This window comes from Streptomyces sp. NPDC051921, assembly GCF_040680975.1.
Taxonomy (GTDB): domain Bacteria; phylum Actinomycetota; class Actinomycetes; order Streptomycetales; family Streptomycetaceae; genus Streptomyces.
In genome coordinates, this window is record NZ_JBFAXU010000012.1 from 113,728 (window position 1) to 169,756 (window position 56,029).

The 56,029-nt window shown below is 72.4% G+C and carries 51 protein-coding genes and 1 tRNA gene (2 of these 52 running past the window's edge); 24 read left to right on the plus strand and 28 right to left on the minus strand.

The features are described 5' to 3' along the window. Together AB0M16_RS17860 and AB0M16_RS17865 are read left to right on the plus strand one after the other, a co-directional pair. Window positions 1-370 carry the 3' portion of a pyridoxamine 5'-phosphate oxidase family protein gene (locus AB0M16_RS17860; protein ID WP_365343825.1) on the plus strand. Its footprint begins 107 nt before the window's first position, so 370 of the gene's 477 nt are visible here — the last part of the coding sequence; the start codon falls outside the window, past its left edge; the stop codon is at window positions 368-370. Window positions 371-406: 36 nt separating this feature from the next. Next, window positions 407-1,435 carry a phosphotransferase gene (locus AB0M16_RS17865; protein ID WP_365343827.1) on the plus strand — a complete coding sequence of 343 codons (1,029 nt, stop codon included), beginning with the start codon at window positions 407-409 and terminating at the stop codon, window positions 1,433-1,435. Between the two features lie 160 nt (window positions 1,436-1,595). Here the strand turns inward: AB0M16_RS17865 and AB0M16_RS17870 are convergent, their stop codons facing one another. After that, window positions 1,596-3,293: a protein kinase gene (locus AB0M16_RS17870; protein WP_365343829.1), complete on the minus strand. Its 1,698-nt coding sequence runs from the start codon at window positions 3,291-3,293 to the stop codon at window positions 1,596-1,598. 276 nt (window positions 3,294-3,569) lie between these two features. On the opposite strand from AB0M16_RS17870, the gene AB0M16_RS17875 reads away from it, so the two are divergent. The 6 genes from AB0M16_RS17875 (at window position 3,570) to AB0M16_RS17900 (ending at window position 11,346) form a co-directional block, all read left to right on the plus strand. Next, complete coding sequence (locus AB0M16_RS17875; protein ID WP_365343831.1) at window positions 3,570-5,204, plus strand: protein kinase; 1,635 nt, start codon at window positions 3,570-3,572, stop codon at window positions 5,202-5,204. Between the two features lie 146 nt (window positions 5,205-5,350). Beyond that, on the plus strand, window positions 5,351-6,130 hold the full coding sequence (locus tag AB0M16_RS17880; protein ID WP_365343833.1) for a hypothetical protein: 780 nt from the start codon (window positions 5,351-5,353) through the stop codon (window positions 6,128-6,130). A 96-nt stretch (window positions 6,131-6,226) separates the two neighbouring features. Next, window positions 6,227-6,862 (plus strand): PadR family transcriptional regulator, encoded by a 636-nt coding sequence (locus AB0M16_RS17885; protein WP_365343835.1) that lies wholly within the window; start codon window positions 6,227-6,229, stop codon window positions 6,860-6,862. A 223-nt stretch (window positions 6,863-7,085) separates the two neighbouring features. Further along, on the plus strand, window positions 7,086-7,823 hold the full coding sequence (locus AB0M16_RS17890) for an ABC transporter ATP-binding protein (protein ID WP_365343837.1): 738 nt from the start codon (window positions 7,086-7,088) through the stop codon (window positions 7,821-7,823). Beyond that, the gene (locus AB0M16_RS17895; RefSeq protein ID WP_365343839.1) at window positions 7,820-10,687 is read left to right on the plus strand and encodes an FtsX-like permease family protein; all 2,868 of its coding nucleotides are present in this window, start codon (window positions 7,820-7,822) and stop codon (window positions 10,685-10,687) included. The genes AB0M16_RS17890 and AB0M16_RS17895 overlap by 4 nt, the downstream gene beginning before the upstream one ends. Window positions 10,688-10,794: 107 nt before the next feature. Next, window positions 10,795-11,346, plus strand: coding sequence for a bacterial proteasome activator family protein (locus AB0M16_RS17900; RefSeq protein ID WP_365343841.1), 552 nt, complete (start codon window positions 10,795-10,797; stop codon window positions 11,344-11,346). Between the two features lie 75 nt (window positions 11,347-11,421). Here the strand turns inward: AB0M16_RS17900 and AB0M16_RS17905 are convergent, their stop codons facing one another. The 7 genes from AB0M16_RS17905 to pdhA form a co-directional block, all read right to left on the minus strand. Further along, complete coding sequence (locus tag AB0M16_RS17905; RefSeq protein ID WP_365343843.1) at window positions 11,422-12,408, minus strand: NAD(P)H-quinone oxidoreductase; 987 nt, start codon at window positions 12,406-12,408, stop codon at window positions 11,422-11,424. 73 nt (window positions 12,409-12,481) lie between these two features. Continuing rightward, window positions 12,482-13,540: a potassium channel family protein gene (locus AB0M16_RS17910; RefSeq protein ID WP_365344008.1), complete on the minus strand. Its 1,059-nt coding sequence runs from the start codon at window positions 13,538-13,540 to the stop codon at window positions 12,482-12,484. A 20-nt stretch (window positions 13,541-13,560) separates the two neighbouring features. Next, on the minus strand, window positions 13,561-14,916 hold the full coding sequence (locus AB0M16_RS17915; protein WP_365343845.1) for a molybdopterin molybdotransferase MoeA: 1,356 nt from the start codon (window positions 14,914-14,916) through the stop codon (window positions 13,561-13,563). Further along, entirely contained in the window at window positions 14,913-15,827 is a 915-nt protein-coding gene (locus tag AB0M16_RS17920; protein ID WP_365343847.1) for a DUF6457 domain-containing protein, read from the minus strand. The genes AB0M16_RS17915 and AB0M16_RS17920 overlap by 4 nt, the downstream gene beginning before the upstream one ends. Before the next feature lie 211 nt (window positions 15,828-16,038). Then, on the minus strand, window positions 16,039-17,436 hold the full coding sequence (locus AB0M16_RS17925; protein WP_365343849.1) for a dihydrolipoamide acetyltransferase family protein: 1,398 nt from the start codon (window positions 17,434-17,436) through the stop codon (window positions 16,039-16,041). Then, window positions 17,436-18,467, minus strand: coding sequence for an alpha-ketoacid dehydrogenase subunit beta (locus tag AB0M16_RS17930; protein ID WP_365343851.1), 1,032 nt, complete (start codon window positions 18,465-18,467; stop codon window positions 17,436-17,438). The genes AB0M16_RS17925 and AB0M16_RS17930 overlap by 1 nt, the downstream gene beginning before the upstream one ends. After that, on the minus strand, window positions 18,464-19,627 hold the full coding sequence (pdhA, locus tag AB0M16_RS17935; RefSeq protein ID WP_365343854.1) for a pyruvate dehydrogenase (acetyl-transferring) E1 component subunit alpha: 1,164 nt from the start codon (window positions 19,625-19,627) through the stop codon (window positions 18,464-18,466). Before pdhA ends, AB0M16_RS17930 begins: the two co-directional genes overlap by 4 nt. Before the next feature lie 259 nt (window positions 19,628-19,886). Here pdhA and AB0M16_RS17940 point away from each other — a divergent pair, with 259 nt between their 5' ends. Next, window positions 19,887-20,366: an Lrp/AsnC family transcriptional regulator gene (locus AB0M16_RS17940; protein WP_365344010.1), complete on the plus strand. Its 480-nt coding sequence runs from the start codon at window positions 19,887-19,889 to the stop codon at window positions 20,364-20,366. Between the two features lie 309 nt (window positions 20,367-20,675). Here AB0M16_RS17940 and AB0M16_RS17945 read toward each other — a convergent pair whose 3' ends face one another. Together AB0M16_RS17945 and AB0M16_RS17950 are read right to left on the minus strand one after the other, a co-directional pair. Next, window positions 20,676-21,269 (minus strand): TetR/AcrR family transcriptional regulator, encoded by a 594-nt coding sequence (locus AB0M16_RS17945; protein ID WP_365343856.1) that lies wholly within the window; start codon window positions 21,267-21,269, stop codon window positions 20,676-20,678. After that, window positions 21,266-22,837: a 3-hydroxyacyl-CoA dehydrogenase gene (locus AB0M16_RS17950; RefSeq protein WP_365343858.1), complete on the minus strand. Its 1,572-nt coding sequence runs from the start codon at window positions 22,835-22,837 to the stop codon at window positions 21,266-21,268. Before AB0M16_RS17950 ends, AB0M16_RS17945 begins: the two co-directional genes overlap by 4 nt. 124 nt (window positions 22,838-22,961) lie before the next feature. Here AB0M16_RS17950 and paaN point away from each other — a divergent pair, with 124 nt between their 5' ends. Continuing rightward, entirely contained in the window at window positions 22,962-24,659 is a 1,698-nt protein-coding gene (gene paaN / locus AB0M16_RS17955) for a phenylacetic acid degradation protein PaaN (protein ID WP_365343859.1), read from the plus strand. 50 nt (window positions 24,660-24,709) lie between these two features. On the opposite strand, the gene AB0M16_RS17960 is transcribed toward paaN, so the two are convergent. From AB0M16_RS17960 to AB0M16_RS17970, 3 genes are read right to left on the minus strand one after another with little or no spacing between them, the layout of a single operon-like run. Beyond that, window positions 24,710-25,390 carry a TrmH family RNA methyltransferase gene (locus AB0M16_RS17960; protein ID WP_365343861.1) on the minus strand — a complete coding sequence of 227 codons (681 nt, stop codon included), beginning with the start codon at window positions 25,388-25,390 and terminating at the stop codon, window positions 24,710-24,712. Then, window positions 25,387-26,610, minus strand: a complete 1,224-nt coding sequence (locus tag AB0M16_RS17965; RefSeq protein ID WP_365343863.1) for an HTTM domain-containing protein — start codon at window positions 26,608-26,610, stop codon at window positions 25,387-25,389. The genes AB0M16_RS17960 and AB0M16_RS17965 overlap by 4 nt, the downstream gene beginning before the upstream one ends. Next, entirely contained in the window at window positions 26,607-27,425 is an 819-nt protein-coding gene (locus AB0M16_RS17970) for a DUF5819 family protein (RefSeq protein WP_365343865.1), read from the minus strand. Before AB0M16_RS17970 ends, AB0M16_RS17965 begins: the two co-directional genes overlap by 4 nt. A gap of 385 nt (window positions 27,426-27,810) precedes the next feature. Between AB0M16_RS17970 and paaA the strand changes: the two genes are divergently transcribed. The 6 genes from paaA (at window position 27,811) to AB0M16_RS18000 (ending at window position 32,643) form a co-directional block, all read left to right on the plus strand. Then, window positions 27,811-28,821, plus strand: a complete 1,011-nt coding sequence (gene paaA, locus AB0M16_RS17975) for a 1,2-phenylacetyl-CoA epoxidase subunit PaaA (protein WP_365343867.1) — start codon at window positions 27,811-27,813, stop codon at window positions 28,819-28,821. Then, complete coding sequence (gene paaB, locus AB0M16_RS17980; protein WP_352076750.1) at window positions 28,818-29,105, plus strand: 1,2-phenylacetyl-CoA epoxidase subunit PaaB; 288 nt, start codon at window positions 28,818-28,820, stop codon at window positions 29,103-29,105. Before paaA ends, paaB begins: the two co-directional genes overlap by 4 nt. Next, window positions 29,102-29,830, plus strand: a complete 729-nt coding sequence (gene paaC, locus AB0M16_RS17985) for a 1,2-phenylacetyl-CoA epoxidase subunit PaaC (RefSeq protein WP_365343870.1) — start codon at window positions 29,102-29,104, stop codon at window positions 29,828-29,830. Before paaB ends, paaC begins: the two co-directional genes overlap by 4 nt. Further along, the gene (gene paaD / locus AB0M16_RS17990; protein WP_365343872.1) at window positions 29,824-30,327 is read left to right on the plus strand and encodes a 1,2-phenylacetyl-CoA epoxidase subunit PaaD; all 504 of its coding nucleotides are present in this window, start codon (window positions 29,824-29,826) and stop codon (window positions 30,325-30,327) included. The genes paaC and paaD overlap by 7 nt, the downstream gene beginning before the upstream one ends. After that, window positions 30,328-31,416 (plus strand): 2Fe-2S iron-sulfur cluster-binding protein, encoded by a 1,089-nt coding sequence (locus AB0M16_RS17995; RefSeq protein ID WP_365343874.1) that lies wholly within the window; start codon window positions 30,328-30,330, stop codon window positions 31,414-31,416. Window positions 31,417-31,509: 93 nt separating this feature from the next. Continuing rightward, window positions 31,510-32,643, plus strand: coding sequence for an acyl-CoA dehydrogenase family protein (locus AB0M16_RS18000; RefSeq protein ID WP_365343876.1), 1,134 nt, complete (start codon window positions 31,510-31,512; stop codon window positions 32,641-32,643). A gap of 21 nt (window positions 32,644-32,664) precedes the next feature. Here the strand turns inward: AB0M16_RS18000 and AB0M16_RS18005 are convergent, their stop codons facing one another. From AB0M16_RS18005 to AB0M16_RS18020, 4 genes are all read right to left on the minus strand, one after another. Beyond that, window positions 32,665-33,009, minus strand: coding sequence for a rhodanese-like domain-containing protein (locus AB0M16_RS18005; RefSeq protein WP_365343878.1), 345 nt, complete (start codon window positions 33,007-33,009; stop codon window positions 32,665-32,667). Between the two features lie 70 nt (window positions 33,010-33,079). Beyond that, window positions 33,080-33,883 carry a J domain-containing protein gene (locus AB0M16_RS18010; protein WP_365344012.1) on the minus strand — a complete coding sequence of 268 codons (804 nt, stop codon included), beginning with the start codon at window positions 33,881-33,883 and terminating at the stop codon, window positions 33,080-33,082. A 180-nt stretch (window positions 33,884-34,063) separates the two neighbouring features. Continuing rightward, a complete protein-coding gene (locus tag AB0M16_RS18015) occupies window positions 34,064-35,527 on the minus strand; it encodes a DUF2252 domain-containing protein (RefSeq protein ID WP_365343880.1) in 1,464 nt (487 codons plus the stop codon). Between the two features lie 154 nt (window positions 35,528-35,681). Next, on the minus strand, window positions 35,682-36,809 hold the full coding sequence (locus AB0M16_RS18020) for a hypothetical protein (protein ID WP_365343882.1): 1,128 nt from the start codon (window positions 36,807-36,809) through the stop codon (window positions 35,682-35,684). A gap of 93 nt (window positions 36,810-36,902) precedes the next feature. On the opposite strand from AB0M16_RS18020, the gene AB0M16_RS18025 reads away from it, so the two are divergent. Further along, window positions 36,903-37,382 carry a MarR family winged helix-turn-helix transcriptional regulator gene (locus AB0M16_RS18025; protein WP_365344014.1) on the plus strand — a complete coding sequence of 160 codons (480 nt, stop codon included), beginning with the start codon at window positions 36,903-36,905 and terminating at the stop codon, window positions 37,380-37,382. 126 nt (window positions 37,383-37,508) lie between these two features. On the opposite strand, the gene AB0M16_RS18030 is transcribed toward AB0M16_RS18025, so the two are convergent. The 4 genes from AB0M16_RS18030 to AB0M16_RS18045 form a co-directional block, all read right to left on the minus strand. Further along, window positions 37,509-38,144: a response regulator transcription factor gene (locus AB0M16_RS18030; RefSeq protein WP_365343884.1), complete on the minus strand. Its 636-nt coding sequence runs from the start codon at window positions 38,142-38,144 to the stop codon at window positions 37,509-37,511. Between the two features lie 114 nt (window positions 38,145-38,258). Then, window positions 38,259-39,992 carry a histidine kinase gene (locus AB0M16_RS18035; RefSeq protein ID WP_365344016.1) on the minus strand — a complete coding sequence of 578 codons (1,734 nt, stop codon included), beginning with the start codon at window positions 39,990-39,992 and terminating at the stop codon, window positions 38,259-38,261. 483 nt (window positions 39,993-40,475) lie between these two features. Next, a complete protein-coding gene (locus AB0M16_RS18040; protein WP_365343886.1) occupies window positions 40,476-41,021 on the minus strand; it encodes a GNAT family N-acetyltransferase in 546 nt (181 codons plus the stop codon). A 501-nt stretch (window positions 41,022-41,522) separates the two neighbouring features. Further along, window positions 41,523-41,606: transfer RNA gene (locus AB0M16_RS18045), tRNA-Leu, on the minus strand. A 415-nt stretch (window positions 41,607-42,021) separates the two neighbouring features. On the opposite strand from AB0M16_RS18045, the gene AB0M16_RS18050 reads away from it, so the two are divergent. The 6 genes from AB0M16_RS18050 to pknB all read left to right on the plus strand — a co-directional run bounded on the left by AB0M16_RS18050 (window position 42,022) and on the right by pknB (window position 50,224). Further along, window positions 42,022-42,894, plus strand: coding sequence for a DUF3662 and FHA domain-containing protein (locus tag AB0M16_RS18050; protein ID WP_365343888.1), 873 nt, complete (start codon window positions 42,022-42,024; stop codon window positions 42,892-42,894). 10 nt (window positions 42,895-42,904) lie between these two features. Next, a complete protein-coding gene (locus tag AB0M16_RS18055; RefSeq protein WP_365343890.1) occupies window positions 42,905-43,435 on the plus strand; it encodes an FHA domain-containing protein in 531 nt (176 codons plus the stop codon). Window positions 43,436-43,620: 185 nt separating this feature from the next. After that, window positions 43,621-45,105, plus strand: a complete 1,485-nt coding sequence (locus tag AB0M16_RS18060) for a Stp1/IreP family PP2C-type Ser/Thr phosphatase (protein ID WP_365343892.1) — start codon at window positions 43,621-43,623, stop codon at window positions 45,103-45,105. A 28-nt stretch (window positions 45,106-45,133) separates the two neighbouring features. Then, complete coding sequence (locus tag AB0M16_RS18065; RefSeq protein WP_365343894.1) at window positions 45,134-46,576, plus strand: FtsW/RodA/SpoVE family cell cycle protein; 1,443 nt, start codon at window positions 45,134-45,136, stop codon at window positions 46,574-46,576. Continuing rightward, entirely contained in the window at window positions 46,573-48,039 is a 1,467-nt protein-coding gene (locus AB0M16_RS18070; RefSeq protein ID WP_365343896.1) for a penicillin-binding transpeptidase domain-containing protein, read from the plus strand. Before AB0M16_RS18065 ends, AB0M16_RS18070 begins: the two co-directional genes overlap by 4 nt. A 223-nt stretch (window positions 48,040-48,262) precedes the next feature. Beyond that, complete coding sequence (gene pknB, locus AB0M16_RS18075) at window positions 48,263-50,224, plus strand: Stk1 family PASTA domain-containing Ser/Thr kinase (RefSeq protein ID WP_365343898.1); 1,962 nt, start codon at window positions 48,263-48,265, stop codon at window positions 50,222-50,224. 168 nt (window positions 50,225-50,392) lie between these two features. Here the strand turns inward: pknB and AB0M16_RS18080 are convergent, their stop codons facing one another. The 6 genes from AB0M16_RS18080 to AB0M16_RS18105 form a co-directional block, all read right to left on the minus strand. Then, on the minus strand, window positions 50,393-51,070 hold the full coding sequence (locus tag AB0M16_RS18080; protein ID WP_365343900.1) for a class E sortase: 678 nt from the start codon (window positions 51,068-51,070) through the stop codon (window positions 50,393-50,395). Between the two features lie 42 nt (window positions 51,071-51,112). Next, window positions 51,113-52,507: a class E sortase gene (locus AB0M16_RS18085; RefSeq protein WP_365343902.1), complete on the minus strand. Its 1,395-nt coding sequence runs from the start codon at window positions 52,505-52,507 to the stop codon at window positions 51,113-51,115. Next, window positions 52,504-53,142 (minus strand): aminodeoxychorismate/anthranilate synthase component II, encoded by a 639-nt coding sequence (locus AB0M16_RS18090; protein WP_365343904.1) that lies wholly within the window; start codon window positions 53,140-53,142, stop codon window positions 52,504-52,506. Before AB0M16_RS18090 ends, AB0M16_RS18085 begins: the two co-directional genes overlap by 4 nt. Next, window positions 53,139-53,300 carry a hypothetical protein gene (locus tag AB0M16_RS18095; protein ID WP_169092881.1) on the minus strand — a complete coding sequence of 54 codons (162 nt, stop codon included), beginning with the start codon at window positions 53,298-53,300 and terminating at the stop codon, window positions 53,139-53,141. The genes AB0M16_RS18090 and AB0M16_RS18095 overlap by 4 nt, the downstream gene beginning before the upstream one ends. A 64-nt stretch (window positions 53,301-53,364) precedes the next feature. After that, window positions 53,365-54,048, minus strand: coding sequence for a class E sortase (locus AB0M16_RS18100; protein WP_365343906.1), 684 nt, complete (start codon window positions 54,046-54,048; stop codon window positions 53,365-53,367). A 31-nt stretch (window positions 54,049-54,079) separates the two neighbouring features. Further along, window positions 54,080-54,847, minus strand: coding sequence for a DUF881 domain-containing protein (locus AB0M16_RS18105; RefSeq protein WP_365343908.1), 768 nt, complete (start codon window positions 54,845-54,847; stop codon window positions 54,080-54,082). 153 nt (window positions 54,848-55,000) lie between these two features. Here AB0M16_RS18105 and crgA point away from each other — a divergent pair, with 153 nt between their 5' ends. After that, window positions 55,001-55,258, plus strand: coding sequence for a cell division protein CrgA (gene crgA, locus AB0M16_RS18110; protein ID WP_365343910.1), 258 nt, complete (start codon window positions 55,001-55,003; stop codon window positions 55,256-55,258). A gap of 268 nt (window positions 55,259-55,526) precedes the next feature. On the opposite strand, the gene AB0M16_RS18115 is transcribed toward crgA, so the two are convergent. Continuing rightward, window positions 55,527-56,029: the 3' portion of a rhomboid family intramembrane serine protease gene (locus AB0M16_RS18115; protein WP_365343912.1), read on the minus strand. 364 nt of this gene lie beyond the right edge of the window; only the last 503 of its 867 coding nucleotides appear in the window; its start codon lies beyond the right edge, outside the window; it ends in the stop codon at window positions 55,527-55,529.

The following is a 56,029-nucleotide window of genomic DNA, read 5'->3' on the forward strand; positions in this document are numbered from 1 at the left end:
CGTGACCGACGGGTGCGTCCTGCTCCGCCTCCACCGGGGCCTCGGCTACCACCGCGCCTGCGCCGGCAGCGTCGTCGCCTACGGAGCGGACAACCTCACCTCCGGCGCCGAGCAGCTGTGGTCCGTGCAGTTCACCGGTACCGCGCAGATCGTCGACCCCACCGAGGAGCAGCTGGCCGCGTTCGGCGCGGCCCCCCGCTCGGTGGACGGCGAGCCGTTCGACCCGGTCTACATGCGCATCGAGCCCCAGTTCGTCACCGTGCACAGCCTCGACTACGCGCCCGAACAGCCGACGCAGGGCACCGCTCCGGAGGCTCCCACCGCCCCGTCCACTCCCTCGATCGAGCGACATCTCCACCACGTAGCGTGATCTAACATCTGGGGGGTGCCGCGCTCATCTGTACCCTTGGCGTCCTCGGCCGCCTGCACCTCCGCCCCCCTCGCCCCGCCCGTCGGCGCCCTGCTGCGCCGCTACACGGACGCGGGCGAGCCGCTGTCCTGCCGGCCCGTCGCGCAGGGGCTGCTCAACCGGGGCTACCGGCTCGCCACCACCCGGGGCTCCTACTTCCTCAAGCAGCACCTGGACGCGCGCACGGCCGACCGGGACACCATCGTGCGGCAGCACCGGGCGACCCAGCGCCTGCACGCGCTCGGCGTGCCCGTCGCGCCACCGCTGCCCGACTCCGCCGGGCGCACCGTCGCCGTCATCGGGGGCCACTGCTACGCGCTGCACCCCTGGATCGACGGCCGGCACCGGGACGGCGCCCAGCTCTCCACCGCCGGCTCGCGGCGCCTGGGCACCCTGCTCGGGCAGGTGCACACCTGTCTGGAGCGGGTGATGGAGTCCCCGCCGGCGGACGCCGGCCACGAGAGCGCCCGCCCCGAGGACACCTTCGGGCTCATCGACGAGCTGCTCCGCCTGGTCCGCGCCCGCCGTCCCCGGGACGGCTTCGACGAGCTCGCCGAGCACCGGCTGCGGGAACGCCGCGTGCTGCTCGCCGCCCACGCCCACCGCCGGCCGCCGGCCGCCGCCGCGACGGGCTGGGTGCACGGCGACTTCCACCCCTTCAACCTGCTCTACCGAGGCGCCGAACCGGCCGCGATCGTCGACTGGGACCGTCTGGACGTGCGCCCGCGTGCCGAGGAGGCGGTGCGGGCCGCCGCGATCTTCTTCGTACGGCCGGCGGGCGAGCTGGCCCTGGACAAGGTGCGGGCGTACGCGCGGGCGTACCGGCGTGCGGCCGGCGTCGACCGCGCCGAGCTGGCGGCCGCGGTGGACCGCGTGTGGTGGGAGCGGCTCAACGACTTCTGGACGCTGCGCTGGCGCTACCAGCGGCACGACCGGAGGGCCGATCCGCAGTTCCCCGCGGTGTCGGCCCTGGCGGTGTGGTGGACCCGTGAGTACGAGGCGGTGCGCGACGCGTTCACGGGCTGAGGCCTGGGGCCAGGGGCCTTGAGCCTGTGGCCAGAGGCCTGTGGCCAAGGGCCTGAGGCCAAAGGCCTGAGGCCGGGGGCCTCTGGCCGGGGGCCTGAGGCCGGAGGATGAGGCCCGGGGCCCGTCCGGTCGGATCCGGGCCGGAGCGGCCCTGGCGGCCTCAGGGGGTCGTGCCGGTGCCCGACCCCGTGGTGGTGCCGGACGAGGATCCCGCGGAGGTGCCGGTCGAAGTGCCCGTGGACGTGCCCGTCGAGGTGCCCGTGGACGTACCGGTCGAAGTGCCCGTGGACGTACCGGTCGAGGTACCCGTCGAGGTGCCCGTCGAGCCGCCCTCGGTGGTCCCCTCCGTGCCCGAGCCCTCCGTCGAGCCCTCGCTGGAGCCCGTGCTGCCGCTCGTCGAGTCCGTCGGGTCCTTCGACGGCTCCTCCGTCGAGGGCGTCTCGGTGGACGGGCGGATCGTCGGCGGGTTCGACGGCGGCCAGGGCTGCTGGTTGCCGCCCGTGGAGGAGTCGGAGCTGTCGGGGTCCTCGGACGGCTCCTCGGACGGCGTGGGCGACTCCGGCTGGGTGGACGGCGAGCCGGAGACCGCCGGCGGCTTCGTGCCACCGCCGTCGCCCTTGTCGCCGGCCTTGTCGATCGCGTACGCGACACCGGCGACGATCGCGACCAGCGCGAGGGCCACGAAGAGCAGCACCTTGCCGCGGCCGCCCTTGCCGCCCTGCGCGCCGTAGCCGCCGTCCGGGCCGTAGCCGCCGGGGCCGCCCGGGCTCCCGTCGTAGCCGCCGTCGTCGGGGTTCATGGGCGGGAGGATCGGGCCCTGCGCGGTGAGGTGGTGCGGCGGGTGGCCGGGGTGGCCGCCCATGACCGCGGTCGCGGCGACGCCGGAGCCCGGGGTGTGCGGGCCCTCGTACATCTCGACCGGGCCGGTGTTCCACACGCCGGTGTGGCCGCCCTGCTCCTGGAGCATCGTCAGCCCGTACTGGATCAGGCCGCGCATCTCCTCGGCGCTCTGGAACCGGTCGTCCGGGTCCTTCGCGAGGGAGCGCATGACCAGGCCGTCGAGCTCCGGCGGCGCGGCCTGGGCGACCTCGGACGGCGGGATCGGGGCGTCCTGCACGTGCTGGTAGACCACCGACAACGGTGTCTCGCCGGTGAACGGGGGACGCAGCGCCAGCAGTTCGTAGAGGAGGCAGCCCGTCGCGTACAGGTCGGAACGGTGGTCGACGGCCTTGCCGAGCGCCTGTTCGGGGGAGAGGTACTGCGGCGTGCCCATGACCATGCCGGTCTGGGTCATGGTCGACTGCGCGCCGTGCAGGGCGCGCGCGATGCCGAAGTCCATGACCTTGACGGCGCCGGTGTTCGTGATGATCACGTTCGCCGGCTTGATGTCCCGGTGCACGATGCCGTGCTGATGGGAGTAGGCGAGCGCCTCCAGGACGCCGGAGACGATGATCAGGGCCTGCTCGGGCCCGGGCGCCTCGGCACTGATCAGCAGGTCGCGGATGGTGCGGCCCTCGACCAGCTCCATGACGATGTACGGCACGGACTGACTGCCGACGACGTCCTCGCCGGAGTCGTAGACGGCCACGATCGCATGGTGGTTGAGGCCGGCGACCGACTGCGCCTCACGCGTGAAGCGGGCCTTGGACACCGGGTCCTCGGCGAGGTCGGGGCGCAGCAGCTTCACGGCGACGGTGCGTCCGAGGCGCACGTCCTCGGCGGCGAACACCTCGGCCATGCCGCCGCGCCCGAGGCGGTGGGTCAGCCGGTACCGCCCGTCACCGACGACGCCTCCGAGGCCCCACGACTCGGCGGAAGGGTCCGGCACACCGCCACCTGCTCCGGATTCGGGTGCCATCAGTCCTCGCCGTCGTCTCTCGTGCCGTGTCCAGTCGTCACGCTACAGGCTCCGTACGACATCACGGGCCGCCGATGGATCGGCCATCCAACTCCCCTTGCGTACGCCTGTGCAAATTCCGTGCCGTTCCTGTCACGCTTGCGCGACGTTTTCCGTGCGGAGGGTCACGGAACGGGCATGGAAGGGGTGCCCGGCTTGACGTGTCACTGCCCTCGGGCAGACTTGGCCGGGAATATTCGGGATCAGCGCCGCCACGCGCGTAGGGGGAAGCACGAGATGAGCCAGGACGGCGCACAGGGCCGCTATGCGGGCGGTTCGGTCGCGGGCGGCCGGTACCAGCTGCGCGACCTGCTCGGCGAGGGCGGCATGGCCTCGGTGTACCTGGCGTACGACAGCGCGCTGGACCGCCAGGTCGCCATCAAGACGCTGCACACCGAGCTGGGGCGCGAACAGTCCTTCCGCGAACGCTTCCGCCGGGAGGCGCAGGCTGTTGCGAAGTTGTCGCACACGAACATCGTCTCGGTCTTCGACACCGGCGAGGACACCCTCGACGGCGCCGTCATGCCGTACATCGTCATGGAGTACGTGGAGGGCCAGCCGCTCGGCTCGGTGCTCGGCGCGGACATCCAGCAGTACGGCGCGATGCCGGCCGACAAGGCGCTGAAGGTCACCGCCGACGTGCTCGCCGCCTTGGAGACCAGCCACGAAATGGGCCTGGTCCACCGGGACATCAAGCCGGGCAACGTGATGATGACCAAGCGCGGCGTGGTCAAGGTCATGGACTTCGGCATCGCCCGCGCCATGCAGTCCGGCGTCACCTCGATGACGCAGACCGGCATGGTCGTCGGCACCCCGCAGTACCTGTCCCCCGAGCAGGCCCTGGGCCGCGGCGTCGACGCCCGCTCCGACCTGTACTCGGTCGGCATCATGCTCTTCCAGCTCCTGACGGGCCGTCTGCCCTTCGACGCGGACTCGCCGCTCGCGATCGCCTACGCGCACGTCCAGGAGGAGCCGGTCGCTCCGTCCTCGGTGAACCGCTCGGTGACCCCGGCGATGGACGCCCTGGTGGCCCGCGCTCTGAAGAAGAACCCGAACGAGCGTTTCCCCAGCGCGGCCGCGATGCGCGACGAGTGCCTGCGGGTGCTGTCCGCCGGCCAGACCGGCGCCCCGATGATCGTCGCCGGCGGCCCGGTGCAGAGCGGTTCGGGCGTCGGCTCGGCGGTCTTCCCGCCGGTCGGCCAGACCCCGCCGCCGTCCACGCACGGCATCCAGTCGCCGTACCAGCCGCACCCGACGCCCCACCCGACCGCGCAGCCCGGCCCGTACGGCCCGCCGACCCCGGCGCCGTCCTACGGCTACCCGCAGCAGGTCCCGACACCGGCTCCGGCGCCCGTCTACCAGACCCCGGCGCCCTCGCCGGCGTCGCCGTACACCGTCCAGCAGGGCGCCCCGGTCGGTCCGGTCGGCGGGCAGAACCGGACGAACAAGATCGCCATCGGGGTGATCGGTCTGCTGGTCGTCATCGGCGTGATCGTGGGCATCTCGCTCATGGACAAGGACCCGGACGACAAGGCGGACGGGAACAACCCGAGCCAGTCGACGAGCAGCGCCCCCGGTCACAAGGGTCCGGACTACTCGAAGACCATCCTCACCAAGAAGTGCACGGAGCCGACCGAGTCGAGCAGCGACCCGAACAAGTTCGAGGTCCCGGACTTCACGTACAAGAACATCCAGTCCGTGAAGGCGTGCATCCAGGCGGCCGGCTGGAAGATCAAGGCCGAGTCGTCGGTCGACGAGGCCACGTACGGCCAGGGCACGGTCATGACCCAGTACCCGCGGCAGGGCACGGACATCAGCAAGGAGGACGCCGAGTTCGTCCTCGAGGTGTCCACCGGCAACCCCGCGCAGTAGGACCGCGGTAGCCGGAGAAGACCCAGGTCACCGACGGCGTCCCGGACACCCGCCCACGGGCGGACCTGTCCGGGATGCCACGTTTGTCCCGACATGTGACGCTGAGTTGGACAACTCGGCGGCTCGGTACGGGAGGGGGTCACCCGGTGACTCCAGGACCACGTCCTCGTGCGCGGGCGCTCGCGCCCGTCCTCGCCGGCTGGCTCGTGACGTGCGCGGCCTGCGCCCTCGCATCCGCCGCGCCGCTCACGTCCGGGCCCGTCGCATCCGCCGCGCCCCTGACCTCCGGGTCCCCCGCGTACGCCGCACCGCTCGCCTCCAGGCCCGTCGCGTACGCCACCGAGGCCACGCCCGGTGCCTCGCGGAGCGCCACCGCGACCTCCCCGCCCCCGTCGGCGACGCCCCGCCCCCGGGTGTCCGCGACCGCCTCGCCGCGTCCGTCGTCGACGGCCGGCTCCCGCGCGCCCTCCTCCGCCGTCTCCCCCGCCCCGGCGCCGAGCGGTTCCTCCGCCACCGACGACTCACCGGCCGACCCCGAGCCGTCCGAGGCCCCCGAGCCGATCGGACCCGGCGCGTCCGCCTCCCTCGCGGGGCGCCCGGCGGGGGAGGGAAGGCCACGGCCCGGGCGGCCCGCCGCCCCCTCGTCCCCCGCCCCGCCGAGTCCGGCCGACCCCGCTCGTACCAAAACGGCAACAGAGGAGGAGCCCGCGGCGGAGTCCGACGAGGGGACCGAAGCGGTACCCGAGACGGACCCGTCGGCCCCGGAGAGCTCGGGCGCGGCCGAGCCGGCAGCCGCGTCACGGATCGGCCCCGAGGCCACGGCCACCCTCTCCGACCGGCAGATTCCCGTCCTGACCCTGGGAGTGGGGCTGGCCCTGATGGGCCTCGGCATCGGCTTCCTCGGGGTCCGGATGCGGCGCCGCTGAGCGCTCCCCGGTGACCCGGGTCCCCCTTGAGACGGACCTCCGGGGTCCGCCTCAGGACGCTTGTCCGTGCCGACTTACTCGGTATACATACTCGGTATGTCGATCCGCCACGGGCTCCTCGCCCTCCTCGAACACGGCCCTCGCTACGGCTCCCAGCTCCGCACGGAGTTCGAGTCCCGCACCGGTTCCACGTGGCCGCTGAACGTGGGCCAGGTCTACACGACCCTCAACCGGCTCGAGCGGGACGGGATGGTCGCCCAGGACGGCGAGGACGAGGCCGGCCACGCGCTCTACGCGATCACCGAGGCCGGCCGCGCCGAGCTGCGCAGCTGGTTCGAGAACCCGGTCGACCGCACCAGCCCCGCCCGTGACGAGCTGGCCATCAAGCTGGCGATGGCGGTCGGGGCGCCCGGGGTCGACATCCGCGACGTCATCCAGTCCCAGCGGCGCCACACCGTCAGGGCCATGCAGGACTACACCCGGCTCAAGGCCCAGGCGATCACCGCCGTCGAGAAGAACGGGGCCCGGGAGCGCGACGACATCGCCTGGCTGCTCGTCCTGGAGCAGCTGATCTTCCAGACGGAGGCGGAGGCGCGGTGGCTCGACCACTGCGAAGCCCGGTTGATCCGCCTCTCGGCGGCGGCAGCGGGCGGGGCCCCGGAGACCGCCCCGCCGCCCGCACCCCACCGCACCACCACGGCGCCGCCCGCCTCGAAGGCCCGTAGGCGCTGAGGCCCGGGCGTCGGCAGGGCACCGCCACCACCGCACCACCCGTGCGCGACCACCGCACGTCCCCGGCCCGCGCCGCTCGACCACCGCTCGACCACCGCTCGATCACCGCTCGACCACTGCTCGACCACCGCTCGACCACCCGTCCAGACCCAGACCGTACGCACGGCGCCGTCAACGGGCGCTCCGCACACACCCGTTCGCCGGCGTACCCCGAGGGGGAAACATGTCCACACAGCAGCAGCCCTTGCTGCGCCTGCAGAACCTGACCCGCGTCCACGGCGCGGGTGCCACCGAGGTGCACGCCCTGCGCGGCATCGACCTCGACGTCTACCCCGGTGAACTCGTCGCCGTCATGGGCCCGTCCGGCTCCGGCAAGTCGACGCTGCTCACCATCGCCGGGGGCCTCGACGCCCCGACCTCCGGCCAGGTCATCGTCGAGGACACCGACATCACCCGCGCCGGCGCCAAGGAGCTCGCCGCCCTGCGCCGCCGCAGCATCGGCTACGTCTTCCAGGACTACAACCTCATCCCGGCCCTCACCGCCGCCGAGAACGTCGCCCTGCCCCGCGAGCTGGACGGCGTCTCCGCCCGCAAGGCCCGCGCCGAGGCCCTCGCCGCGCTCGCCGAGATGGACCTCGGCCATCTCGCCGAGCGCTTCCCCGACGAGATGTCCGGCGGTCAGCAGCAGCGCGTCGCCATCGCCCGCGCCCTGGTCGGCGACCGCCGCCTCGTCCTCGCCGACGAGCCCACCGGCGCCCTCGACTCCGAGACGGGCGAGTCCGTGCTGGCCCTGCTGCGTTCCCGTTGCGACGCCGGTGCCGCCGGCGTCCTGGTCACCCACGAGCCGCGGTTCGCCGCCTGGGCCGACCGGGTCGTCTTCCTGCGGGACGGCGCCGTCGTCGACCAGACCGTACGCAGCGAGGCCGACTCGCTCCTGACCGGCCGGGCGGCGCAGCAGTGACGAACTGGTTCCACTCCTGGCGGGCCGCGGTCCGCATCGCCCGCCGTGACGCCTTGCGCTCCAAGGGCCGCAGCTTCCTCGTCCTCGCCATGATCGCCCTGCCGATCCTCGGTGTGAGCGCCTTCGACCTGACCATCCGCAGCTCCGAACTCTCCCCCGAGCAGCAGTTGGAGCGTTCCATAGGCGCGGCGGACGCCCGGTTCAGCGACGGCTACGTCGACGGGGTGCCGCTCCTGCAGGACCCCAAGGGCGAGCAGAGCACGACGGCCGAGGACTACGACTCCGCGAACAAGCCCTGGCCCAGCGGCTCCACGGACATCCCCAAGGCCATCCCGGCCGGCTCGACCGTCCTCACCGACAGCTCCGGCAGCGCCAAGCTGACCACCGCCCACGGGCTGCTCCACACCGAGGTCCGCGAGCTGAAGGCCGCCGACCCGGTCGCCCGGGGCATCATGCGGCTGCGCGAGGGCCGTTTCCCGGAGAAGAACGACGAGATCGCCGCGAGCACGGGCTTCCTGAAGAGCAGCGGACTCACGGTCGGTTCCACCCTGAACGCCCGTGGCTTCGACCGTACGTACACGATCACCGGCGCGTACGAGCTGCCCAGCGACCTCAAGGCCGAGCAGGTCAACGCCCTGCCCGGCGCCTTCCTCGCCGCGTACGGCCAGGCCGTCGAGAAGGCCGGCATCCCGAAGCCCGACATCTCCACCACGTACCTGGTGCGGAAGTCCGGTGGTTTCACGTGGAACACGGTCCAGGAGATCAACAAGAAGGGCGTGGTCGTCACCTCGCGCGCCGTCGTCCTCGACCCGCCCGCCGACTCCGAGGTCCCGCTGTTCCAGAGGGAGGGCTGGGGCACCTACCAGGAGAGCACGGCCGCCCGCGCCGCCGCGCTCGCCGCCGTGGGCACGGTGGTCGGCCTGGCGATGCTGGAGATCTGCCTGCTCGCCGGTCCCGCCTTCGCCGTCGGCGCCCGCCGCTCCCGCCGCCAGCTCGGCCTGGTCGGCGCCAACGGCGGTGCCCGCAGCCACATCCGGGCCATCGTGCTCAGCGGCGGCCTGGTCATCGGTGTCGCCTCGGCCGTCGTCGGCACGGTCCTCGCCCTGATCCTGACCTTCGCGCTCCGGCCCTACCTGGAGGAGGCCATGGGGCAGCGGTTCGGCGGCTTCACCGTCAAGCCGCTGGAGATCCTCGCCATCGCCGCGCTCGCCGTCCTCACCGGCCTGCTCGCCGCGATCGTCCCGGCCGTCACCGCCTCCCGGCAGACCGTCCTCGCCTCCCTCACCGGCCGACGCGGCGTCCGCCGCAGCAGCCGCGTACTGCCCCTCGTCGGCCTGGCCGCCGTCCTGCTCGGCGGCGTGATCGCCCTGTACGGCTCGGTCGTCACCGACCAGCTCTTCATCGTCGCCGGTGGCTCCGCGATCGCCGAACTGGGCGTGGTCGCCATGACGCCCGCCCTGGTCGGCCTCTTCGGCCGCACCGGCCGCTGGCTGCCCCTCTCGCCGCGCCTCGCCCTGCGCGACGCCGTGCGCAACCGGGGCCGTACGGCACCCGCCGTCGCCGCCGTCCTGGCCGCCGTCGCGGGCACCGTCGCCGTCTCCACGTACGCCGCGAGCCGCGACGCCCAGGACCGGGCCGGATACCACCCGAGCCTGCCCCACGGCGCCGTCTCCGTGCTCGTCACCGAGGAGGGCGGCCGGGACGCCGCGACGGCCCGGGACGCCGTGCAGCGCACCCTGCCCGTCGACGTACGCGCCGACGTCCGGCGCATCTCCGTCGGCAAGCCCGGCTGCGCGCCCTGGGGCGGCACCCCCGGCTGCGGCCGCTACGAGGTGGTCGTCCCGCCCGCCAACGAATGCCCCCTGTGGGCGGTCACCCACGACGGCACCGACCCGTCGGAGAAGTTCACCAAGGAACAGCGGCGGGCCCTCGCCAAGGACTGGCGCTGCACGTCCGACCCGAACAGCGGATCGATCTCCGTCGAGAGCGGCCTTCTCATCGCCGACGCCAGCCTCCTCACCGTTCTCGGCATCGACGACCCCGGCGCCGCCCAGGCCCTCGCCGACGGCAGGTTCGTGAGCTTCTCCCGCGCCCAGGTCGACAAGACCGGCAAGGTCGGCGTCAAGCTGATCACCGACAACGAGGCCGCCGACCGCGCCGCCGAGCAGAACAAGCCGGCGCCCGGCAAGATCACGTCCTTCCCGGCCTACCAGGTGCCCGGCTCCCCGGCCACCTACGGCGTCGCCGGCCTGATCAGCCCCGCCGCGGCCGAGGCCGCCGGCCTGACCACGGTCCCGCTCGGCTCGTTCTTCACCACCGACCACCTGCCCAACAGCGAACAGCGGCAGAAGCTGGACGCCGAGATCGCCAAGATCGGAGGCGAGGTCAGCCTGGTCCTGGAGGAGGGCTACGTCAGCAAGAACAGCATCGTGCTGCTCGCGCTGACCGTCTTCGCCGGTCTGGTCACCATCGGCGCCGCCGGCATCGCCACCGGCCTGGCCCAGGCCGACGCCGAGGCCGACCTGAAGACGCTCGCCGCGGTCGGCGCCCCGCCCCGGGTGCGCCGTACGCTCAGCGGCTTCCAGTGCGGAGTGGTCGCGGCGATGGGGGTGATCCTCGGCTCGGCCGCCGGCGTACTGCCCGCGGTCGGCCTGCGGCTCACCGAGGAGCGGCAGGAACTGCACTTCTACCAGGAGGCCCTCGACAACGGCTGGGGCATCTCGGACACCCCGCCGTACGTGCCGATCGTCGTCCCCTGGGAGACGCTCGCCGCGCTTCTCGTGGCCGTGCCGCTCGGTGCCGCCCTGCTCGCCGCCCTGGTGACCCGCTCCCGCGGGGCGCTGGCCCGCCGCGCCGCGCACTGAGGATCGCCGGGAGCTTCGTTGTCAGGCTGTGCCCCTGGAGGAGGGTGGATCACCCTCCTCCAGGGGCACACCGTGTGATGAGGCATGTGTGCGAGAGAATGGGCGGCATGGAGATGCCGAGGAATGACAGGTCGCAGGAGAGCCCCCAGGTCCTCATCGTGGGCCAGGACGGGATGGCGCTCAGCGGCACTCAGGGTGACGACGAATCCCGCGAGGTCCCGGTGACGGAAATGGTCGAGCAGCCTGCGAAGGTCATGCGGATCGGCAGCATGATCAAGCAGCTTCTGGAGGAAGTCAGGGCGGCACCTCTCGACGAGGCGAGCCGCGTCCGGCTGAAGGAGATCCACGCCAGCTCGGTGAAGGAGCTGGAGGACGGGCTCGCCCCCGAGCTGGTGGAGGAACTGGAGCGCCTGTCCCTGCCGTTCACCGACGAGGCCATTCCCTCCGAGTCGGAACTGCGCATCGCGCAGGCCCAGTTGGTGGGCTGGCTCGAAGGCCTCTTCCACGGCATCCAGACGGCGCTGTTCGCCCAGCAGATGGCGGCCCGCGCCCAGTTGGAGCAGATGCGCCGGGCACTGCCGCCGGGGGCGTCGCACGACGATGACGACGACCACGGCCCCGGCCGGGGCCGGGCGGTCGGCTCGGGACCGTATCTGTAGGCACGGGGTGACGCGTCGAGGGCCCGGTCCGCACGGTGTACGCCGTGCGGACCGGGCCCTCGGCCGTCCTCGGTGTCACTCGTCCGGCGCCAGGAGCAGCACCTTGCCGACGTGACTGCTCGCCTCGACGGCCCGGTGGGCCTCGGCGGCGTCCGCCATCGCCACGGTGCGGTCCACGACCGGCGTCACCGTGCCGGCGCCGATCAGCGGCCACACGTGCTCACGCACCGCGGCGACCACCGCCGTCTTCTCGGCCGGCGGCCGGGACCGCAGCGTCGTCGCCAGCACCGCGGCGCGCTTGGCCATCAGGGCGGCCAGGTTCAACTCGCCCTTGACGCCGCCCTGGAGGCCGATGACGACCAGACGCCCGTTGACGGCCAGGGCCTTGATGTTCCGGTCGAGGTACTTGGCGCCGACGATGTCGAGGATGACGTCCGCCCCGGCCCCGTCCGTCGCCTTGTGGAGCTCCTCCACGAAGTCCTGCGCCCGGTAGTCGATGAGGATGTCCGCGCCCAACTCGGCACAGCGCGCCAGCTTCTCGGGGCCGCCCGCGGTGACCGCCACCCGCGCCCCGACCGCCTTGGCCAGCTGGATGGCCATGGTGCCGATGCCGCTCGCCCCGCCGTGCACGAGGAGCGTCTCGCCGGGCCGCAGGTGCGCGAGCATGAAGACGTTCGACCAGACGGTGCAGGCCACCTCGGGCAGCGCCGCGGCCGTCACCAGGTCCACACCCTCCGGCCGGGGCAGCAACTGCCCTGCCGGGACGGCGACCTTCGTCGCGTATCCGCCCCCGACGAGCAGCGCACACACCTCGTCGCCGACGGACCAGCCCGAGACGCCGGGGCCGAGCGCGGCGATCCGCCCCGAGCACTCCAGGCCGGGGTACGGGGAGCTGCCCGGCGGCGGGTCGTAGAAGCCCTGCCGCTGGAGCAGATCGGCACGGTTGACGGCGCTCGCCACCACCTCGACGAGAACCTCGCCCTCGGCGGGGACGGGGTCGGGCACCTCGGCCCAGACCAGCGCCTCGGGCCCGCCGGGTTCCGGAATCGTGATCGCATGCATGTCGGCGAGGCTACTCCCGGACCCCGGCGCCGAGCGCGTGGGCAGGGCGGGCCGGGGACGGGGCGGCGGGGGCTCAGTCCTCGACGGGGGTGGTGAGCGGGGTGACGGCCGCGGCGCGCACGATGGTGATCACCCGGTCGGTCAGCTGGAGCGGGCTGGCGGCGGGGTCGTCGTAACCGAGCAGCCGGTGCCCGCGCAGCACGCTCACCACCAGGTCCTGGGTCTCGCGCACGTTCTTTCCCGCCTCGGCCTTGGTCACCGGGCGTTCGACGAGGTCGAGTCCTGAGCCCTGCTGGATCAGGTCCTCCATCACCGTGCCCGCGCTGGGGCTGAGCACGGAGAGGCCGAGCAGCCGGCCGGCGGCGCTGGCACTGGTGATCACGGCATCGGCGCCGGACTGGCGCAGCAGCGGGGCGTTCTCCTCCTCACGGACCGCTGCGACGATCTTCGCGCCCCGGTTGAGCTGGCGGGCCGTCAGGGTGACCAGCACGGCGGTGTCGTCGCGCTGGGTGGCGATGACGATCTGACGGGCCTTCTGCACCTCGGCCCGCAGCAGCACGTCGCTGCGGGTGGCGTCACCGATGACGCCGACGAAGCCGTCGGCGTTGGCCGCCTCGATGACCTTGGTGGACGGGTCGACGATGACGATCTGGTCCTTGCGCAGGCCGGTCGCGCACAGCGTCTGGATCGCCGACCGCCCCTTGGTGCCGAAGCCGACGATGACGGTGTGGTCGCGCAAGGTGGACCTCCAGCGGTTCAGCCGGAACTCCTCCCGGGTCCGCTCCGTGAGGACCTCGAGGGTGGTGCCGACCAGGATGATCAGGAACAGCACGCGCAGGGGCGTGACGAGCAGGATGTTCGCGAGCCGGGCGGAGTCGCTGTAGGGGACGATGTCGCCGTAGCCGGTGGTGGAGAGGGTGACGGTCGCGTAGTAGACGGAGTCGAGGAAGTCGACCGTGTCGTTCGCGTTGTCGTGGTAGCCGTCCCGGTCGGCGTAGACGATGAGGACGGTCACGATCAGCACGCCGAGTGCCATCAGGAGACGCTTGCCGACCTGTCGCAGCGGCTTCTCGACCACCCGGCGCGGCAGCTTGATCCGCGATCCCGCCTTCTCGTCGGCCTCGCGGGCCATCGCGTCGCGGCTGGGCAGTTTCACGTGAAACACACTCCTTGGGCCTCTCCGTAGGCGGAGACGGCCGTCCAGGGCAGGTCGAGGACGTGGAGCGCCTGCCCGGGCCTCGCGCCGCCGGGCGGGACCACGGCCAGGCCGTCGGCAGCGGCGATGCCCCGGAGCATCGCGGGCCCGTTGTAGTGCAGCGGCGCGGCCTCGTCGCCGCGCAGCGCGACGGGCACGAGGCGGGTGTCGTACGGGTGTCCCTGGATCTCCTCGCGTACGGGGACGCGGTACGGCTCGGGGGCCGGCCGGCCGGCGAGGGTCCGCAGCAGCGGCTCGGCGAGCGTGAGCAGCCCGGAGACGGCGGCGAGGGGATTGCCGGGCAGGCCGACCAGGTGGCGCGGACCCGAGCCGAGTTCGGCCAGGAGCATGGGGTGCCCGGGACGGACCTTCACCCCGTCGACGAGCAGGGTCGCGCCGGCCTTGGCGAGCACCGGATGGACATGGTCGACCGGGCCGGCCGCGGTGCCGCCTGTCGTGACGACCACGTCGGCGGCGGAGCCGGTGACCGCCGCGTACAGCGCCTCGGCGTCGTCACCGACCCGGCGGGTGCCGAGGACCTCGGCGCCGAGCGCCTGCAGCCAGGGACCGAGCATCGGACCCAGGGCGTCGCGGATCAGGCCCTCGTGGGGGAGCCCGGAGGCGAGCAGTTCGTCGCCGAGGACGAGCACCTCCACGCGGGGGCGGGGGTGCACGGTCAGCTCGTCGTAGCCGGCTGCGGCGCCGAGTCCCAGGACGGCGGGGGTCACGGTGCTCCCGGCGGGCAGCAGCCGGTCGCCGGAGCGGCATTCCTGGCCGCGCGGCCGGATGTCCTGCCCGGGAACGACCTCGCGCCGCGCGTGCAGCTGCCCGGCGGTGTCGGTGCGGGCGTGCTCGCTGCGGACGACGGCGGTGGCCCCGACCGGCACCCGGGCGCCGGTCGCGATCCGTACCGCGTCGCCGTCGTCGAGGGCGGCGGCGGGAGCGTGCCCGGCGAGGACGGCGCCCTCGGGGGCGATCCGCCAGGGGCCGGGGCCCGCGACGGCCCAGCCGTCCATGGCGGAGGTGTCGAACGACGGCAGGTCGGTCAGCGCGTGCAGCGGCTCGGCCAGGACCCGGCCGAGGGCCTGCCCGAGCGGGACCGGCACGGGCTGCCGGGAGGCCGCAGCCTTCGCCCCGGCCCGCGCGGCCACGGCCCGGGCCTCGGGCCAGGGGGTGGCGCGATGCCGCTCGGGCTGTGGCGCGGGACCGGTCGTGGGGCCGGTCCTGGGGCCAGGGGCGTCTTCGCGGGAGCGCCCGACGAGGGCGAGGACGTCGTCCACCCCGTCGTCGGGCAGGCTCTCCTTCATGGTCATCCGGCCCCGTCCTGCTCGGCGGCCCAGCGTTGCGCGAGCGCGGCGGCCTTCTGCGTGGCCTCCTTGACGGCCTCGGGTCCGCCCTCGCCGCCTGCGGCCCGCGCCGCCGCGTATCCGACGAGGAACGTGGTCAGCGGCGCGGCGGGCCGTGCGACGCCGTGCGCGGCGTCGCGGGCCAGGTCGAGCAGCAGGCCTGTGTCGACGTCCAGGTCGATACCCAGTTCGTCCTTGACTGCGGTGATCCATTCATCCAGCACGTTCCCATGCTCCCTGATCCGCGCCCGGGCCGCGGCGATGTCCTCCCAGGTGTCGCAGTCGAAGGAGGCCGAGGCCTCCGAGGGGGCCCGCACGACCCGCAGGCCGCCGGTGATCCGCCGCAGCGGCAGCCCGTCGAGACCGCCCCGCTCGGCGGCGGCGCCCGCCAGTTCCCGCCGCAGGGCCTCGACCCGGTAGGCGGCGACCAAGGGCTGCTCCCGCCCCTCGGCGTCGACACTCACCACGCCCTCGGCCTCGGGAGCTTCGGCCAGGGCGTCCACGAGGCGCCGGGCCGTCGCCGCGTCGAAGAAGGGGAGGTCGGCGGAGAGGACGAGCACGAGGGCCGCGGGGGCGGCGCGGCCGACCGGGGCGGGGGCGGCCTGGGCGGCGGGCTCCGGGGCGTCGGTGAGGCGGCGCAGGCCCGCGGCGAGGGCGGCGACCGGGCCGCCGCCGGGCGGGTCCTCCCGGGTCCACTCGACGGGTCGGGCGGTGGTGCGGGGCGTTGCGACGACGACGGTGCGTCCGGCGTCGCGGCAGCCGGCGAGGACCCGGTCGAGGAGCGGTCGTCCGCCGACCCGCAGCCCGGGCTTGTCGGCACCGCCGAGGCGCCGGGCGGCGCCGCCGGCGAGCACGATGGCGTCGTACGCGGTCGTCATCCCAGCAGTATGGTCCGCGCCCGGCGGGGCGTGCCCGGCGCCCGTCCGTCCGTCTCACAGAGGGAGACGCCCCGGTCCGCAACGGACCGGGGCGTCGTGCGGAAACGCGTCCGGGACCCGGCGTGGGGTTGGGTCCCGGACAAGGCCGCCGGGAACCGGCGGGGCCCCGTGCCCCGGTCGGCGTCCGTCCCGGCGGAGTTCCGTCCGCCCGTCAGAGCGTGCGCAGCAGCACCGACGGGTTCTCGACGCAGTCCGCGACGTGGCGCAGGAAGCCACCGGCCGTCCCGCCGTCGCAGACCCGGTGGTCGAAGGTGAGCGAGAGCTGCACCACCTGACGCACCGCCAACTCTCCCTGGTGCACCCACGGCTTGGGCACGATCCGGCCCACGCCGAGCATGGCCGCCTCGGGGTGGTTGATGATCGGCGTGGAGCCGTCGACCCCGAACACGCCGTAGTTGTTCAGCGTGAACGTGCCGCCGGTGAGGTCTGCCGGGGTCAGAGTGCCCTGCCGGGCGGACTCCGTGAGGCGGGCGAACTCGGCGGTGAGCGACTCGGCGTTGCGGCCGCCCGCGTCCCGGACCACGGGAACGACCAGACCGCGCTCGGTCTGGGCGGCGAACCCGAGGTGCACGGAGGGCAGTCGGACGATCTCCCGCGCCGCCGTGTCCACCGTGGAGTTGAGCTCCGGGAAGCGGGCCAGGGCGTGCGTGCAGATCCGGGCGAGCAGCGCCAGGACGGAGATCTTCGGTCCGCCCGCCGCGTTCATCGCCGCCCGTGCGGCCATGAGTTCGGTCGCGTCGGCGTCGACCCAGCAGGTCGCGTCCGGGATCTCGGTACGGCTGCGCGACAGCTTGGCGGCGACGGCGCCGCGCACCCCGCGCAGCGGCACCCGCTCACCGGTGACGGCGACGCTCGCGGACGCGGAAGCAGCGGCGGGAGCGGCGGCCGGCGCGGGCGCGGCCGCATCGGCGTACGCGGCCGCGGACCGGTCCCGTGCGGCGACCGCGGTCTCGACGTCCGCCCGCAGGATCAGGCCCTCGGGCCCCGAGCCGCGGACCTGCCGCAGGTCGAGCCCCTTGTCGCGGGCGATCTTGCGCACCAGAGGCGAGATGACGGGCACCGGCCCCGCGGGGGCGTCGGCCTCCACGAGGGCGACGGGCGCGGCGGCCGCGGGGGCCGGTGCCGCGGCCGGGGTGTCGCGCCTGACCCGGCGGCGACGGGCGGCGGGCCCGGCGGTGCCGTAGCCGACGAGGACGTTGCCCGAGTACTCCGAGGACACGGCGGACTCGGCGGACTCGGTCGTCTCGGCGGGCGCGGCCTGCGAGGCGGCCGGGGCGGCGGCCTGGCCGTCCGTGGCGGGGGCGCCGCCGACCGCGACGGTCAGCAGCGGCGCACCGACCGGCAGCTCGGTCCCCTCGTCGCCGAAGCGGGCGGTGACGACACCGCCGTAGGGGCAGGGCACCTCCACCATCGCCTTGGCCGTCTCGACCTCGACGACGGGCTGGTCGATGGCGACGACGTCGCCCACGTCGACCAGCCAGCGCACGATCTCGGCCTCGGTGAGGCCCTCACCGAGGTCGGGCAGCTTGAATTCGAGCACCTGGGCCATCAGCTGCCCGCCTCCCACTGGAGGCGCGCGACCGCGTCGAGGACCCGGTCCACGCCGGGCAGGTGGTGCCGCTCCAGCATCGGCGGCGGGTACGGGATGTCGAAGCCCGCGACCCGCAGCACCGGCGCCTCCAGGTGGTGGAAGCAGCGCTCGGTGACCCGGGCGGCGATCTCACCGCCCGGGCCGCCGAAGCCGGTCGACTCGTGCACGACGACGGCCCGGCCGGTGCGCCGGACGGAGGCGCACACGGTCTCGTCGTCGAACGGCACGAGCGAGCGCAGGTCGACGACCTCCAGGTCCCAGCCCTCGGCCTGGGCGGCCTCGGCGGCCTCCATGCAGACCGGCAGGGAGGGGCCGTAGGTGATGAGGGTGGCGCTGGTGCCGCGACGGCGCACGACCGCCTTGCCGATCGGCTCGACGGCCGTCGGAGCCTCGGGCGACCAGTCGGACTTCGACCAGTAGAGCCGCTTGGGCTCCAGGAAGACCACGGGGTCGTCGGAGGCGATGGCCGCCCGCAGCAGCCCGTAGGCGTCCTCGACGGTCGCCGGGGTGACGACGTGCAGGCCGGGCGTCGCCATGTAGTACGCCTCGGAGGAGTCACTGTGGTGCTCGACGCCGCCGATCCCGCCGCCGTACGGCACGCGGACCACGATCGGCATCGGCATCGCGCCCCGGGTGCGGTTGCGCATCCGGGAGACGTGACTGATGAGCTGCTCGAACGCCGGGTAGGCGAAGGCGTCGAACTGCATCTCGACGACCGGCCGCAGCCCGTACATGGCCATGCCGACGGCCGTGCCGAGGATGCCCGCCTCGGCCAGCGGCGTGTCGGTGCAGCGGTCCTCGCCGAACTCCTTCGCGAGGCCGTCGGTGACGCGGAAGACGCCGCCGAGGGTGCCGACGTCCTCGCCCATCACGTGGACGGTGGGGTCCTCGGCCATGGCGTCCCGCATGGCGCGCTGGAGCGCCTGGGCCATGGTGGCGGGCTTGGCCGCCTTCTTCGCGGCCGGCCGCGCTGTCGCGTGGGTGGTCATCCCGCCTCGCTCTCGGCGTCGAGCTCCGCCCGCAGCTGCTCCGCCTGCTCGCGCAGCTGCGCGGTCTTCTCGGCGTACACGTGGGCGAAGAGGTCCATCGGGTCGAGCACCGGGTCGGCGTTCATGCTCTCGCGCAGCCGCGCCGCCATCGTCTCGGCGTCGTCGGCCGCGGCGCGGCGGGCGTCCTCGTCGAGGAGTCCGCGCTCCGTGAGCTCCCGCTCCAGGATCAGGATCGGGTCGTGCGCCCGCCACGTCTCGACCTCGCTGTCGCCGCGGTAGCGGGTGGCGTCGTCGGCGTTGGTGTGGGCGTCGATCCGGTAGGTGATCGCCTCGACGAGGGTGGGTCCGCCGCCGCGCCGGGCGCGGGCGACGGCCTCGGTCAGGACCTGGTGGACGGCGACCGCGTCGTTGCCGTCGACGAGCCGGCCGGGCATCCCGTAGCCGACGCCCTTGTGGGCGAGGGACGGGGCCGCGGTCTGCTTGGCGAGCGGCACGGAGATCGCGAAACCGTTGTTCTGCACGAGGAAGACGACGGGGGCCTGCCACACGGCGGCGAAGTTCAGCGCCTCGTGGAAGTCGCCCTCGCTGGTGCCGCCGTCGCCGACCATGGCGAGCGCCACCACGTCGTCGCCCTTGAGCCGGGCGGCGTGGGCCAGGCCCACGGCGTGGGGGAGCTGGGTGGCGAGCGGGGTGCTCAGCGGGGCTATGCGGTGCTCGCGCGGGTCGTAGCCGGTGTGCCAGTCGCCGCGCAGCAGGGTGAGGGCCTGGACGGGGTCGAGCCCGCGGGCGACGGCGGCCAGGGTGTCCCGGTACGAGGGGAAGAGCCAGTCCCGCTCCTCCAGGGCCAGCGCCGCGGCGACCTCGCAGGCCTCCTGGCCGGTCGTGGAGGGGTAGACGGCGAGCCGGCCCTGCTTGGTGAGGGCGGTCGCCTGCGCGTTGTACCGACGGCCGCGGACGAGCTCCCGGTAGAGCCGGCGGAGCAGCTCGGGGTCGGCGTCGGCCACGGCGTCGGTGCCGAGCACGCGCAGCGGCTCGGCGTCCGGCAGCAGCGGAGTCGGGTCGGTGCGGGGCTGCCAGGCCGGCGGCGGCGTGGGCCGGTAGGCGCGGGCGGCACCGGGGGGCTCTTGGACTGTCGAACTGCGCTGTTGCAACGAGTCCACCTCCTCGTGGGAGCGGGCATAAGACCCGAAGTCGGGTGGCGCGGAATGTGGCGCGCCTCACCTACCGATTGTTCGGTCGTGGAGGCATTTTGGCTACAGGCACCTCCAGCCTGTGGACAAACGGTTCTCCACAGCTTGGGATGGGTGCAGGTCGTCCAACGGAGAGAGGCGGGGGGACATGGCGGATGAACAAATGGCCGACGTCGAGGAGCAGGCGCACGGCGAGTCCTTGAACGCGCCCCCCGGCGCCGCCCCTGCCATGCTCTCCCCGATGCCGCCGGCCCGCCCGCTGGACGCGATCGACCGCGACATCCTGCGGCTGCTCCAGACCGACGGCCGCGCCTCGGTGCGCTCCGTGGCCGAGCGGGTCCACGTGTCCCGCGCCAACGCGTACGCGCGCATCAACCGGCTCATCGACGACGGGGTGATCCGGGGCTTCGGCGCCCGCGTCAACCACGAGCGGGCGGGCCACGGCGCCTCCGCCTACATCACCCTCAAGATCGTCCAGAACTCGTGGCGCACCGTGCGCGCACAGCTCCAGGCGCTGCCCGGCGCCGCACACATCGCACTGGTCAGCGGCGACTTCGACGTCCTGCTCCTCGTGCACACCCCGGACAACCGGACCCTGCGCGAGCTGGTGCTCACCCGGCTCCAGTCCATACCCGAGGTGCTCTCGACCCGCACCCTGCTGGTCTTCGAGGAGACGGACCTGGACCCGTACCCGGACCGCCTGGACTGACGGGCCACCTGCCGGGCTGCCGGGGGATGCCTGCGGGCCACCTGCCGGGCTGCCGGGGGCTGCCTGCGGGTGGCCTGCCGGGCTGCGAGGGCTGCCTGTCGGGCGCCGGAGCCGTGGGGACCCGCAGGGACGGGTGCGCCGTGCGGGCGGACGGATGCGGCCGGGAGGACAGGGGCGGAGGGGGCGAGTGGCGCCGCCCGGACGGACGGGACAGGCCCTCGAACGCCGAAGCGCCCGCCCGGGAGGCCCCGGGCGGGCGAAGTCCGGCGGAGGCCGGCGGGGAGAGGCGGCGGGGCGGGCCGAGCGGCCTCAGGAAGCCGTCCGCAGCCCGTCGAAGGCGAGGTGGACGACGGTGTCCGCGAGCTGGTCGCGCTCCGCCGCGGAGTCGTGCTGGGGCCGGTACCACTCCACCAGCGAGTTGATCATGCCGAAGAGCAGTCGGGTGGCGAGCCGGATGTCCACGTCCGCACGCAGGTCACCTTCGGCCGCCGCCGCCTTCAGGAGCTCGGCGACCCGGTGGTCGAACTCGCGGCGCCGCTCCATGGCCCACCGCTCGGTCGTCGTGTTGCCCCGCACGCGCAGCAGCAACGTCACGTACGGCAGCTCCTCGATCAGCACCTCGACGGTGCGCCGGGTGACGTACTCGACCCGCTCGACGGCCCGGCCACGGGCGGCCGCCGGCTCGTCGAGGATCGCGAAGAGCCCGTCGAGCGCCCGGCTGACGGCCCGGTGCAGCAGCTCCTCCTTGCCGGCCACGTGGTGGTAGATCGACGACTTGGAGATGCCGGCCGCCTTGGACAGGTGCTCCATGGAGGTGCCGTCGTAGCCGCGCTCGTTGAAGACCCGGACGGCGACGTGGAGCAGCGTCTCGGGGGTGTAGGTGTCGCGTCGCGCGGTGGTCATCTCTTCTCCTCCGCCTCTGCGGCCTCTTCGTCGTAGCCCCGGCGCGCGAGGGCGAGGGAGGGGGCGTAGCGGCCGGTGGGGTAGCGCTCGTGCAGGTTGCCGAGCAGGTCGCGCACCCCGGCGTAGCCGATGCTCTCGGCCCACTCCAGCGGTCCCACGGGGTAGTTGACGCCGAGCCGCATCGCCGTGTCCACGTCCTCGGCGGAGGCGACGCCCCGGTCGACGGCGTCGGCGGCGATGTCGGCGAGCATCGCGACCGTACGGGCGACGATCATGCCCGGGGTGTCCCCGATCACGGACACCTGCTTGCCGAGCGCCTGGAAGAGCCCCACGGCCTCCGCCAGCGTCTCCTCGGAGGTGCGCCTGCCGGTGGACAGAACGATCCGGCTCGCCCGCGCGTAGTCGAGCGCGAGGTCGAAGTAGACGACCTCGTCGTTCAGGAACTCGAAGGACGTCTCGCCGTCCGCGAGGTGCAGCCGGCCGCCGCCCGGCAGCGCGATGTACCCGGTGCCGCCCTTGCGGCGCACGGTGATCCCGGCCTGCTCGACGAGGTCGACCAGCGGCTGGGCGGGCCCGAGGCCGCCGCGGACGGTGATCGTCCCCGGTGCCTTCGCCGGGGCGGCGGTGTGCGGCTCGGGACGCCGGGCGCCCTCCGCGTACGAGTACCAGCCGTGCCCCGACTTGCGGCCGAGCCGCCCGGACTCGACGAGCCGCCGCTGCGCCAGCGAGGGGGTGAACTTGGGGTCCTGGTGGAAGGACTCCCACACCGAACGGGTCACGGCCTCGTTGACGTCCTGGCCGATGAGGTCGGTGAGCTCGAACGGGCCCATCCGGAAGCCGCCCGACTCGCGCAGGGCCGCGTCGATGGTGGCGGGGTCGGCGACGCCCTCCTCGTAGATCCGCAGCGCCTCCGCGTAGAAGGGGCGGGCGACCCGGTTGACGATGAACCCGGGGGTGTCGGTGCAGCGCACCGGCGTCTTGCCCCAGCGCTTCGCCGTCTCGTACGTGCGCGTGGCGGCGTCCGGGTCGGTGGCGAAGCCGCTGACGACCTCGACCAGCGGCAGCAGCGGAGCCGGGTTGAAGAAGTGCAGTCCGACGAAGCGGCCGGGCCGCTTCAGCCCTCCCGCGATGGCGGTCACGGACAGGGAGGAGGTGTTGGTGGCGAGCACGGTGTCCGCGCCGACGATCTCTTCGAGATCGGCGAAGAGACGCTGCTTGACGGGCAGGTGCTCGACGATCGCCTCGACGACGAGCGCGGCGTCCGCGAGCTCGGCGAGCTCGCCCGCCGCGTGCAGCCGGGCGACCGCCGCGTCCCGCTCCTCCGGGCCCAGCCTGCCCTTCTCGACCAGCCGGTCCAGGCGGCCCGCGACGGCGCTCACCGCCTCCTCGGCGCGGCCTGGCGCGCTGTCGTAGAGGCGTACGGGATGGCCCGCGACGAGGGCGACCTGGGCGATCCCCTGGCCCATGGTGCCCGTGCCGACGACGGCGACGGTGCCGGTCGGATCGATCGGCCCGGCTCCGTCGGCCGACACCGCGTCGCTCCCCTGGACGGTCGTGTTGGCGCTCATAGGAGTGATCCTCCCCGATGGGTTTTCCACAGGATCGCCGGACCCCCTTGTCCCGACCGATCGTTCGGTTACTCTAACTCCGTACGCGTCTCCCTGCCCAGCTCGACGAGGAGTTGGTCCACCCATGGCCACCGCTCAGCTGACCACCGACCGTCTGGCCGAGAAGCACCGGTCCACGCTCGATCAGGCCCTCGCCACCATCCGCACCCGCGCCTACTGGTCTCCGTACCCGGAGCACCCCAAGGCGTACGGGGAGAACGGCTCGCTGGACGCCGCCGCCGGCCTCTCCGCCTACAAGGAGCTGCTCGGCCGCCGCTTCGAGCTCGACCAGCCCGGCACCGACGGATGGGTCCCCGGCGAGACCTCTCCCTACGGCCCGGAGCTCGGCATCGAGTATCCGCACGCCGACATCGACGTCCTGCTCCCCGCGATGCGCGCCGGCATGGCGGCCTGGCGTGAGGCCGGCCCCGAGGTTCGCGCCCTGGTGTGCCTGGAGATCCTCGGCCGGATCTCCGACCGCACCCACGAGTTCGCGCACGCCGTCATGCACACCAGCGGCCAGGCCTTCATGATGGCCTTCCAGGCCGGCGGCCCGCACGCGCAGGACCGCGGCCTGGAGGCCGTGGCGTACGCGTTCGAGGAGCAGACCCGGACCCCGGCCGGCCGCGCCGCCTGGTCCAAGCCCCAGGGCAAGCGGGACCCGCTGGAGCTCAGCAAGGAGTTCACCGCGGTCGGCCGCGGCATCGCCCTGGTCATCGGTTGCAACACCTTCCCGACCTGGAACGGGTACCCGGGCCTGTTCGCCTCCCTCGCCACCGGCAACCCGATCCTGGTCAAGCCGCACCCGCGCGCGGTGCTCCCGCTGGCCCTGACCGTCCAGGTCGCCCGCGAGGTCCTCGCCGAGGCCGGCTTCGACCCCAATCTGGTCGCGCTGGCCGCCGAGCGGCCGGGCGAGGGCATCGCCAAGACCCTGGCGGTCCGCCCCGAGATCAAGATCATCGACTACACCGGCTCGACCGCCTTCGGCGACTGGCTGGAGGCCAACGCCCGCCAGGCCCAGGTCTACACGGAGAAGGCCGGCGTCAACACGGTCGTCGTCGACTCCACCGACGACTACAAGGGCATGCTGTCCAACCTGGCCTTCTCGCTGTCCCTGTACAGCGGCCAGATGTGCACCACCCCGCAGAACCTGCTCATCCCCCGCGACGGCATCGCCACCGACCAGGGCCCCAAGTCGTACGACGAGGTGACCGCCGACCTGGCGGCCTCGGTCGGCGGCCTGCTCGGCGACGACGCCCGGGCGAACGCGCTGCTCGGCGCCCTGGTCAACCCGGACGTGAAGGCGCGTCTGGAGGCCGCGGCGGGCCTCGGCGAGGTGGCGCTGGCCTCCCGCGAGGTCGAGAACCCGGAGTTCCCGGACGCCGTCGTGCGCACCCCGGTCATCGTGAAGCTCGACGGCTCGAAGCCCGATGCGGAGGCGGCGTACTTCTCGGAGTGCTTCGGCCCGGTCTCCTTCGCCGTCTCGGTCGACTCGACCGAGGCCGCCCTGGAGCTGCTGCGGCGCACGGTCCGCGAGAAGGGCGCGATGACGGTCGGCGCGTACACGACCTCGGCCGACACCGAGCGGGCCGTCGAGGAGGTGTGCCTGGAGGAGTCGGCGCAGCTCTCGCTGAACCTGACGGGCGGGGTCTACGTGAACCAGACGGCCGCGTTCTCCGACTTCCACGGCTCGGGCGGCAACCCGGCGGCGAACGCGGCGCTGTGCGACGGCGCCTTCGTCTCCAACCGCTTCCGGGTGGTGGAGGTCCGCCGCCAGGCCTGACGCGGACGCGCCGTCCTCGGTGCCGGACAGGTGTCCGGCACCGAGGACGGTCAGTCCTGGGTGATCTCCGCGTAGCGCTGCACCCAGGCGTGCATGGCGATCGCCGCCGCGGCACCCGCGTTGATCGACCGGGTCGAGCCGAACTGGGCGATCGAGCAGACCATCGCCGCGTGCTTCCGGGCCTCCTCGGTGAGGCCCGGCCCCTCCTGCCCGAAGAGCAGCACACAGCGGCGCGGCAGCACGGTCCGCTCCAGCGGCACCGCGCCCGGCAGGTTGTCGATGCCGATGATCGGCAGGTCCTCGGCCGCCGCCCAGGCGGTCAGCGCCTCCGTGTCGGGGTGGTGGCGCACGTGCTGGTAGCGGTCGGTGACCATCGCGCCGCGCCGGTTCCAGCGCCGTCGGCCCACGATGTGGATCTCCTTGGCCAGGAAGGCGTTGGCCGTCCGCACCACCGAACCGATGTTGAAGTCGTGGCCCCAGTTCTCCACGGCCACGTGGAAGTCGTGGCGGCGGGTGTCCAGGTCCGCGACGACCGCCTCGCGCGTCCAGTACCGGTACCGGTCGACGACGTTGCGCCGGTCGCCGCCGGCCAGCAGCTCGGGGTCGTAGCGCTCGTCGTCCGGCCAGGGCTCCGGGTGCGGCCCGACGCCGATCTCGGGGCCGTACCCCTCGTCGTACTGGATCGGCTCGCCGCCCTCGACGGGGCCGGGCTCTTCTTCGGTGGTGCTCACCCGACGAGGGTACGGGGGCCCGGCTCCTCACCCGAACGGCTCAACCCCACCGCTTCCTCCGCACCCCGGTCCCGGTCCCGGCCGAGCAGTCGATCCCGGCCGCGGGCGACCCGCGCACCCAGCCACACCAGGAACACGGTGGGCAGGAAGACGGCGTCGGCGGCGATCATCGCGAGCGAGAAGAACGGCAGCCCGAGCAGCAGCGCGATGCCCGCGTGCTCCAGCATCATCAGCCCGAGCAGCACGTTCTTGACCTTGCGGTGGAAGAGCGTGAAGGGGAAGGCGACCTGCACGATCACGGTGCCGTAGGTCAGCAGCAGCACCATGGTCCCGCTCGACCCGAGCAGGTCGGAGAGGGCGGGCCAGGGGGAGAAGTAGTCCAGCTTGAGCGGGTAGTAGAGCGCGGTGCCGTCCTGCCAGCGGGATCCCTGGATCTTGTACCAGCCGGCGGTGGCGTAGATCAGACAGACCTCGGCCATGATCACGACGAGGGTGGCGTTGTGGGCGAGGTTGGCCAGGACGTCGAGGAGGACACGCGGCTCGTCGGCGGCGTAGCGGCACACCAGCCACCACAGTCCCTGCCCCAGCCACAGCACCCACAGCAGCACCAGCAGCCACCACTCCCCGGTGGCGCCGGAGAAGTACGTGGCGGCCATCAGGAAGCCGCCGAGCACCGTCCACAGCAGTGGACCGACGGGCCCGTCGTCGCCGCGGCCGCGGGCCGCCCGCCGGGCGTCGAGGGACCAGACCTGCCCGCAGCGGGTGAGGACGAGGTAGAGCGCCATCAGGTGGACCACGTTGTCGCCGCCGTCGCCCATGAAGATGGAGCGGTTCTGCAGCGACAGCACCCCGGCCATGAAGACCGCCGACACGGCCCGGGTGTGCCAGCCGAGCAGCAGCAGGACGGCGGAGAGCACGGCGAGGCCGTAGACGACCTCGAACCAGAGCCGCCCGTCGGACCACATCAGCGCGGTGAAAGCGCGGTTGTCGGCGATCAGCCGTCGGCCCATCTCCCACGACCACGGGCCGTCGGGGCCGTACAGCTCCAGCCGGTGCGGCCACTCGCGCAGCAGGAACAGCAGCCAGGTGAGGGAGAAGCCGATCCGGACGATCGCCGTCTGGTACGGGCCGAGGGCGTTCGCCGTGACCTTCTGCACGGCGCCGGCGAGCCGCCTGTCGAAGGGGACGCGGTTCCGCCCGGCAGCGGGGTCCTGGCTCATCGGGCCGCCTCCACGGTGGCCCCGGCGGGCCGGTCGGCGGCGGTGACCCGCCACCACGGATACGTACGGAAGGCCGGCTCCGTGTCGGTCTTCTCGGTGCTCCACGCGGGGGCCGCCACCGACCGGGTGGCGGAGCGCAGCTGGATCTTCTTGACCGTCCCGCCGAGCTCCTCGTCGTCGAGGCGCAGCATCACGATCCGCCGCAGGTACGACTCGGAGAGCTCGCCTCGCAGCCCGTTGGGGCGGTGGTCGTCGGTGTGCGAGTTGAGGTAGAAGTCCCAGGCCCGGCGCAGCTCGTTCTGCTCGGTGTGGCTGGGCAGGAGGCTGCCGCGGATCCGCTCCGTGTCCTGGGCGGACAGGTCGATCCAGTCGGTGGTCCGGCGGGTGCCGTCAGCCGCGGCGATCTCCGCGCGGACCTCGACGGAGATGTTCTGCTGGAGCGGGTTGGGGGCGAAGAGCTTCCAGTTCTGCTCGAACTCGGGGTAGACCCAGTCGTCGACGGCCTCGCCGTGCTGCTTGGTCAGCGTGTTCGAGGGCGCGACGTGCAGGAAGACCATCGCGAGGTGGACGCAGGCGAAGACGCCGACGACGGCGAGGGCGACCGCCGCGACCACCTGGTAGGGCAGGGAGAGCGCAGCGATACCCGCCGGGGCCGTCCCGGGCCGTCCGGGGCCGGACGCGGCGTCACCGGCGGCCACGGAACCCGACGCGGCAGCGGAGCCCGCCTCGGCGCTGGAGTCCGACGCGGCGCTGGAGTCCGACGCGGCGCTGGAGCCGGCGTCGGCGCTGGAGCCCGCATCGATGCCGGAGACCAAGGCGGCGCCGCCGGAGCCGGAGGCGGACCGGGGGCCGCCGTCAGCGCTGGAGTCCGACGCGGCAATGGAGTCCGAGGCGGCACTGGAGTCCGAGGCAGCAATGGAGCCTGAGACGGACCGGGCACCCGCGTCGGCTCGGGAGCCCACGTCGACTCGGGCGTCCGCGTCGGCTCGGGCGTCCCCGTCGGCACCGGCGGTTATCTCGGGGCCGGGGGCCGGCCCGGACCCGGCGTCACCGGCGCCCCCGGCCCCCTCACCCTCGTACGACTCCATCGCGCCCCGCTCCCGATCTGCCCAAGCAGTTATCCACAGAGGTTGACACCATACGGGCCGCCGAACGACCATTGAAGTCATTCAACCGAACGATCGGTCGGTAGGGGGTCCGATGACCACAGGCACGGCAGAGACGACAGGGACAGCGGGTTCGACGGCGACCCAGGCCGCCCTCGAAGCGGTGTTCGACGCCGCCGTGGCCGCCGAGGAGCGCATCGAGCCCCGCGACTGGATGCCGGAGCCCTACCGGGCCGGCCTGATCCGCCAGATCGCGCAGCACGCCCACTCCGAGATCATCGGCATGCAGCCGGAGGCCAACTGGATCACCCGCGCGCCCAGCCTGCGGCGCAAGGCGATCCTCATGGCCAAGGTCCAGGACGAGGCCGGCCACGGGCTCTATCTGTACAGCGCGGCCGAGACCCTCGGCGCCAGCCGCGACGAGCTCCTCGACAAGCTCCACTCCGGTCGCCAGAAGTACTCCTCGATCTTCAACTACCCCACGCTGACCTGGGCCGACGTCGGCGCGATCGGCTGGCTCGTCGACGGCGCCGCCATCACCAACCAGGTCCCCCTCTGCCGCTGCTCCTACGGGCCCTACGCCCGGGCGATGGTCCGGGTCTGCAAGGAGGAGTCCTTCCACCAGCGCCAGGGGTACGAGGCGCTGCTCGCCCTCTCCCGCGGCACCGAGGCCCAGCACGCCATGGCCCAGGACGCGGTGGACCGCTGGTGGTGGCCGTCGCTGATGATGTTCGGCCCGCCGGACGACGAGTCGACCCACTCCGCCCAGGCGATGGCGTGGAAGATCAAGCGCCACTCCAACGACGAGCTGCGCCAGCGCTTCGTCGACATCGCCGTCCCGCAGGCCGAGAGCCTCGGCCTCACCCTCCCCGACCCCGACCTGAAGTGGAACGAGGAGCGCGGGCACTACGACTTCGGCCCCATCGACTGGGCCGAGTTCTGGGACGTCCTCAAGGGCAACGGCCCCTGCAACGAGCAGCGGCTCACCAAGCGCCGCCAGGCGCACGAGGACGGCGCCTGGGTCAGGGACGCCGCCGCGGCCTACGCGGACAAGCACGCCGGGCAGAACGGCGGACAGCACGAGAACGGGGAGGCACGCGCATGACCACCGACGGATGGCCGCTGTGGGAGGTGTTCGTGCGCTCGCGCCGCGGACTGTCCCACACCCACGCCGGCAGCCTGCACGCCCCGGACGCCGAGATGGCCCTGCGCAACGCCCGCGACCTCTACACCCGGCGCAACGAAGGCGTGTCGATCTGGGTCGTCCCCTCCGCCGCGATCACCGCCTCCTCTCCCGACGAGAAGGACCCCTTCTTCGAGCCGTCCGCGGACAAGCCCTACCGCCACCCGACCTTCTACGAGATCCCGGACGGGGTGAAGCACCTGTGACCGGCCCGACCACGACCGCCGTCCCGGCCGCGACGCTCGCCCTCGGCGACGACGCCCTCGTCCTCGCCCAACGCCTGGGGGAGTGGGCCGGCAGCGCCCCCGTCCTCGAAGAGGAGGTCGCCCTCGCCAACATCGCGCTCGACCTCCTCGGCCAGGCCCGCGTCCTGCTCTCCCTCGTCGGCGACGAGGACGAACTGGCCTACCTCCGCGAGGAACGCGCCTTCCTCAACTGCCAGCTCGTCGAGCAGCCCAACGGCGACTTCGCCCACACCATCGCCCGGCAGCTCTACTTCTCCACCTACCAGCACCTCCTGTACGGGCAGCTGGCCGCCACCGACGGCCCGCTCGCCGGTCTCGCCGGCAAGGCCGTCAAGGAAGTCGCCTACCACCAGGACCACGCCGAGCACTGGACCCTGCGCCTCGGCGACGGCACCGAGGAGAGCCACCGGCGCATGCAGCAGGCCTGCGACGCCCTGTGGCGCTACACCGGCGAGCTGTTCCAGCCCCTCGACGGCCTCGACCTCGACACCGAGGCCATGGACCGCGCCTGGCTCGACTCCGTGACCACCGTCCTCGGCAAGGCCACACTCACCGTCCCCTCCGGACCGCGCACCGGCGCCTGGAGCGCCGGCGCCGGCCGCCAGGGCCTCCACACCGAGTCCTTCGGCCGCATGCTCGCCGAGATGCAGCACCTGCACCGCAGCCACCCGGGGGCGTCATGGTGACCACCACCCCGACCGCCCTCGAAGAGGAACTCGCCCGGATCGCCGGCGCCGTCCTCGACCCCGAGATGCCCGTCCTCACCCTCGCCGAACTCGGCGTCGTGCGCGGCGTCCACGTCCACGGCCCCGGCCGCGTCGAGGTCGAACTCACCCCCACCTACACCGGCTGCCCGGCGATCGAGGCGATGTCCTCCGACATCGAGCACGCCCTCCACGCCCACGGCATACCCGAGGTCTCCGTCGTCACCGTCCTCAGCCCCGCCTGGTCGACCGACGACATCACCGCCGAAGGCCGCCGCAAGCTCGCCGAGTTCGGTATCGCACCGCCCCGCCCCCAGGGCCCGGCCGACGGACCCGTGCCGCTCACACTGGCGATCCGCTGCCCCCACTGCGGCTCCACCGACACCGAACTGCTCAGCCGCTTCTCCTCCACCGCGTGCAAGGCACTGCGCCGCTGCACGTCCTGCCGCGAACCGTTCGACCACTTCAAGGAGTTGTAGATGCCGTCCCAGAGCCCCGGACGGGCCGGGTTCCATCCGCTCCGCGTGAGCGAGGTCGAGCAGCTCACCGACGACTCCGTGGCCGTCACCTTCGCGGTCCCGTCCGAACTCGTCGACGCCTACCGGCACACCCCCGGCCAGCACCTCGCCCTGCGCCGCACCGCGCCCGGCGGCGCGGAGATCCGCCGCACGTACTCGATCTGCGCCCCGGCCGCCGCCGAGGGCGAGAGCCCGGTCCTGCGCGTCGGCATCCGGCACGTCGATGGCGGCGAGTTCTCCACCTACGCCCTCAAGGAGCTCGCCGTCGGCGACCTCGTCGAGGTCATGGAACCCATGGGCCGCTTCGTCCTCGACCCCCGCCCCGGACACTTCGCGGCCGTGGTCGGCGGCAGCGGCATCACCCCGGTCCTGTCGATGGCCGCCACCCTGCTCGCCCGGGAGCCCGAGGCCCGGTTCTGCCTCGTCCGCAGCGACCGCACCGCGGCCTCCACGATGTTCCTCGACGAGGTCGCCGACCTCAAGGACCGCCACCCGGACCGCTTCCAGCTGATCACCGTCCTCTCCCGCGAGGAACAGCAGGCCGGACTCCCCTCCGGACGGCTCGACGCGGAACGGCTCACCGCACTGCTCCCCGCACTGCTCCCCGTCGGAGAGATCGACGGCTGGTTCCTGTGCGGACCCTTCGGCCTGGTGCAGAGCGCCGAACAGGCTCTGCGCGGCCTCGGCGTCGACCGTGCCCGCGTCCACCAGGAGATCTTCCACGTCGACGACGGCTCCGCCCCCGCACCGGCCGCCGCCGCGGACGCCCCCGCGCAGGCGACGCTCACCGCGACCCTGCACGGCCGGTCCGGCAACTGGCCCGTCCAGCGCGGCGAGACGCTCCTCGACACCGTGCTGCGCGCCCGGGCGGACGCCCCGTACGCCTGCAAGGGCGGCGTGTGCGGCACCTGCCGCGCCTTCCTCGTCTCCGGCGAGGTCCGCATGGACCGCAACTTCGCCCTGGAGCCCGAGGAGACCGACGCCGGCTACGTCCTGGCCTGCCAGTCCCACCCCGCCACACCGGAGGTCGAGCTCGACTTCGACCGCTGACCGCTGCGGCCCGCCCATTCCCTTCCGCTAGAACCTGTTCTATCTTGACGATCCGTCAGATGGCAGCGGGGCACGGCCGGAAGGGACAGGACAGTGGACTTCACCTTCACCGAAGAGCAGCAGGCAGCCGCCGAAACGGCCAAGGCCGTCTTCGCCGACGTCGCACCCGACGCCGTACCCAGCCCCGCCCTCACCCCGGGCGCGGTCGCCGACGACTTCGACCGCGCCCTCTGGGCCCGCCTCGCCGACACCGACCTGCTCGGCCTCGTCCTCGACCCCGCCCACGGCGGCTCCGGACTCGACCCCATCGCGCTGTGCCTCGTCCTGCGCGAATCCGCCCGAGCCCTCGCCCGCGTGCCCCTCCTCGAAACGTGCGCCGTCGCGCTCACCCTCCAGCACCACGCCCCCGCCGCCACCGCCGACGCCCTGCTCCCCCGCGTCGCCCGCGGCGAACTCGTCCTCACCGCCGCCGCCCAGGGCCGCACCGGCCACGACCCGGCACCCCTCGCCGTCACCGCCCGCCACGACCCCACCGGCTGGACCCTCGACGGCCACACCAGCGCCGTCCCCTGGGCCCACCAGGCCGACCGCATCGCCGTCCCCGCACACACCCCCGACGGCCGCACCGTCCTCGCCCTGCTGCCCCGCACCCACGCCGGACTCACCCTCGCCGACCAGTACGCCACCCACGGCGAACTCCTCGCCGAACTCCACCTGGACGACGTCCACCTCGACCCCACCGACGTCATCGACACCGAAGGCGCCTGGGAACGACTCCACGCCCTCCTCGCCACCGGAACCTGCGCCCTCGCCCTCGGCCTCGGCGAACAGGTCCTCGCCATGACCAGCCAGTACACCGGCAAGAGGCAACAGTTCGGCCACCCCGTGGCCACCTTCCAGGCCGTCGCCGTCCAGGCCGCCGACCGCTACATCGACCTACGCGCCATGGAAGTCACCCTCTGGCAGGCCGCCTGGCGCATCACCACCGACGCCACCGGAGCACTCCCCGCCGCCGGAGACATCTCCGTCGCCAAGATCTGGGCCGCGGAGGGCGTCCGCCGCGTCGTCCAGACCGCCCAACACCTCCACGGAGGCTTCGGCGCCGACACCGACTACCCCCTGCACCGCTACCACGCCTGGGCCAAACACCTGGAACTGTCCCTCGGCCCCGCAGCCCTGCACGAGGAAGAACTGGGCGACCTCCTGGCCGCCCACCCCCTCGCCTGACCAGCCCGAACCGGACAGGCCCTACAGGACGAAAGCGGAGCCGCCGCCGTCCGTCACCATCGGACGGCCGGCACCCTCCCAGGCCAGCATGCCGCCGTCGACGTTCACCGCGTCGATGCCCTGCTGCACCAGGTACTGCGTGACCTGCGCCGAACGGCCCCCCACCCGGCACATCACGAACGCCCGCCGCCCATCGGCCACGGCCTCGGTCACCTCACCGAACCGCGCCACGAAATCACTCATCGGAACGTGCAGCGCGCCCTCGACATGACCCGCCGCCCACTCGTTGTCCTCACGCACGTCCAGCACCAGAGCATCAGCCGGCACGGAAGCCGCGTCGACGGACGGCAGCGGGGCGAAATTCATGGACCTGGCCTTCTCTCTGAAAACTCCGCGCCACTCACAGGCGCACACCGTCGAAACTACTGCACCCGACCTAGTCGACGAGCCCGCCGAGCTCCGCCTCACGCTCGGCGACCTGCGCGAGCAACTGCTCCGCGATCTCCTCCAGCAGCCGATCGGGATCGTCCGGCGCCATCCGCAGCATCGCGCCGATCGCGCTCTCCTCCAGCTCCCGCGCGACCAACGACAGCATCTCCTTGCGCTGTGCCAGCCACTCAAGACGCGCGTACAGCTCCTCGCTCTCGCTGAGCCGCACCTCCGGCACCGGCCCGGCCGCCCACTCCTCGGACAGCTCCCGCAGCAGACCCTCGTCCCCACGGGCGTAGGCCGCGTTCACCCGCGTGATGAACTCCTCGCGCCGCGCACGCTCGTCCTCGTCCCGCGCCAGATCCGGATGCGCCTTGCGCGCCAGGTCCCGGTACAGCTTGCGGACCTCGTCGGACGGCCGCACCCGCTTCGGCGGCTGCACCGACCGGTCCGTCAGCATCGCCGCCGCCTCGGGGGACAGCCCGTCGGAGTCGACCCAGTCGTGGAACAGCTCCTCGACGCCGGGCATCGGCATGACCGCCGCCCGCGCCTCCTGCGCCCGCCGCAGGTCCTCGGGATCCCCGGTGCGCGCCGCCTTGGCCTCCGCGATCTGCGCGTCCAGCTCGTCGAGCCGCGCGTACATCGGGCCGAGCTTCTGGTGGTGCAGCCGGGAGAAGTTCTCCACCTCGACCCGGAAGGTCTCGACCGCGATCTCGAACTCGATCAGAGCCTGCTCGGCCACCCGCACCGCCTGATCGAGCCGCGCCTCAGGCCGCTCGCTCTGGTCCACGCTCACGTCACGCCCGTCCACGTCCTCGTTCCGGCTCGTCGCCACCCAGCCTACGGCTCTCTCGGGGGGGGCTCCCCCCTCCCTCCCCCCTCCCCCTCCTCCCCTCCCCCTTCTTCACCAAGCCATGTCCCGGCTTCTTCACGAAGCCGTGCCCTGCCCCGGGTAACGGGCCTTGGGCCTTCCCGGGGCGCGCCCCCGGCGTCAGACCCCGTGTTCCGCCGCTATGCGGCCGCTGCGGATGGCCGACAGGAGGTCGGTGTGGTCCGCCGTGGTGCGGTCCGCGTAGGCGACGGCGAAGTTCGCGACGGCCTCGTCGAGCTCCTCGTTCTTGCCGCAGTAGCCGGCGATCAGACGCGGGTCCGCGCTGTGGGCGTGAGCGCGGGCCAGCAGGGCGCCGGTCATGCGGCCGTAGTCGTCGAACTGGTCGGCCGTGAGGGCGGCGGGGTCGACGCTTCCCTTGCGGTTGCGGAACTGCCGGACCTGGAAGGGCCGGCCCTCGACCGTCGTCCAGCCGAGCAGGATGTCGCTGACGACCTGCATCCGCTTCTGCCCGAGCACCACGCGCCGCCCTTCGTGCCCGGCGTCGAGCGTCGTGAAGCCGACGGCCGGCAGGTGAGGCAGCAGCGCCGAGGGGCGGGCCTCCTTGACCTGGAGGACCAGCGGCTCGCCCCGGTGGTCGAGGAGCAGCACCACGTACGAGCGGGTGCCGACGCTGCCCGTTCCGACGACGCGGAAGGCCACGTCGTGGATGGCGTACCGGGCGAGCAGCGGCAGTCGGTCCTCGGAGACGGTCGCCAGGTAGGGGCCGAGGGAGGCGGCGACGGCTGCCGCTTCCGCGTCGGGGACGCGTCGCAGCACCGGCGGTGCGTCGACGAAGCGTCGCCCGCCGCCCTCGGCTTCGGGGACGGCTTCGGTGGAGCGTGCGGCGAAGCGCGCGCTGGTGTTGTTGCGGGCCTTCGCCGAGACCCGTTCGAGGGTGCCTATGAGGTCGCGGGCGTCGGTGTGGGAGACGAGTTCCTCGTCGGCGATGGCGTTCCAGGCGTCGAGGGCGGGAAGCCGGGCGAGCAGGCGCATGGTGCGCCGGTAGGCGCCGACGGTGTCGAAGGCGGCGGCCCGGCAGGTGTCCTCGTCGGCGCCGGCCTCGCGTCCGGCGAGGACGAGGGAGGTGGCCAGCCGCTTGAGGTCCCATTCCCAGGGGCCGACGACGGTCTCGTCGAAGTCGTTGAGGTCGATGACGAGCCGGCCTCGGGCGTCGCCGTAGAGGCCGAAGTTGGCGGCGTGCGCGTCGCCGCACAGCTGGGCGGCTATGCCGGTGACGGGGGAGCCGGCGAGGTCGTGGGCCATGAGTCCGGCGGAGCCGCGGAGGAACGCGAAGGGGCTGGCTGCCATGCGGCCGACCCTGATGGGGGTGAGCTCGGGCACGCGGCCCCGGTTGGACTCCTCGACGGCGCGGGCGGCGTCGGGGCGGTCGGGCGCCGGGGTGAGCAGGGCCTGGGCGGCGCGGGGGAGGTCGTCCCGGAGGCGCTTGCCGCGCTGCTTGGCGGCGGCGGTGGCTCCTTCTGCGGCGCGCGGGGCGAAGCCGGGTACGTGCGGGAGGCGGGCCGTGCCGCCGTCCGCCGTCGTGTGATCGCGCTGTCCCGGTACCGCTGTCGTGATGTCGTCCATGGGACGCCCTCCCCCGCCGTTCGCTGTTCCGCCAACATCAACTTCGCTGACGGGTCATGACGGTACAGCCGGGGCTGCGAGCCGTCTCCCCCTGTGGACAACGCCCTGTGGACAACTCTTCGGGGTGGTCGGGCGTCCCGGGGAGAGGCGGGTGTCAGACGCCGATCGCCTCTTCCATCTCCTCTTCCGCGTCTGCGTCTGCGTCCGCGTCCGCCGGGGCGTTGGCCGGGGCGGTGGGGGCGGCGGGGGCGGTCGTCGTGGTCGGCGGTGTGCGGCGACGGGCCTCGGCGAGGCCGGCGGTGACGGTCAGGACGATGCCGGCGAGGAGCCAGAAGGTCAGGACGAGGATGTTGCCGCCGAGGGCGTGCCCGTCGAAGTAGACGTGGTCGCGGACGCCTTCGACGAAGCCGGCGCCGTTCCAGAAGGCGTGCAGCGAGCCGAAGAACCCGGGCTGGAGCTCGGGCCGGTAGATGCCGCCGGAGCTGGTGAAGTTGAGCATCACGAACAGGACCATCACGCCGAGGGTGGTCCAGCGCTTGAGGAAGGTGTGGAGTCCGACGCCGATCAGCAGGATGCCGGCGCAGTACAGCCAGGACATGGCCCAGACGCCGCCGAGACCGTGGTCGACGAGGTGGAAGAGGGGTCCTGCGAAGGCGGTGCCGATGAGGCTGACGAGGAGGGACATGCCGGCGGCGAGCAGGGCGCGGATCCGCATGGGCAGGACGGCGCCGGCGCCGCCGATGACGGCGACGGAGGCGTAGGAGCCGATGCTGAGGGCGACGAGGAGGAAGAAGACGCCCTGGCCGGTGGGGTCGCCGGGGGAGACGGGGGCGACGTCGGTGACCTTGAGCGGGTGCCCCTGGGTGGCGGCGACCTTGGTGAAGACCTTCTCGACGGCCATGGCGCTGGTGTCGGAGGAGGCGGAGGCGACGAGGAGTTCGGGCCGGGCGGCGTTCCCGGCGGCCGCCTCGGTCGGGGTGCCGGGGATGTACGCGCCGAAGCTGGACCGGTCGTGCAGGGCGGTGGTGGCGGTGGCGCGGTCGGGGACGGTGCGGACGTCGAGGGCGCCGGCGCCCTTGTCCTGGAGGGTCTGGGCGAGGACCTGGGCCTGCGGTCCGGACCCGACGATGTCGACGCGCAGGTCGTGCGGTTCGGGGGCGTGGAAGGCGCCCAGGTACGCGAGGCCCATGCCGACGCACATGAGCAGCGGGGTGAGTAGGTGCCCGAGGACGTGGCGCAGTGCTCCCTTGACGGTCGGTCCTGTGGACACCTGAACCTCCATGGTTGGCTTTTACAACTAAAAAACCGTTGTACTATACAACCGAAAGGGAAGGTGCGACACATGCGCCCGTCCCGCGGCAGCAAGGAGCGCACCATGAGCGGCGGCGCGCGGGAGAGCTCTCTCGACATCATCCAGCGGGAACTGACGGCCTTCGCCCGCCGCGCGCGGGCGGCCGCGGCCCGGCTCCATCCGGAGCTGCCGCTGGTCTCGTACACGCTTCTCGCCCACATCGACGACCAGCAGGGCTGCCGGGCCACGGATCTCGCGGCCCATTACCTGCTGGACAAGTCGACGGTCAGCCGCCAGATCGGCGCCCTGGAGAAGCTCGGGCTGGTCGAGCGGCGGCCCGACCCGACCGACCACCGCGTCCAGGTGCTGCACCCGACCGAGGCGGGCACGCAGGTCCTCGCCTCCACGCAGGCCAGCCGGCTCGCCGCGTACGAGGAACGCCTCAAGGACTGGTCGGCCGAGGACCTGGCCGCCTTCGCCACCTACCTCCTGCGATACAACGCCGCCGGCGACGCCGGCCACCCCGCCCCCATCGGGGACTCCTGGCCCAGGCCGAAGCCCTAGCCCCGGCCCGCCTCGGCCCCCCGCCGAGCCCAGGCCCCCCAGCCCCGCACGCCCCAGCCCGACCTGCGCCGGCCCTCGCGCGGCCTCAGCCCCCGGTCCCGGAGGCCGCCGGGCCCCACCGGCCCCCTACAACCCCGCGTCCCGGGCCAGCAGCGCCGCCTGCACCCGGTTCTCGCAGCCCAGCTTGGCCAGAATGCGGCTCACGTATGTCTTCACCGTGGCCTCGCTCATGTGCAGCCGCCGGCCCGCGTCGGCGTTGGACAGGCCCTCCCCGAGCAGCGCCAGCACCTCGCGCTCGCGCTCGCTGAGCGCGGTCAGCCGGGACCTCGCCTCCTCCGCGCGGGCCGCCTCCCGCCCGGAGGCGAGCTGCTCGACCACGTGCCGGGTGGCGGCGGGGGAGAGATACGCGTCGCCCGCGGCGGCGGCCCGGACGGCCCGGATCAGCTCGGCCGGCGCCGTGTCCTTGAGGAGGAAGCCGGCACCGCCGTGCTCCAGCGCCCGCAGCACGTTCTCCCGCTCACCGAAGGTCGTGAGCACGATCACCCGGGTCGACGGAGCTGCCCGCCGCAGCTCCGGCAGGGCGGAGAGGCCGTCGAGCACGGGCATCTGGATGTCGAGCAGGACCACGTCCGCGGCGTGGGCGCGCGCCAGATCCACCGCCTCGCGGCCGTTCACGGCCTCGGCGACGACCTCGATCTCCGCGTCCGAGGTGAGGATCATCCTGATCCCCGCCCTGATCAAGGGCTCGTCGTCGGCGATCACCACCCTGATCCGCTGCCCGGCCCCCTCCCCGGCCCGAGTCCCCACTCCGACCCCGGTCCCGGCTCCTGCCCCAGTCACGGCCACTCCCCAACGGCTCCCGGTACGACGGGCCGGCTAGCGCACGACGTCGTACGACTTCTTCTCGATCAGCTTGCCGTCCTTGAAGCAGAACCGGAAAACGGGCTCGGACTCCACGTCGTCCCCCATCTCCGTGCTCATGAGGACCAGGCACTTGGACCCTTCGGGCTCCTTGGGCCCCTTCCCGTGCAGGCCGGTCGTGGCGAGCGTGTCACCCGAAGGAAGCCGGTCGCGCACCTCCTGCTCGCTCTGTCCCACCTTGACTGCGTCGTACTCGGCGGGGTCGATGATCCCCTTCGACACCGAGCTCATCATGAAGAAGACGCCGAAGCCCCCGGCCACCAGCAGCAGCACGAGCGCGGCGAACGCGATCCCGCACCCGATCGCTATCCCGCCTCCGGTGCTCCTGCCCCTGCCCGCCTTCATCGCCATCGCCAGCTCCCGCTCGGTCACGGTCCAGTCGGACGGTCCGACTGCGACCCGACCACGGTGTCCGAGCGAGGCCTTCTTCGACTGCTGCCGGAAGTCGTCGGCCGCATCGACGAAAGGCGCGGCGTGCGGAGCGGTGTACGAAGCCGCGTACGGATTCAGCAGACCCGCCTCGTCCGGGTCCACGCCCGGGTCGGCGAAGGGATCCACGTACGGCACGGCCTCCACCGCCCCGTACGGCAGGACGCCGGCGACCCGGAAGCCACCGCTGTCCGCGGGGCCTGCGTGGACGATGCCGCCGACCAGCCGGGCCCGCTCGTGCAGCCCGGTCAGGCCCTGCCCGCCGCTGACGACGCCGGTCGGCCGGTCGGTGGTCTCCTCGTTGAGGACCTCGACGACGAACGCGTCCGGTTCGTAGCGCACTTCGACGGAGATCGGGGCTCCCGGCGCGTGCTTGTAGGCGTTCGTCAGGCCTTCCTGGACGATCCGGTACGCGGCGTGGTCGACGGCCGGTGCGAGCGCCTTGGCGTCACCGTGCCGCGTCAGACCGATCGTGGTCCCGGCGGACCGGGCTGCGGCGACGAGCCCCTCGATGCCGGCGGTCCCCCGAGCCGCCCGCCCCGTCTCGTCACCCGGAGGCGCGACCGGGGCACCAGGCCCCTCGTCCGGGGCCGCGACACCGTCGCGCAGGATGCCGACGACCTCGCGCAGCTCGTGCATGGCGTCCACGGACGCGTTCCGCAGCACGGCCACCGCCTCACGCTGGCGGTCGGTCAGGTTCGGGTCCACTTCCAAGGCGCCGGTGTGCACGGAGATCAGCGCCAGCTGGTGGCCGAGGCTGTCGTGCATGTCCTGGGCGATCCGCTGCCGCTCCCGCATCCGCGCCTGCCCCACGACCATCGCCCGCTCCCGCAGCAGCTGGACGTTGCGCTCCTGGAGCGCGTGCAGCAGGGTCCGGCGCTGGGTCCAGTAGCGGTTGGCGAGTCCGGGCGCGAGCGTCGTGCCCAGGAAGTACAGGGTCGATATGAAGACGACCGTCAGCATGCGCTGTTGGCCCCAGGCCTCGGCCACGGTGCCCGCCATGTTCAGCACGTAGGCGGCGGTGAACGCGGCAAGGGCACGCCCCGCGCCCGCGATGTAGCGGCCCGCCGACCAGCCGATCAGGATCAGCAGCGCCAGGAAGCCGGGGACGAACGGCGCGAGGAACGACGTGACGACGAGCACGGTCGCGGGCAGCCTGCGCCGCAGCAGCGACAGCACGGCCGAGCCGACGGCCACCACGACGAGCGCCCAGCCGTCCTTGCCGAGGAGGTCCTGAGTGCCGGCGGCCAGCAGCGCCATGACGACGGCGACCACGAGCTCGCCGGCGGTCCTGCGCCGCGACCACTGTCCGGGCACCGCGAACCAGCGCCACCCGGCACCGAGCAGCGTCACCAGCCGTGTCCCGGCCGTCCCGATCTTCGAAGGAGCTTCCACGCTCGCACGATAGGGCCCGCCTCCGGCCGCCCGCCGTCCTCTTTCGTCGCGCCCCCTGTCGACGAAGGTCGTCCGCCCGCGGAGGCGACGGAGCCTCCGTCCGGGCGGTGGAGCGCCTGCGAGAACCGCCGATCGGCCTCACGGCGCACGCCTCACCCCGGGCACCTCACGCCGGACGCCTCACGCCGGGCACCTCACCCCGGACGCCCTACTCCAGGACTCCTCACGCCGGACGCCCTACTCCAGACACCCCACCGCGCACGCGTCTCCACGCACGTCTCACCCCGGGCGCATCACCCCGCACGCCGCACCACGCCCCCGTCTCCAGGACTCCTCACCATCGACGCGTCATGACGGGCGCGTCAGGCCCCAGGTCTGCAGGACGAAGGGCCGGCCCTTCTCCTCACCCTCGATCAGGGGCACGTCGAGCAGGCGGAATCCCGCCCTGGTGGCCACGGCGACGCTGGCGGCGTTCTCGGCTTCCAGCTCCAGGATCACCTGCTCCGCGCCCAGCTCCTCGAAGGCGTACGCGGCCATCGCCCGCACCGCCCGCGCGGCCAGCCCCTGACCCCGGTGCGCCGGGCCGACCGCGTAGCCGATCTCCGTACCTTCGGGCGCGCGGCGCAGCATCACCTCGCCGAGCGGCGCGGAACCGTCGGTGGTGATGGCGAGCAGGATGGTCGTGCCCTCGGCCCGCAGCTGCCGGGCCCGGACCAGCCTCGCGCGAGCGGCGGCTTCGTCGAAGGGCGAGACGATCGGCGTCCAGTACGCGATGTCGGGGTGGTCGAACAGATCCGGCATCGCGGCCAGGTCCGCCTCGGTCCAGTCACGCAGGACGAGACCTTCGCCCTTGAGCTCGATCCGAGCGGGAAACGGCGACGGGGTGCTGGTCATGGGGGCGGCCCCTCCAGGGACGTGGGTAGGACGAGCGACGAGTGCGGCTGGCCGGGACGGTCACCATCTCACCGGATTCCCCGGCCCACAGGATTCCCGGCCCCCGGATTACCCGGCCCACCAGATTCCCCGCGCTCACCGGCTCTCCGACTCACCAGGTCACCGGCTCTCCAGCTCACCGGCTCTCCGGCTCTCCAGCTCACCGGCTCTCCGACTCACCAGGTCACCGACTCACCGGCTCTCCAGCTCACCGGCTCTCCGACTCACCAGGTCACCGGCTCACCGGCTCACCGGCTCTCCACAGCTCACCGGCTCACCGACTCACCGACTCACCAGCTCACCGGATTTCCGGCCCATCTGATTCTCCGGTGAGCAGCCACACACGCGGGCTCCCTCTCCCCGGGCACCCCAGTGGGCTACGTCACACCCACACCCACCCCCGACCGGCGGGGAAAAGAGAAACGGTCGGCATCGTGATTACGATGCCGACCGTTTCGTCGGTGCGCGAGGGGGGAGTTGAACCCCCACGCCCTTGCGGGCACTGGAACCTGAATCCAGCGCGTCTGCCTATTCCGCCACCCGCGCATTGGGTGGTCTCCCGGCTCCCTCACCTTTCGGTTCGTTCGCCTGGCGACATCTGAAGATTAGCACGTCGCAGACCTTGGATTCACATCCGTTGTTTCGACCCCGCCTCGGCGGACGAGGAGAGAGGGGGACGAGGAGCGAGGGACGGGGGCAGGGAGACGGGGTCGGTGAGAAAGGAAGGGCGGCAGTGGCACACGAGACCCTCCTGCTCCGCTCGCGGGTGCGGGACACTGTCCACAGGCCGCCTCTACGATCCGTGGAAGCAGCCTCCCGATGGGACTGCGGATGGGACTGCGGAAGGTCTGTGAGAGGTGACACTCGTCCACAGGGCAGAGAAGGGGAACCAGCCGATTTCCCGACGCGTGGATACGATCAGTAAGCAGTACCAGGACGACAACGACGGAGGAGGTGCCCCATGGGAGTCCTGAAGCGGTTCGAGCAGCGACTCGAAGGTCTCGTCAACGGCACCTTCGCCAAGGTCTTCAAGTCCGAGGTCCAGCCCGTCGAGATCGCCGGCGCGCTCCAGCGCGAGTGCGACAACAACGCGACGATCTGGAACCGCGAGCGGACCGTCGTCCCCAACGACTTCATCGTGGAGCTGAGCGCGCCGGACTACGAGCGCCTCAGCCCCTACTCGGGCCAGCTCGGCGACGAGCTCGCCGGCCTGGTCAGGGACTACGCCAAGCAGCAGCGGTACACCTTCATGGGCCCGATCAAGGTCCATCTGGAGAAGGCCGACGACCTCGACACCGGTCTGTACCGGGTGCGCAGCCGTACGCTCGCGTCGAGTTCGTCACAGCCGCAGCCGCCCTCCGGCCACCCCCAGCAGCCCGGCCAGGGTCAGCAGCAGTCGCCCCGCGGCGGCTACGGCTACCCGCCGGCCGGCGCCCCGCCGATGCCCGCGGCCCCGCCGCCGGGTGCCCCGGCCATGCCGGGGCACCGTCCGGCGGCGCCCGCCGCGGGCCGCCCCGGCGGCCCCGCTCCGGTGCCGGGCGGAGGCGGCGGTCAGGTCCGCCGCTGGATCGAGATCAACGGCACCCGTCACCAGATTTCCCGCCCGACCCTGGTCCTCGGCCGCAGCACCGACGCGGACGTGAGGATCGACGATCCCGGCGTCTCCCGCCGGCATTGCGAGATCCGGACCGGAACGCCCTCGACGATCACGGATCTCGGGTCCACCAACGGCATCGTGGTGGACGGGCAGCACACCACCCGCGCTACGCTCCGCGACGGCTCGCGGATCGTCGTGGGCAGCACCACCATCGTTTACCGGCAAGCCGAAGGGTGAAGCGGGGGCAATGTCAGAGCTGACCCTGACGGTCATGCGGCTGGGTTTCCTGGCCGTTCTGTGGCTGTTCGTCATCGTGGCCGTCCAGGTCATCCGTAGCGACCTGTTCGGCACGCGGGTCACCCAGCGGGGTTCGCGCCGCCAGGAGGGACGCGCCGCACAGCAGGGCGCCCGCCAGGCCGCGGCGCCCCCGCAGCAGCGGGGTGGCCAGCAGGCCGCCGCGGGCGGCGGGCGGCAGCGCCGCGGCGCCCCGACCAAGCTCGTCGTGTCCGAGGGCACCCTCACCGGCACCACGGTGGCCCTGCAGGGCCAGACGATCACGCTGGGCCGGGCCCACGACTCGACGATCGTGCTGGACGACGACTACGCCTCCAGCCGGCATGCCAGGATCTACCCGGACCGGGACGGTCAGTGGATCGTCGAGGACCTGGGGTCCACCAACGGCACGTATCTCGACCGGACCCGCCTCACCACCGCCACACCGATTCCGCTGGGCGCGCCGATCCGCATCGGCAAGACCGTCATCGAGCTTCGGAAGTAGTGCTACATCATGAGTAAGCGCGAACGGAGCGAGCGCGCCGGGACGGTCCCCACGAAGGGCCGCCCCGAGGACCGCGCGGCAGCCCGGGCAGCGGGCCAGGGCGGGTACGGGCTCCCGACCGGAGGGTGGGCAGTGTGGCTCGAGACCGGCGGCACCCCGAGGCGGCGCCGACAGGGCAGGTGGGCATGAGTCTTTCACTGCGTTTCGCCGCGGGCTCGCACAAGGGCATGATCCGCGAGGGCAACGAGGACTCCGGCTACGCCGGTCCGCGGCTGCTCGCGATCGCCGACGGCATGGGCGGTCAGGCCGCCGGTGAGGTGGCCTCGTCCGAGGTGATCTCCACCCTGGTGACGCTCGACGACGACGTCCCCGGCTCCGACATCCTCACGTCGCTGGGTACGGCGGTGCAGCGCGCCAACGACCAGCTGCGGATGATGGTCGAGGAGGACCCCCAGCTGGAGGGCATGGGCACGACGCTCACCGCCCTGCTGTGGACGGGTCAGCGCCTCGGCCTGGTGCACGTCGGCGACTCGCGCGCGTACCTGCTGCGCGACGGCGTGCTCACGCAGATCACGCAGGACCACACCTGGGTGCAGCGGCTCGTCGACGAGGGCCGCATCACCGAGGAGGAGGCGACGACCCATCCGCAGCGTTCGCTGCTGATGCGCGCCCTCGGCAGCGGCGACCACGTGGAGCCCGATCTCTCCATCCGCGAGGTGCGGGCCGGCGACCGCTACCTGGTCTGCTCCGACGGCCTGTCGGGCGTCGTGTCGCACCAGACGCTCGAGGAGACCCTCGCCAGCTACCAGGGCCCCCACGAGACCGTGCAGGAGCTGATCCAGCTCGCGCTGCGCGGCGGCGGCCCCGACAACATCACGGTGATCATCGCGGACGTCCTCGACGTCGACGGCGGCGACACCCTCGCCGGACACCTCAGCGACACCCCGGTCATCGTGGGCGCGGTCGCCGAGAACCAGACCCAGCTGCACGACGGCGGTGCCATGCACACGCCCGCGGGCCGCGCCTCCGGGCTCGGCCGGCCGGCCCCGCACCAGCAGCCGCCGGCGGGCGGCTTCGGCCCGCCCGGAAGCGGTGACGACCACGGCTACGGCGGGATGCCGCCGCAGGGCTCGTTCGGCTCGTACGCGGACGACGACTTCGTGAAGCCGCGCACCGGCCGCAAGTGGCTGAAGCGCTCCTTCTTCCTGCTCCTCGCCCTCGGCGTGATCGGCGGCGGCCTGTACGGCGGGTACCGCTGGACGCAGACGCAGTACTACGTGGGGTCGAACGACGAGCACGTGGCGCTGTACCGGGGCATCAGCCAGGACCTGGCCTGGGTGAAGCTCTCGGAGGTCGAGAAGGACCACCCCGAGATCGAACTCAAGTACCTGCCGGCGTACCAGCGCAAGCAGGTCGAGGACACGATCGCGGGCGGCAGCCTCGACAAGGCCCAGACCAAGATCGCGGAGCTCGCCCTGCAGGCCTCGGCCTGCAAGAAGACCGAGCAGCGCCAGAAGGCCGCCGCGGCCGCCGCCGACAAGGCGAGCACGCCGCCGCCCTCGGAGGGCGCCGCGTCGCCGAACCCCAAGCCCACCACGGCCGCACCGTCCCCTGGACCCACCTTGTCCTCGGAGGAGCAGAAGCTGGCCTCGAACTGCGGCAAGCAGTAAGCAGACCCGTAGGGGGCCTTTCACCACCATGAGCGTTGTCACCAACACGACCACCATCGGCGCCATCGAGGCGCCGAGCCGTCGCAACACCGAGCTGGCGCTGCTCGCGTTCGCCGTCGCCATCCCGGTGTTCGCGTACCTCAACGTCGGTCTGGCGATCGACGGCACGGTGCCGCCGGGGATGCTCGGCTACGGTGCCGGCCTGACCCTGCTCGCGGGAGTGGCGCACCTGGTGGTGCGCAAGTGGGCCCCGTACGCGGATCCGCTGCTGCTGCCGCTGGCGACGCTGCTGAACGGCATGGGCCTGGTGCTGATCTGGCGCCTCGACCAGTCGCCGCGGCTGATCGCCCTGGCGAAGCGCCAGTACGGTGCCTTCAGCCCGTCCGCGCCGAACCAGATGATGTACTCGGCGATCGGCATCGCCATGTTCGTGGGCGTGCTGCTGCTCCTGAAGGACCACCGCGTCCTGCAGCGCTACACGTACATCTCCATGGTGGGCGCGCTGGTCCTGCTGCTGCTGCCGCTCGTGCCGGGGCTCGGCGCGGACGTCTTCGGCGCCAAGATCTGGATCCGCGTCGGCGGCTTCTCCATCCAGCCCGGTGAGTTCGCCAAGCTGGTCCTGGCCGTGTTCTTCTCCGGCTATCTGATGGTGAAGCGGGACGCGCTGGCGCTGGCCAGTCGCCGGTTCATGGGGCTCTACCTGCCGCGCGGCCGTGACCTCGGCCCGATCCTGACGATCTGGGCGGTCAGCCTCCTCATCCTGGTCTTCGAGAACGACCTGGGTACGTCGCTCCTCTTCTTCGGCATGTTCGTGATCATGCTGTACGTGGCGACGGAGCGGACCAGCTGGGTCGTCATGGGTCTGCTGATGTCCTCGGTCGGTGCCGTGGTCGTCGGGTCCACGGCCGGCCACGTCCAGTCCCGCGTGGCCGCGTGGCTCGACCCGTTCGAGTGCCTGAAGACGGCGCCCGAGGGCTCCAACATGGCGTACGCCTGCGACCAGATGACGCAGGTGCTGATGTCGTTCGGTTCCGGCGGCATCCTCGGCACCGGCCTCGGCCAGGGCAACTCGGACCTGATCCAGTTCGCCGCGAACTCCGACTTCATCTTCGCCACCGTCGGCGAGGAGCTCGGCCTCGCCGGTGTGATGGTCTTCCTGTTGTTCTACGGGCTGATCATCGAGCGGGGTGTGCGCACCGCCCTGGCGGCCCGCGACCCGTTCGGCAAGCTGCTCGCGATGGGCCTGTCCGGCGCCTTCGCGCTGCAGGTCTTCGTCGTCGCCGGCGGTGTGATGGGCCTCATCCCGCTGACCGGTATGACGATGCCCTTCCTCGCCTACGGCGGTTCGTCCGTGATCGCCAACTGGGCGCTGATCGGCGTCCTGATCCGCATCAGCGACACCGCGCGCCGTCCCGCGCCCTCCCCCGCCCCGAACCCCGACGCCGAGATGACGCAGGTGGTCCGTCCGTGAACAAGCCGCTGCGCCGCGTCGCGATCTTCTGTGGCCTGCTGGTCCTCGCCCTGCTGGTGCGCGACAACTGGCTCCAGTACGTCCGCGCCGACGAGCTCAACGCCCACCCGCGGAACAAGCGGGTGACGATCGAGCGCTACCTGCACGAGCGCGGGAACATCATCGTGGACGGCAAGCCGATCACCGGCACGGCCGACTCCGGCGACGAGTTCTACAAGTACAAGCGCACGTACGTCGACGGTCCGATGTGGGCTCCGGTGACGGGCTACGCCTCGCAGGCCTTCGACGCCAGCCAGATCGAGAAGATCGAGGACGGCATCCTCACCGGCAACGACGACCGGCTGTTCTTCGACCGCACGCTCGCCATGTTCACCGGCGAGAAGAAGAAGGGCGGTGACGTCGTCACCACCCTGAACGGGGCCGCGCAGAAGGCCGCGTTCAAGGGCCTCGGCAACAAGACGGGCGCGGTCGTCGCGATCGAGCCGTCCACGGGCAAGATCCTGGCGCTGGCCTCGACCCCGTCGTACGACCCGGCTTCCTTCGCCGGCTACCACGACGCGGACGCCAAGGCCTGGCAGGCGCTGGAGAAGGACAAGAACAAGCCCAAGCTGAACCGCGCGCTGCGCGAGATCTACCCCCCCGGCTCCGTGTTCAAGGTCGTCACGGCCGCGGCGGCCCTGGAGAGCGGCAAGGTCACGGACATCAACGCGGCCACCGAGACCCCCGAGGGCTGGAAGATCCCGCTGTCGAAGGTGCCGATGAAGAACCACGCGAACGGCTGCGCCAACGCCAGCCTGAACGAGGCGCTGCGGATCTCCTGCAACTCGGTCTTCGCGAAGCTCGGTGACGACGTCGGCCGGGACAAGATGGTCGAGATGGCGGAGAAGTTCGGTTTCAACGCCGAGCAGTTCACGCCGGTCCGCGCCGTCGCCTCCGTGTACGACAAGAAGGCCGACCGCGGTGGGAACGCGCTGTCGTCGATCGGCCAGTTCAACACCGCGACGACCCCGCTGCAGATGGCGATGGTCACGGCCGCGATCGCCAACGACGGCAAGCTGATGAAGCCGTACATGATCGACGAGCTGCGGGCGCCGAACGTGGACCTCATCAAGAAGACCGAGCCGGAGGAGCTCAGCCGCCCGGTCTCGCAGGAGACCGCGCAGAAGCTCCAGGACATGATGGAGAACGTCGTCGAGAAGGGCACCGGCGCCAACGCCGACCTGAACATGGACGGCGTGAAGGTCGGCGGCAAGACGGGTACGGCCCAGCACGGCGAGAAGAACGCCAAGCGCCCCTACGCGTGGTTCATCTCGTACGCGAAGACGGACCAGGGGTCCCCGGTCGCCGTCGCCGTGATCGTCGAGGACTCCGAGGGCACCGACCGCGAGGACATCAGCGGTGGTGGTCTGGCGGCCCCGATCGCGAAGGCCGTGATGAAGGCGGTACTGAAGAGCAAGAGCTGATCTTCCGGCCGGTGGGGCCGGGGCGGGCCGGGACCGTGACGGATGCCACGGCCGGACCGTGACCGATACCACGGGCGGGGGCCGGACCGGATACCGGTCGGGTATCAGGTGGCGGTCGGCGGACGAAGCGCCTTCCGTCGGCCGGTAGCGTATGCGCGGACAGCACACACCGCCGGACCACACACGGGTGCGGTCGGGACAGACGGAGAGGGCTGGAGAAGCTATGGAAGAGCCGCGTCGCCTCGGCGGCCGGTACGAGCTGGGCTCGGTGCTCGGCCGTGGTGGCATGGCCGAGGTGTACCTCGCCCACGACACCCGGCTCGGCCGCACCGTCGCCGTGAAGACGCTGCGGGCTGACCTCGCCCGTGACCCGTCCTTCCAGGCCCGGTTCCGCCGTGAGGCCCAGTCCGCCGCCTCGCTGAACCATCCGGCGATCGTCGCTGTCTACGACACCGGCGAGGACTACGTCGACGGGGTCTCCATCCCGTACATCGTGATGGAGTACGTCGACGGGTCGACCCTGCGTGAGTTGCTCCACTCCGGGCGCAAGCTGCTGCCCGAGCGCACGCTGGAGATGACCGTCGGCATCCTGCAGGCGCTGGAGTACTCGCACCGCGCCGGCATCGTGCACCGCGACATCAAGCCGGCGAACGTCATGCTGACGCGCACCGGCCAGGTCAAGGTCATGGACTTCGGCATCGCGCGCGCCATGGGCGACGCGGGCATGACCATGACGCAGACCGCCGCGGTGATCGGCACGGCCCAGTACCTCTCCCCGGAGCAGGCCAAGGGCGAGCAGGTCGACGCCCGCTCCGACCTGTACTCCACCGGCTGCCTGCTGTACGAGCTCCTGACCGTCCGGCCGCCGTTCATCGGCGACTCGCCGGTCGCCGTCGCCTACCAGCACGTGCGCGAGGAGCCGCAGCCGCCGAGCAACTTCGACCCCGAGATCACGCCCGAGATGGACGCCATCGTCCTCAAGGCGCTGGTCAAGGACCCCGACTACCGCTACCAGTCCGCCGACGAGATGCGCGCGGACATCGAGGCCTGCCTCGACGGCCAGCCGGTCGCGGCGACCGCCGCGATGGGCGCGGTCGCCTACGGCGGCGGTTACGGCGGCTACCCGCCGGAGGACCAGCCGACGACGGCCCTGCGTCAGGCCGACCCCATGGGCGGCCAGACGACGATGCTGCCGCCGATGAACCCGGACGACGGCGGCTACGGCTACGACGACCGCCCGGACCGGCGCCGCCAGAAGAAGTCGAACACCTCGACGATCCTGCTGGTCCTGGCCGGTGTGCTGGTGCTCGTCGGTGCGATCCTGATCGGCCGCTCGATCTTCGACTCGAAGGACAGCGCGGACCAGGTGCCGGTGCCGCAGCTCGTCGGCAAGTCGCTCAAGGACGCCGAGGGCCTCGCGAAGAACTCGAACGTCAAGGTGCAGCAGTCCGGCACCCAGCGCTGCGACCAGCCGAAGGGCCTGATCTGCAGCCAGACCCCGGCGGCGGACGGCACGACGAAGATGAACGTCGGCGAGACGGTGTCCGTCGTGGTCTCCGAGGGCGCGCCGCAGGTCGAGGTCCCGGACGTCACCGAGAAGCAGCAGCAGAGCGCCGAGGACATGCTCCGCGCCAAGGGCTTCAAGGTCACCGTGAAGTTCGAGGAGTCCGACCAGGAGGCCGGCCGGGTGCTCAGCCAGAGCCCCGACGGCGGCTCGCAGGCGGAGAAGAACTCCGAGGTCACGATCACCGTGGCGAAGAAGCAGAAGTCGCAGCTGCCGGACGTCACCGGCCGCACCTACGACGTCGCCCTCCAGCAGCTCCAGACCCTCGGCTTCACCAACGTGGCCCGCCAGGACGTGGACTCGGACCAGCCGCTGGGCACGGTCATCGGCCAGAACCCCAACGGCAACACGGACCAGCCGAAGGACGTCCAGGTCACGCTGAAGGTGTCCAAGGGCCCGCAGCAGCCGACGGGCCAGCCGGTCCCGCCGGTGACGGGCATGACCCTCGACCAGGCCCGGGCGACGCTCGCGGCCTTCGGCTACCAGCTCGGCAACGTGGACGGCTCCACCGACGGCAACGCCCGCGTCAAGGAGCAGGACCCGCAGCCCGGCACCCCGGGCCAGCCGAACCAGACGGTCAACGTGAAGACCGAGAAGAACGGCGGCGGCTGGTTCGACTGAACCCGGTCACCCCGCACCCGTGAGTGACGTAAGCCCCGGCATCCTGGATGCCGGGGCTTACGCGCGTCCTGCGGGGTACGCCGCGGGCCTGTCCGGAGGGCGTGGCGGCCGCGGGCTGTGTCCCGAGGGCTCACACCCGCGGGCTGTGTCCGGAGGGTGCGGCGTCCGCTACCGCAGTTCCGCCGGCGGGGTGCGCCGCGCGTCGACCTTCTCCGTACGGGCCAGTTCGCCCCACACGATGTAGCGGTAGTCCGAGGTGTACATCGGGGTGCAGGTCGTCAGGGTGATGTAGCGGCCCGGCTTGGTCTTGCCGGACTCCTTGGGGACGGGCTGGAGGACGTCCACGTTGTACTTCGTGGTCTCCGCGAGGATCTTGTAGACCTTGTAGACGTACCAGGTGTCCTTGGACTCGAAGACGATCGAGTCGCCGTTCTTCATCTTGTGGATGTTGTGGAACTTCGCGCCGTGGCCGTCGCGGTGCGCGGCGAGCGTGAAGTTGCCCTGCTTGTCCTGCGGCAGAGCGGACTTGAGCGGCTCGGTGTAGTAGCCCGCGACGCCGTTGTTGAGGATGTCGGTCTCGGTGCCCTTCTTCACGAGCACCTCGCCGTCGCCCATCGCCGGCACGTGGAGGAAGCCGATGCCGTCCTTGGTGTCGAGCGCGCCGGGGCCGCTGTCGGCCCAGTGCTGGCGGACCTGGTCGCCGTCCTTGCCGGCGGCGCGGTCGGCGAGGACGTTGGTCCACCACAGTGAGTAGACGACGAAGAGGCCGAGGACCAGGCCCGCGGTGATGAGGAGTTCGCCGAAGACGCTGATGATCCCGGCGATCCGGTTGCGCGCACGTGCCACTAGGTCGTCCCGTCGAGGTGTGGGTGGGCTCGGTAGTGGGGCTCAGCCTACGAGCGCTTCCGGCTTTCCCTTGCTGCGCGGGCGTTCGTCGACGAGCTTTCCCCACACGATCATGCGATACGTGCTCGTGAACTCGGGCGTGCAGGTGGTCAGCGTGATGTAGCGACCGGGCCGGGTGAAGCCGGAGCCCTTGGGCACGGGGTCGATGACCGAGACGTTCGACGGCGAGGTCTGCGGCAGGATGCTCGCCATCTCGTACGTGTAGTACGCGTCGCGGGTCTCGACGACGATCGGGTCGCCCGGCTGCAGGCGGTTGATGTAGCGGAACGGCTCGCCGTGGGTGTTGCGGTGCCCCGCGACGGCGAAGTTGCCCTGCTTGTCCGCGGGCATCGCGGTCTTGAGCTGCCCCTCGCCGTAGTGCCCGACCATGCCCTTGTCGAGGACCTTGGGCTTGCTGATGCCCTCGGCGATCGGGACGACGACGTCGAGCTTGGGGATGTACATGATGGCGAAGCCCTTGCCGGGTTCGAAGGCGCCCGGCGCGTCGTCCTGCCCCTGCGACCAGGAGTTCTCGATCTCCTTCTTGGCCTGGTCGCTCTCCTGTCCGGCGCGGACGTTCGTCCACCACAGCTGGTAGGTGACGAACAGCAGCATCACGACGCCGAAGGTGATGAACAGTTCGCCGACGACGCGGCTGAGGACGACGCCGAGGCTCTCCTTGGCGGCGCGGGCGGCACGACGGGCCTCGACGCGGGAGAGCGGCGCCGCGGGCTGTGCCGGGGCGGCCGGCTCGGGGGCGCCGCGTCCCTTGCGCTTGGCGGCGCGGCGGCGCTCGGCCCGCCCGGGACCGGGCGGCGGGGCGGCGGTGGCCTCCTCGACGGTGCGCAGCGCCATCGTCCGGTCGTCGGGCTCCGGTTCGGGCTCCGGACGCGCCTCGGGGCGCGCCTCGGCCTGGCGCTCGGGCCGCGGCTCGGGCTGCGGCTCGGGCCGCGGCTCGGGCTGCGGCTCGTGGCGCGGCTCGGGCCGCGCGGGGGTCTCGTAGGCGTCCGTCCCGTAGGCGTCGGGGGTCGCGTAGGTGGTGGTGTCCGGGGTCGCGTAGGTCTCGCCCGTGCCGTAGGCCTCGGGCGTGCCGTACGCCCTGCCCGTCCCGTAGGTCTCGGGTGTGCCGTACGTCTCGGCCGTCCCGTAGGTCTCGGGTGTGCCGTAGGTCTCCGTGCCGTACGCCTCGTACGGGGCCTCGTACGCCTCCTGGGGCGTCGGGGACGCCTGGTGGGCCTGGGGGGCGTCCGCGGCCGGTATCGGCTCGTAGACGCCCGTCCCGGCCTCGTACGGGGGCGCCACGGGCCCGGGCGCGGGTATCGGCCGGGGCTGGGGACGGGGCTCGGGCTCCTCCTCCGGCAGGTTCGCCGCCCGGAACCACGGCGACCCGGTCGTCACGCGACGGCCTTGCCCACCACCGGCGCGAGGCCCGCCGATCGCGCGACCGCCCCCTTGTCGCCGCACTGCTCCAGCCAGTTGGCGAGCATCAGGTGGCCGTGCTCGGTGAGCACCGACTCGGGATGGAACTGCACGCCTTCGACGGGGAGTTCACGGTGCCGCAGCCCCATGATGATGCCGTCCTCGGTGCGCGCGGTGACCTCGAGCTCGGCCGGCAGGGCGGCGGGCTCGGCGGCCAGCGAGTGGTAGCGGGTCGCGGTGAACGGCGAGGGCAGGCCGGCGAAGACGCCCTTGCCCCCGTGCGTGACGGGCGAGGTCTTGCCGTGCAGCAGCTCGGGCGCGCGGTCCACGACCCCGCCGTAGGCGACGGCCATCGACTGCATGCCGAGGCAGACGCCGAAGACGGGCACCCCGGTGGCGGCGCAGTGGCGCACCATGTCGATGCAGACACCGGCCTGTTCGGGTGCGCCCGGCCCGGGCGAGAGGAGGACGCCGTCGAAGCCGTCCTGAGCGTGGGAGAGCTCCACCTCGTCGTTGCGCAGGACCTCGCACTCGGCGCCGAGCTGGTACAGGTACTGCACGAGGTTGAAGACGAAGCTGTCGTAGTTGTCGACGACGAGAATTCGCGCGCTCACTGGCCGTCCACCGTCACATCGTTGAACGGAAGCAGCGGCTCCGCCCAGGGGAACACGTACTGGAAGAGGGCGTAGACGACCGCGAGGACCAGCACGACCGAGATCAGCGCCTTCACCCAGGCGTTGCCCGGCAGATGCCGCCAGATCCATCCGTACATGACGTCCGAGGCCCCTTCCGTTCGTTACGGGGACCAGAGTACGGGGCGTACGGGCGGTCGGGGGTCAACCGTCCAAAGCCTGTGGACGACCGGCCGTCACCGGCTGGGTGGCGTCCAGGTGCGCCCAGGCGACCAGCCGGTGGCTGCTCCCCCACTCGGGATCGCAGGTGGTGAGGGTGAGGTAGCGGCCGGGCCCGTCGAATCCCGACTTCCGTGGGACGGGATCGATCACGGCGGTGTCGGTGGGCACGGTCCGGTACGGGGAGCGGTCGACGCGGTACGTGAACCAGGTCGTCCCGTCGGTGAGGACGACGGCGTCGCCGCGGCGCAGCCGGGGGAAGTCCCTGAAGGGGTCGCCGTGGGTCCGGCGGTGCCCGGCGACCGCGAAGTTGCCGGTCCCGCCGAGGCGGGCGGTGCCGGCGTAGTGGCCGAGGCCCTTCTTGAGGGTGCGGGCCTTCGTGCCCTCCAGGACGGGCCACTCCCAGTCCTTGCCGAGGCGGGGGACGTACATGACGGCGAAGCCCCTGCCGTCGGTGTACGGGGCGGGGGCGGGCGCCGCGCGGGGCGCGCCGGGCGTCTCGACCGGGCGCCCCACCCATTCCTGCTGGAGGGTGTCGAGCTGGCCGGCCGTGGCGCTGTCCGCCTGTACGCCGGTCCAGTACAGGACGTACACGACGAAGAGGACGATCAGGGCGCCGACGGTGATGCACAGCTCGCTGAGGGTCCGTACGACCAGTCGCACCGTCACCGCACCCGGCTCCCCCCGGTCAGCGCATGCGTCAGCTCACAGGCTTCGCGTAGTGGAGGTCCACTGTGCCCGAGTAGCCGGGCAGAGTCACCGCCTTGTGCTCGTCGACTTTCCAGCCGAGGCCGTAGGCCTTCACGTACAGCTGGTAGTTCTGGATCGCGGGGGAGTCGGCGAGGGCCTTGTTCAACCGGTCGCGGTCACCGACAGCGGTGATCTTGTAGGGCGGCGAGTAGACGCGGCCCTGGAGGATCAGGGTGTTGCCGACGCAGCGTACGGCGCTCGTGGAGATGAGCCGCTGGTCCATGACCTTGATGCCCTTGGCGCCGCCCTTCCACAGGGCGTTGACGACGGCCTGGAGGTCCTGCTGGTGGATGACCAGGTCGTTGGCCTGGGGCTCGGGGTAGCCGGGGGCGGCCTGGGCGTTCGGCGGGGCGTCGTCGAGGGTGACGGTGAGGCCGGGGCCCGAGGCCTCTGTGGTGCCGGCGGCGGCCTCCAGGGCGCGCAGACGCTCGTCCTGGGCCTTGGTGGAGCCGTCGTCGCGGGCGGCGAGGGCGTCCACCTGGCGGCGCAGGGCGGCGGCGGACTCGTCGAGACCGGCGTTCTTGTGGCTGCGTTCCTCGATCAGGTCGGAGAGCCTGAGGAGGGAGGCGTCGGTACGGAGGTTGGTGCCCTTGGCGGTGTTGAAGCTCGTGACGAAGATCAGTCCGGCGAGGGCGAAGACGGCAGCGGTCAGCACCCGGACCGGGCGCCATCTGGTGCTTCGGCCCGGCCCTGCGGGAGTGTCGGCGGAATTGCTCAACGTACCCTGATCCCCTTCGGTGCCGCGGAACCACTACGCTAACGGACGCCCGGAGGACGCAGCGGTCCGCTTCGTCACACCCCGTTCCGTCCCGCCCGGCGCCAGCCACAGTTCCCTGCGCGGTCACGCAGCGCATCGACAGGAGAGTCCCTCGTGCCGAAGTCACGGATCCGCAAGAAGGCCGACTACACGCCGCCGCCCGCCACGAAGCAGGCCGCCGCCATCAAGCTGACCAACCGCAGCTGGGTGGCGCCGGTGATGCTGGCGATGTTCGCCATCGGACTGGTGTGGATCGTGGTCTTCTACGTCACCGACGGCACGCTGCCGGTCAAGTCCCTCAGCAACTGGAACATCGTGGTCGGCTTCGGCTTCATCGCCGCCGGCTTCGGTGTCTCCACGCAGTGGAAGTGACGCGTCAAGCTCTGCCCTGAGTTATCCACAGTGTTGTGCACAGCACTGGATAACTTACGACGATCTGTGGATAACTCCCACGGTGTTGACGCCGGTACGACCGCGAGAACTCCTCTGCCGGAACGCTTCGCCCCTCCCCTCTACCAGATAATCCCTGGTCAGAGGCGAGGGGCGCAGTCATGCCAGGGCCTGGGTGACCACTCCGCCCCACGCTGTGGATAACTCTGGGGAAAGGTTCCCCGGTGAGCTCGTCCACAGCCCTCCACGCTCAGGTGAGCGCGACCGTACGGCCGAGCACGATCCCCAGGTCGAGCAGCAGCACCAGACCGCAGACCGCGTACTGCACCAGCTCCCGGCGCGCCCGTGGAGCGTGCACGAGCCCGTACGTCACCAGCGCGCCCGCGACCAGGCCGCCGATGTGCGCCTCCCAGGAGACACCCGGCCGGGCGAACGTGAAGACCAGCGAGATCGCCACGAAGAGCAGCACCGGCCGCATGTCGTAGCGCCGGCGCCGGGCCAGCACCACCCAGGAGCCGATCAGGCCGTAGACGATCCCCGAGGCGCCGAGCGAGGCCTGGTTCGGGGCGTCCAGGAGATAGACGAGCGCGGAGCCCGACAGCCCGGAGAGCAGGCACAGGAGGGCGTAGCGGATCCGGCCGAGCTCCGGCTCGACGATCCCGCCGATCACCCACAGCCCGAGCATGTTGAAGAGGAAGTGCGGGACCTCCTGATGGAGGAAGGCCGAGGTGATCAGCCGGTACCACTCGCCGT

What these genes read in the sequence shown, in the direction of transcription:
- AB0M16_RS17870 (WP_365343829.1), bottom strand. Translation starts at nt 3,293, where the DNA reads ATGGCACCCGAATCCGGAGCAGGTGGCGGTGTGCCGGACCCTTCCGCC.
- AB0M16_RS17875 (WP_365343831.1), top strand. Translation starts at nt 3,570, where the DNA reads ATGAGCCAGGACGGCGCACAGGGCCGCTATGCGGGCGGTTCGGTCGCG.
- AB0M16_RS17885 (WP_365343835.1), top strand. Translation starts at nt 6,227, where the DNA reads ATGTCGATCCGCCACGGGCTCCTCGCCCTCCTCGAACACGGCCCTCGC.
- AB0M16_RS17890 (WP_365343837.1), top strand. Translation starts at nt 7,086, where the DNA reads ATGTCCACACAGCAGCAGCCCTTGCTGCGCCTGCAGAACCTGACCCGC.
- AB0M16_RS17900 (WP_365343841.1), top strand. Translation starts at nt 10,795, where the DNA reads ATGGAGATGCCGAGGAATGACAGGTCGCAGGAGAGCCCCCAGGTCCTC.
- AB0M16_RS17905 (WP_365343843.1), bottom strand. Translation starts at nt 12,408, where the DNA reads ATGCATGCGATCACGATTCCGGAACCCGGCGGGCCCGAGGCGCTGGTC.
- AB0M16_RS17910 (WP_365344008.1), bottom strand. Translation starts at nt 13,540, where the DNA reads ATGGCCCGCGAGGCCGACGAGAAGGCGGGATCGCGGATCAAGCTGCCG.
- AB0M16_RS17915 (WP_365343845.1), bottom strand. Translation starts at nt 14,916, where the DNA reads ATGACCATGAAGGAGAGCCTGCCCGACGACGGGGTGGACGACGTCCTC.
- AB0M16_RS17920 (WP_365343847.1), bottom strand. Translation starts at nt 15,827, where the DNA reads ATGACGACCGCGTACGACGCCATCGTGCTCGCCGGCGGCGCCGCCCGG.
- AB0M16_RS17925 (WP_365343849.1), bottom strand. Translation starts at nt 17,436, where the DNA reads ATGGCCCAGGTGCTCGAATTCAAGCTGCCCGACCTCGGTGAGGGCCTC.
- AB0M16_RS17930 (WP_365343851.1), bottom strand. Translation starts at nt 18,467, where the DNA reads ATGACCACCCACGCGACAGCGCGGCCGGCCGCGAAGAAGGCGGCCAAG.
- AB0M16_RS17940 (WP_365344010.1), top strand. Translation starts at nt 19,887, where the DNA reads ATGCTCTCCCCGATGCCGCCGGCCCGCCCGCTGGACGCGATCGACCGC.
- AB0M16_RS17945 (WP_365343856.1), bottom strand. Translation starts at nt 21,269, where the DNA reads ATGACCACCGCGCGACGCGACACCTACACCCCCGAGACGCTGCTCCAC.
- AB0M16_RS17950 (WP_365343858.1), bottom strand. Translation starts at nt 22,837, where the DNA reads ATGAGCGCCAACACGACCGTCCAGGGGAGCGACGCGGTGTCGGCCGAC.
- paaN (WP_365343859.1), top strand. Translation starts at nt 22,962, where the DNA reads ATGGCCACCGCTCAGCTGACCACCGACCGTCTGGCCGAGAAGCACCGG.
- AB0M16_RS17965 (WP_365343863.1), bottom strand. Translation starts at nt 26,610, where the DNA reads ATGAGCCAGGACCCCGCTGCCGGGCGGAACCGCGTCCCCTTCGACAGG.
- paaA (WP_365343867.1), top strand. Translation starts at nt 27,811, where the DNA reads ATGACCACAGGCACGGCAGAGACGACAGGGACAGCGGGTTCGACGGCG.
- paaB (WP_352076750.1), top strand. Translation starts at nt 28,818, where the DNA reads ATGACCACCGACGGATGGCCGCTGTGGGAGGTGTTCGTGCGCTCGCGC.
- paaD (WP_365343872.1), top strand. Translation starts at nt 29,824, where the DNA reads ATGGTGACCACCACCCCGACCGCCCTCGAAGAGGAACTCGCCCGGATC.
- AB0M16_RS17995 (WP_365343874.1), top strand. Translation starts at nt 30,328, where the DNA reads ATGCCGTCCCAGAGCCCCGGACGGGCCGGGTTCCATCCGCTCCGCGTG.
- AB0M16_RS18005 (WP_365343878.1), bottom strand. Translation starts at nt 33,009, where the DNA reads ATGAATTTCGCCCCGCTGCCGTCCGTCGACGCGGCTTCCGTGCCGGCT.
- AB0M16_RS18015 (WP_365343880.1), bottom strand. Translation starts at nt 35,527, where the DNA reads ATGGACGACATCACGACAGCGGTACCGGGACAGCGCGATCACACGACG.
- AB0M16_RS18020 (WP_365343882.1), bottom strand. Translation starts at nt 36,809, where the DNA reads ATGGAGGTTCAGGTGTCCACAGGACCGACCGTCAAGGGAGCACTGCGC.
- AB0M16_RS18025 (WP_365344014.1), top strand. Translation starts at nt 36,903, where the DNA reads ATGAGCGGCGGCGCGCGGGAGAGCTCTCTCGACATCATCCAGCGGGAA.
- AB0M16_RS18035 (WP_365344016.1), bottom strand. Translation starts at nt 39,992, where the DNA reads ATGGCGCTGCTGGCCGCCGGCACTCAGGACCTCCTCGGCAAGGACGGC.
- AB0M16_RS18040 (WP_365343886.1), bottom strand. Translation starts at nt 41,021, where the DNA reads ATGACCAGCACCCCGTCGCCGTTTCCCGCTCGGATCGAGCTCAAGGGC.
- AB0M16_RS18050 (WP_365343888.1), top strand. Translation starts at nt 42,022, where the DNA reads ATGGGAGTCCTGAAGCGGTTCGAGCAGCGACTCGAAGGTCTCGTCAAC.
- AB0M16_RS18055 (WP_365343890.1), top strand. Translation starts at nt 42,905, where the DNA reads ATGTCAGAGCTGACCCTGACGGTCATGCGGCTGGGTTTCCTGGCCGTT.
- AB0M16_RS18060 (WP_365343892.1), top strand. Translation starts at nt 43,621, where the DNA reads ATGAGTCTTTCACTGCGTTTCGCCGCGGGCTCGCACAAGGGCATGATC.
- AB0M16_RS18065 (WP_365343894.1), top strand. Translation starts at nt 45,134, where the DNA reads ATGAGCGTTGTCACCAACACGACCACCATCGGCGCCATCGAGGCGCCG.
- pknB (WP_365343898.1), top strand. Translation starts at nt 48,263, where the DNA reads ATGGAAGAGCCGCGTCGCCTCGGCGGCCGGTACGAGCTGGGCTCGGTG.
- AB0M16_RS18095 (WP_169092881.1), bottom strand. Translation starts at nt 53,300, where the DNA reads ATGTACGGATGGATCTGGCGGCATCTGCCGGGCAACGCCTGGGTGAAG.